Source organism: Lysobacter korlensis (genome assembly GCF_042434515.1).
The window spans coordinates 1-56,525 of the sequence record NZ_JBHLTG010000017.1; the positions used below are offsets into that span (position 1 = coordinate 1).

At 68.8% G+C, this 56,525-nt stretch carries 52 protein-coding genes and 1 riboswitch (1 of these 53 running past the window's edge); of the genes, 36 read left to right on the plus strand and 16 right to left on the minus strand.

Annotated elements, in window-relative coordinates:
* The first annotated feature begins 176 nt into the window (after positions 1–176).
* The 5 genes from ACFFGH_RS33105 (at position 177) to ACFFGH_RS33125 (ending at position 3,721) form a co-directional block, all read left to right on the plus strand.
* Positions 177–335, plus strand: coding sequence for a hypothetical protein (locus tag ACFFGH_RS33105; protein ID WP_386676955.1), 159 nt, complete (start codon positions 177–179; stop codon positions 333–335).
* Positions 336–454: 119 nt separating this feature from the next.
* Positions 455–1,630, plus strand: a complete 1,176-nt coding sequence (locus tag ACFFGH_RS33110; protein ID WP_386676957.1) for an erythromycin esterase family protein — start codon at positions 455–457, stop codon at positions 1,628–1,630.
* Positions 1,631–2,015: 385 nt separating this feature from the next.
* A complete protein-coding gene (locus ACFFGH_RS33115; RefSeq protein ID WP_386676959.1) occupies positions 2,016–2,297 on the plus strand; it encodes a hypothetical protein in 282 nt (93 codons plus the stop codon).
* A 70-nt stretch (positions 2,298–2,367) separates the two neighbouring features.
* Positions 2,368–2,919, plus strand: coding sequence for an RNA 2'-phosphotransferase (locus ACFFGH_RS33120; protein WP_386676961.1), 552 nt, complete (start codon positions 2,368–2,370; stop codon positions 2,917–2,919).
* A 400-nt stretch (positions 2,920–3,319) separates the two neighbouring features.
* Entirely contained in the window at positions 3,320–3,721 is a 402-nt protein-coding gene (locus ACFFGH_RS33125; protein ID WP_386676963.1) for a hypothetical protein, read from the plus strand.
* 618 nt (positions 3,722–4,339) lie between these two features.
* On the opposite strand, the gene ACFFGH_RS33130 is transcribed toward ACFFGH_RS33125, so the two are convergent.
* From ACFFGH_RS33130 to ACFFGH_RS33150, 5 genes are all read right to left on the minus strand, one after another.
* Positions 4,340–5,290 carry an aspartate carbamoyltransferase catalytic subunit gene (locus ACFFGH_RS33130; protein WP_386676965.1) on the minus strand — a complete coding sequence of 317 codons (951 nt, stop codon included), beginning with the start codon at positions 5,288–5,290 and terminating at the stop codon, positions 4,340–4,342.
* Entirely contained in the window at positions 5,287–5,781 is a 495-nt protein-coding gene (ruvX, locus tag ACFFGH_RS33135) for a Holliday junction resolvase RuvX (protein WP_386676968.1), read from the minus strand. The genes ACFFGH_RS33130 and ruvX overlap by 4 nt, the downstream gene beginning before the upstream one ends.
* Positions 5,778–6,344 (minus strand): YqgE/AlgH family protein, encoded by a 567-nt coding sequence (locus ACFFGH_RS33140; RefSeq protein WP_386676970.1) that lies wholly within the window; start codon positions 6,342–6,344, stop codon positions 5,778–5,780. Before ACFFGH_RS33140 ends, ruvX begins: the two co-directional genes overlap by 4 nt.
* Before the next feature lie 215 nt (positions 6,345–6,559).
* The gene (locus tag ACFFGH_RS33145) at positions 6,560–7,708 is read right to left on the minus strand and encodes a PilT/PilU family type 4a pilus ATPase (RefSeq protein WP_386676972.1); all 1,149 of its coding nucleotides are present in this window, start codon (positions 7,706–7,708) and stop codon (positions 6,560–6,562) included.
* 125 nt (positions 7,709–7,833) lie between these two features.
* Complete coding sequence (locus ACFFGH_RS33150; protein WP_386677082.1) at positions 7,834–8,871, minus strand: type IV pilus twitching motility protein PilT; 1,038 nt, start codon at positions 8,869–8,871, stop codon at positions 7,834–7,836.
* Positions 8,872–8,984: 113 nt separating this feature from the next.
* On the opposite strand from ACFFGH_RS33150, the gene ACFFGH_RS33155 reads away from it, so the two are divergent.
* The 3 genes from ACFFGH_RS33155 (at position 8,985) to ACFFGH_RS33165 (ending at position 11,189) form a co-directional block, all read left to right on the plus strand.
* Positions 8,985–9,695: a YggS family pyridoxal phosphate-dependent enzyme gene (locus ACFFGH_RS33155; protein WP_386676974.1), complete on the plus strand. Its 711-nt coding sequence runs from the start codon at positions 8,985–8,987 to the stop codon at positions 9,693–9,695.
* 65 nt (positions 9,696–9,760) lie between these two features.
* Entirely contained in the window at positions 9,761–10,609 is an 849-nt protein-coding gene (gene proC / locus ACFFGH_RS33160) for a pyrroline-5-carboxylate reductase (protein WP_386676977.1), read from the plus strand.
* 7 nt (positions 10,610–10,616) lie between these two features.
* On the plus strand, positions 10,617–11,189 hold the full coding sequence (locus tag ACFFGH_RS33165) for a DUF4426 domain-containing protein (RefSeq protein WP_386676979.1): 573 nt from the start codon (positions 10,617–10,619) through the stop codon (positions 11,187–11,189).
* An 80-nt stretch (positions 11,190–11,269) separates the two neighbouring features.
* Here the strand turns inward: ACFFGH_RS33165 and ACFFGH_RS33170 are convergent, their stop codons facing one another.
* Together ACFFGH_RS33170 and pdxH are read right to left on the minus strand one after the other, a co-directional pair.
* Positions 11,270–12,118 carry a cobalamin-binding protein gene (locus tag ACFFGH_RS33170; RefSeq protein ID WP_386676981.1) on the minus strand — a complete coding sequence of 283 codons (849 nt, stop codon included), beginning with the start codon at positions 12,116–12,118 and terminating at the stop codon, positions 11,270–11,272.
* Positions 12,119–12,233: 115 nt separating this feature from the next.
* On the minus strand, positions 12,234–12,833 hold the full coding sequence (pdxH, locus tag ACFFGH_RS33175) for a pyridoxamine 5'-phosphate oxidase (protein WP_386676983.1): 600 nt from the start codon (positions 12,831–12,833) through the stop codon (positions 12,234–12,236).
* Positions 12,834–12,903: 70 nt separating this feature from the next.
* On the opposite strand from pdxH, the gene ACFFGH_RS33180 reads away from it, so the two are divergent.
* The 4 genes from ACFFGH_RS33180 (at position 12,904) to hemE (ending at position 16,276) form a co-directional block, all read left to right on the plus strand.
* On the plus strand, positions 12,904–13,446 hold the full coding sequence (locus tag ACFFGH_RS33180; protein WP_386676986.1) for a shikimate kinase: 543 nt from the start codon (positions 12,904–12,906) through the stop codon (positions 13,444–13,446).
* Positions 13,443–14,549, plus strand: a complete 1,107-nt coding sequence (gene aroB / locus ACFFGH_RS33185) for a 3-dehydroquinate synthase (protein WP_386676988.1) — start codon at positions 13,443–13,445, stop codon at positions 14,547–14,549. Before ACFFGH_RS33180 ends, aroB begins: the two co-directional genes overlap by 4 nt.
* Positions 14,550–14,618: 69 nt before the next feature.
* Positions 14,619–14,873 carry a WGR domain-containing protein gene (locus tag ACFFGH_RS33190; protein WP_386676990.1) on the plus strand — a complete coding sequence of 85 codons (255 nt, stop codon included), beginning with the start codon at positions 14,619–14,621 and terminating at the stop codon, positions 14,871–14,873.
* A 341-nt stretch (positions 14,874–15,214) separates the two neighbouring features.
* On the plus strand, positions 15,215–16,276 hold the full coding sequence (gene hemE / locus ACFFGH_RS33195) for a uroporphyrinogen decarboxylase (RefSeq protein ID WP_386677084.1): 1,062 nt from the start codon (positions 15,215–15,217) through the stop codon (positions 16,274–16,276).
* A gap of 104 nt (positions 16,277–16,380) precedes the next feature.
* On the opposite strand, the gene ACFFGH_RS33200 is transcribed toward hemE, so the two are convergent.
* Complete coding sequence (locus tag ACFFGH_RS33200) at positions 16,381–19,926, minus strand: hybrid sensor histidine kinase/response regulator (protein ID WP_386676993.1); 3,546 nt, start codon at positions 19,924–19,926, stop codon at positions 16,381–16,383.
* Between the two features lie 131 nt (positions 19,927–20,057).
* On the opposite strand from ACFFGH_RS33200, the gene ACFFGH_RS33205 reads away from it, so the two are divergent.
* The 3 genes from ACFFGH_RS33205 to ACFFGH_RS33215 are packed head-to-tail and all read left to right on the plus strand — an operon-like array spanning position 20,058 to position 21,854.
* Complete coding sequence (locus tag ACFFGH_RS33205) at positions 20,058–20,720, plus strand: YceI family protein (protein WP_386676996.1); 663 nt, start codon at positions 20,058–20,060, stop codon at positions 20,718–20,720.
* Entirely contained in the window at positions 20,717–21,298 is a 582-nt protein-coding gene (locus tag ACFFGH_RS33210; protein WP_386676998.1) for a cytochrome b, read from the plus strand. Before ACFFGH_RS33205 ends, ACFFGH_RS33210 begins: the two co-directional genes overlap by 4 nt.
* Positions 21,288–21,854, plus strand: coding sequence for a YceI family protein (locus tag ACFFGH_RS33215; protein ID WP_386677000.1), 567 nt, complete (start codon positions 21,288–21,290; stop codon positions 21,852–21,854). Before ACFFGH_RS33210 ends, ACFFGH_RS33215 begins: the two co-directional genes overlap by 11 nt.
* Before the next feature lie 9 nt (positions 21,855–21,863).
* Here the strand turns inward: ACFFGH_RS33215 and ACFFGH_RS33220 are convergent, their stop codons facing one another.
* The gene (locus tag ACFFGH_RS33220; protein WP_386677003.1) at positions 21,864–22,115 is read right to left on the minus strand and encodes a glutaredoxin family protein; all 252 of its coding nucleotides are present in this window, start codon (positions 22,113–22,115) and stop codon (positions 21,864–21,866) included.
* Positions 22,116–22,218: 103 nt separating this feature from the next.
* Here ACFFGH_RS33220 and ACFFGH_RS33225 point away from each other — a divergent pair, with 103 nt between their 5' ends.
* The 4 genes from ACFFGH_RS33225 (at position 22,219) to ACFFGH_RS33240 (ending at position 29,522) form a co-directional block, all read left to right on the plus strand.
* Positions 22,219–23,601, plus strand: coding sequence for an L-serine ammonia-lyase (locus ACFFGH_RS33225; protein WP_386677005.1), 1,383 nt, complete (start codon positions 22,219–22,221; stop codon positions 23,599–23,601).
* 10 nt (positions 23,602–23,611) lie between these two features.
* Positions 23,612–24,034, plus strand: a complete 423-nt coding sequence (locus ACFFGH_RS33230; protein ID WP_386677007.1) for a VOC family protein — start codon at positions 23,612–23,614, stop codon at positions 24,032–24,034.
* Positions 24,035–24,137: 103 nt separating this feature from the next.
* On the plus strand, positions 24,138–27,212 hold the full coding sequence (locus ACFFGH_RS33235) for a ligand-binding sensor domain-containing diguanylate cyclase (RefSeq protein ID WP_386677009.1): 3,075 nt from the start codon (positions 24,138–24,140) through the stop codon (positions 27,210–27,212).
* A gap of 54 nt (positions 27,213–27,266) precedes the next feature.
* Positions 27,267–29,522 carry a putative bifunctional diguanylate cyclase/phosphodiesterase gene (locus ACFFGH_RS33240; RefSeq protein ID WP_386677011.1) on the plus strand — a complete coding sequence of 752 codons (2,256 nt, stop codon included), beginning with the start codon at positions 27,267–27,269 and terminating at the stop codon, positions 29,520–29,522.
* Positions 29,523–29,553: 31 nt separating this feature from the next.
* Here ACFFGH_RS33240 and ACFFGH_RS33245 read toward each other — a convergent pair whose 3' ends face one another.
* Genes ACFFGH_RS33245 through metX form a run of 3 tightly spaced genes read right to left on the minus strand, consistent with a single transcriptional unit; the run spans position 29,554 to position 33,079 of the window.
* Positions 29,554–30,783 carry a homoserine dehydrogenase family protein gene (locus ACFFGH_RS33245; protein WP_386677013.1) on the minus strand — a complete coding sequence of 410 codons (1,230 nt, stop codon included), beginning with the start codon at positions 30,781–30,783 and terminating at the stop codon, positions 29,554–29,556.
* The gene (locus ACFFGH_RS33250) at positions 30,780–32,015 is read right to left on the minus strand and encodes an O-succinylhomoserine (thiol)-lyase (RefSeq protein WP_386677015.1); all 1,236 of its coding nucleotides are present in this window, start codon (positions 32,013–32,015) and stop codon (positions 30,780–30,782) included. The genes ACFFGH_RS33245 and ACFFGH_RS33250 overlap by 4 nt, the downstream gene beginning before the upstream one ends.
* Positions 32,012–33,079 (minus strand): homoserine O-succinyltransferase MetX, encoded by a 1,068-nt coding sequence (gene metX / locus ACFFGH_RS33255; RefSeq protein WP_386677017.1) that lies wholly within the window; start codon positions 33,077–33,079, stop codon positions 32,012–32,014. The genes ACFFGH_RS33250 and metX overlap by 4 nt, the downstream gene beginning before the upstream one ends.
* Before the next feature lie 64 nt (positions 33,080–33,143).
* Positions 33,144–33,263: riboswitch (SAM riboswitch) on the minus strand.
* A 151-nt stretch (positions 33,264–33,414) separates the two neighbouring features.
* On the opposite strand from metX, the gene ACFFGH_RS33260 reads away from it, so the two are divergent.
* A complete protein-coding gene (locus ACFFGH_RS33260; protein ID WP_386677019.1) occupies positions 33,415–34,527 on the plus strand; it encodes a phytase in 1,113 nt (370 codons plus the stop codon).
* Between the two features lie 7 nt (positions 34,528–34,534).
* Positions 34,535–35,464: a peptidoglycan DD-metalloendopeptidase family protein gene (locus tag ACFFGH_RS33265; protein WP_386677021.1), complete on the plus strand. Its 930-nt coding sequence runs from the start codon at positions 34,535–34,537 to the stop codon at positions 35,462–35,464.
* Positions 35,465–35,471: 7 nt separating this feature from the next.
* Here ACFFGH_RS33265 and ACFFGH_RS33270 read toward each other — a convergent pair whose 3' ends face one another.
* Positions 35,472–36,554, minus strand: a complete 1,083-nt coding sequence (locus ACFFGH_RS33270) for an HDOD domain-containing protein (protein ID WP_386677024.1) — start codon at positions 36,552–36,554, stop codon at positions 35,472–35,474.
* Between the two features lie 555 nt (positions 36,555–37,109).
* Between ACFFGH_RS33270 and ACFFGH_RS33275 the strand changes: the two genes are divergently transcribed.
* From ACFFGH_RS33275 to ACFFGH_RS33340, 14 genes are all read left to right on the plus strand, one after another.
* Complete coding sequence (locus tag ACFFGH_RS33275) at positions 37,110–38,909, plus strand: secretin GspD/PilQ domain-containing protein (protein WP_386677026.1); 1,800 nt, start codon at positions 37,110–37,112, stop codon at positions 38,907–38,909.
* A 7-nt stretch (positions 38,910–38,916) separates the two neighbouring features.
* Positions 38,917–40,917 carry a tetratricopeptide repeat protein gene (locus ACFFGH_RS33280; RefSeq protein WP_386677028.1) on the plus strand — a complete coding sequence of 667 codons (2,001 nt, stop codon included), beginning with the start codon at positions 38,917–38,919 and terminating at the stop codon, positions 40,915–40,917.
* Entirely contained in the window at positions 40,914–42,608 is a 1,695-nt protein-coding gene (locus tag ACFFGH_RS33285; RefSeq protein WP_386677030.1) for a GspE/PulE family protein, read from the plus strand. The genes ACFFGH_RS33280 and ACFFGH_RS33285 overlap by 4 nt, the downstream gene beginning before the upstream one ends.
* On the plus strand, positions 42,605–43,813 hold the full coding sequence (locus tag ACFFGH_RS33290) for a type II secretion system F family protein (protein ID WP_189454619.1): 1,209 nt from the start codon (positions 42,605–42,607) through the stop codon (positions 43,811–43,813). The genes ACFFGH_RS33285 and ACFFGH_RS33290 overlap by 4 nt, the downstream gene beginning before the upstream one ends.
* 5 nt (positions 43,814–43,818) lie before the next feature.
* On the plus strand, positions 43,819–45,213 hold the full coding sequence (locus ACFFGH_RS33295; protein ID WP_386677033.1) for a hypothetical protein: 1,395 nt from the start codon (positions 43,819–43,821) through the stop codon (positions 45,211–45,213).
* The gene (locus tag ACFFGH_RS33300; RefSeq protein WP_386677035.1) at positions 45,210–45,899 is read left to right on the plus strand and encodes a hypothetical protein; all 690 of its coding nucleotides are present in this window, start codon (positions 45,210–45,212) and stop codon (positions 45,897–45,899) included. The genes ACFFGH_RS33295 and ACFFGH_RS33300 overlap by 4 nt, the downstream gene beginning before the upstream one ends.
* Positions 45,896–46,321 (plus strand): hypothetical protein, encoded by a 426-nt coding sequence (locus tag ACFFGH_RS33305; RefSeq protein ID WP_386677036.1) that lies wholly within the window; start codon positions 45,896–45,898, stop codon positions 46,319–46,321. Before ACFFGH_RS33300 ends, ACFFGH_RS33305 begins: the two co-directional genes overlap by 4 nt.
* On the plus strand, positions 46,321–47,202 hold the full coding sequence (locus tag ACFFGH_RS33310; protein WP_386677039.1) for a hypothetical protein: 882 nt from the start codon (positions 46,321–46,323) through the stop codon (positions 47,200–47,202). Before ACFFGH_RS33305 ends, ACFFGH_RS33310 begins: the two co-directional genes overlap by 1 nt.
* Complete coding sequence (locus ACFFGH_RS33315) at positions 47,199–47,873, plus strand: type II secretion system protein (RefSeq protein ID WP_386677040.1); 675 nt, start codon at positions 47,199–47,201, stop codon at positions 47,871–47,873. Before ACFFGH_RS33310 ends, ACFFGH_RS33315 begins: the two co-directional genes overlap by 4 nt.
* Complete coding sequence (locus tag ACFFGH_RS33320; RefSeq protein ID WP_386677042.1) at positions 47,870–48,064, plus strand: hypothetical protein; 195 nt, start codon at positions 47,870–47,872, stop codon at positions 48,062–48,064. Before ACFFGH_RS33315 ends, ACFFGH_RS33320 begins: the two co-directional genes overlap by 4 nt.
* Positions 48,061–48,831 carry a prepilin-type N-terminal cleavage/methylation domain-containing protein gene (locus ACFFGH_RS33325; RefSeq protein WP_386677047.1) on the plus strand — a complete coding sequence of 257 codons (771 nt, stop codon included), beginning with the start codon at positions 48,061–48,063 and terminating at the stop codon, positions 48,829–48,831. Before ACFFGH_RS33320 ends, ACFFGH_RS33325 begins: the two co-directional genes overlap by 4 nt.
* 164 nt (positions 48,832–48,995) lie before the next feature.
* The gene (locus tag ACFFGH_RS33330) at positions 48,996–50,600 is read left to right on the plus strand and encodes a peptide chain release factor 3 (protein WP_386677086.1); all 1,605 of its coding nucleotides are present in this window, start codon (positions 48,996–48,998) and stop codon (positions 50,598–50,600) included.
* Between the two features lie 184 nt (positions 50,601–50,784).
* Entirely contained in the window at positions 50,785–51,408 is a 624-nt protein-coding gene (trhA, locus tag ACFFGH_RS33335) for a PAQR family membrane homeostasis protein TrhA (protein ID WP_386677088.1), read from the plus strand.
* Between the two features lie 171 nt (positions 51,409–51,579).
* Positions 51,580–53,538, plus strand: a complete 1,959-nt coding sequence (locus ACFFGH_RS33340) for an AsmA family protein (RefSeq protein ID WP_386677049.1) — start codon at positions 51,580–51,582, stop codon at positions 53,536–53,538.
* A 31-nt stretch (positions 53,539–53,569) separates the two neighbouring features.
* Here the strand turns inward: ACFFGH_RS33340 and ACFFGH_RS33345 are convergent, their stop codons facing one another.
* The 3 genes from ACFFGH_RS33345 to mtgA all read right to left on the minus strand — a co-directional run bounded on the left by ACFFGH_RS33345 (position 53,570) and on the right by mtgA (position 55,767).
* On the minus strand, positions 53,570–53,998 hold the full coding sequence (locus tag ACFFGH_RS33345; protein ID WP_386677090.1) for a CBS domain-containing protein: 429 nt from the start codon (positions 53,996–53,998) through the stop codon (positions 53,570–53,572).
* Complete coding sequence (locus ACFFGH_RS33350) at positions 53,958–54,971, minus strand: glycosyltransferase family 2 protein (protein ID WP_386677051.1); 1,014 nt, start codon at positions 54,969–54,971, stop codon at positions 53,958–53,960. Before ACFFGH_RS33350 ends, ACFFGH_RS33345 begins: the two co-directional genes overlap by 41 nt.
* A gap of 73 nt (positions 54,972–55,044) precedes the next feature.
* Positions 55,045–55,767, minus strand: a complete 723-nt coding sequence (gene mtgA, locus ACFFGH_RS33355; RefSeq protein ID WP_386677054.1) for a monofunctional biosynthetic peptidoglycan transglycosylase — start codon at positions 55,765–55,767, stop codon at positions 55,045–55,047.
* Positions 55,768–55,875: 108 nt separating this feature from the next.
* Here mtgA and hslO point away from each other — a divergent pair, with 108 nt between their 5' ends.
* Positions 55,876–56,525 carry the 5' portion of an Hsp33 family molecular chaperone HslO gene (hslO, locus tag ACFFGH_RS33360; RefSeq protein WP_386677056.1) on the plus strand. It continues 262 nt past the right edge of the window, so the window shows 650 of its 912 coding nt (coding positions 1–650); its start codon is at positions 55,876–55,878; the stop codon falls past the right edge of the window.

Below are 56,525 nucleotides of genomic sequence, written 5' to 3' on the forward strand. Positions count from 1 at the left end.
GCATAAGGTTCTGGGCGGCTAGGGTCACGCGCTTACGGCCCTAACAATTCGTCCAAGCCGACGCCGCTTCGCGGCGCGGCTTAACTCAGGTGTTAGGTGCGATTGACTGTCCTCCGCGACACCACATCAGTTGGGCCAAGCCACTGCGCAACCGCGTGCCCGGTAACGTATTCGTCATGCGCTTTTACGACGACTCACGACAGAACAGGATCAACCTCTTCGAGAGTAAGCAGCCCGAGGGCATTGTCGCGGTGAGGGTCGGGCTGTTGGAGCTCGACCAGCGTTGCGCGCCTCGCCCGGTGCGTACCCAAGTGCTGATTGACCAGCCGGGGTGAGCCCCTGGGATCGGACACGTTTTAGCTACGTTAGCCATATATCGCCGGACCTAACCGCCGCACGGAACTCGGGCGGCCATGCGCAGTCCAACCGCGCTCTTCCATTGCAGGATGCACCTATGGGCAGGTCCGGTTGCGCGTACGCGCGTTGCCTCACGCTTCTCGTCTCCACGTCGCTGCTCTTGCTGACCTTCTCGGGGCATACGAGCGAGCGCGACCTGCAGGCCGTCGAGCGGCAGGTCGTACGTGATGTTTGCGATCGTGACCTTGTACTCCTCGGAGAATTGCCCGGACACGGTGAGGCGGTCGGATTCGCCCTCAAGGCACGTATCGTCCAACGGCTGGTGGAACGCTGCGGATTCGACGCGGTGTTATTCGAAGCCGGTGATTACGACTTCATCGGCTTCGAGCAGGCCGTGGCCCGTGGGGACGCGAAGGCGGCCCGACTTGACAATGCGATCGGAGGGTTCTGGTCGAACGTGGAGCTTGCGGGTTTCCGGAGCTGGCTGTTCGATCAGGCGGTCCGGCGTCGCCTGGTGGTGGGCGGGATCGACGACCAGCCTGGCGCGACCTCGCGGCATGCGAGCGCGGTGATGCCGGCCCTGGTTGCAGCACAACTGCCGGCTACGGATGCCGCCACGTGCCAGCAGGCGGTCGCGCGCAATCTCGACTGGACCTATGACAAAACGCATCGCTTCGACGCACCCGAGCGTGAGCGGCTGCAGGTCTGCGCGCGGCAGGCATTGGCCCGTTACGCCGACAACGATGCCTCGTCCGACCGCCTGATGGTGGAAAGCCTGTTCCACTACTTCAGCCGGCAGAACCGCTCGCCCGAAGGGCGTGAACGTGATCGCTCGATGCACCGCATCCTGGACTGGTACCGTGAGCGGCTGCCCAAAGGCAGCAAGGTCGTTGTTTGGACCGCCACCTCGCATGCGGCACGTGAACAGGGTGCACTGCCGTGGAAGCCGCTCGGCGCGCTGCTTGCCGGTGCAGGCGAGACCGACATGGCGACCATCGGATTCACCGCGCTTTCTGGCGAGTCGGGGCGGCGTGGCTCCAAGCGTGCGCGGTTGCCCGAGCTGCCCGACGACGCGCTCGAAGCGCGTGCGCTGACGTCAGGCGCGCAAGCGCGGTATCTCAACAACCAGGCACTGCGGGCCCATGACGGCAGAACGTCGCGCCTGTTTGGAAAAGCACAGGTTGATCGATGGTCGAGGCATTTCGATGGCGTAGTTGTGGTGCGCGAGGAACGTGCCCCGACCTTCCCCGACGCCACGGAGCCGCCGAAGTAGCGCTGCCGGCTGCTGGCCTGCGGTACACAGGACGTCGCTGTCTAGACCTTACGCCGTATCGTGGAGCTAGCGCCTGAGCAGTCAGGTCTACTCAGGACCCCGGCGAACAAGACAGCCGATCGATCTCCGCCGCCTGGCGGGACCGAATCCTGATGTCAAAAGTGTGTCTCAATGGGACGAGGGCGCGTTACCACGGTCCGGTCCGGCGAATCCCACGCAGCCAACAAGCTCGATGATGCTGTAGTTATTGACGCCGAGCGGCCGCCCCAGGAACTCGATCTCTACAGGAAGCCGAAGTCCTGCTGTTGAAGATGAAGCAGCGAGGTCCAACAATTCGTCCAAGCGGACGCCGCTTCGCGGCCCGGCTCAATCAGGTACTGCTCCCATGGATGCCCTATCCGGTCAACGTTGGAAGAAGGCGCTTACGGTGTTGTTTGCCGTGCTCGCCGCCGTGCGATTTTTCGATTTCTCCAGGACGCACGATGCGCCCGACTTACTGGCAGCGATCGGCCTGTCACTACTCGCGGTTTCTTCCGGCCTGGAGCTTGCAGCGATCTCGCGCGGGAACACAAGCGGTACTTCCACCCGGACGACCCTGCCGCGCTATCTGGGCTATGCGGGCGGAGCTCTGGTGGTCGTCGCGATCATTTCCCGGGTCATCCGATGACCGCACACGACGTGGCCGGTCCGAAGGAAGGTCGGGGCTCGGCTTGATCCTCAGTCCGACTCCGTAGGCAATGGACAGGCGGCTCGAATCGAAGAGCAAGTTCCTCAGCCTGGTGCTTCGGCACGAGCCGGGGCGGATCGGCCTGGAGCTCGACTCCGCGGGCTGGGCGGACCTGGATGATCTCGTGCGGCTCGCCAACGCGCACGGGAGGGGCCTGACCCGTGCGCTGGTTGAAGAGATCGTGGCGACGAATGACAAGCGTCGCTTTGCCATTGACCCGTCGGGCACGCGGATCCGGGCGAATCAGGGACACTCTGTCGCGGTGGACCTGGGCCTTGTTCCGGCGGAGCCTCCCGAAGTGCTGTTCCACGGCACCGCGACACGATTCTTGCCGCTGATCCGCGCGACCGGGCTTTCGCCCCGCTCGCGGCAGCACGTGCACCTGTCGGCCAATCGCGCCACTGCCCTTGCGGTCGGACGCCGTCACGGCACGCCTGCCGTGCTTGTTGTGCACGCCGCGGACATGCACCGTGATGGTCACGCGTTTTTCTGCTCCGCCAACGGGGTCTGGCTGACCGGTGTGGTGCTGCCCCTCTACCTGGATTTCCCGCACGACGCCTGATTGCGGCACCAGGCCCGCCGCGCCCCTTCACGAAGGGCGGTGCGCGAAGCCAACGGAGAACGAGCCGCGCCATCTCCAGGTGCAGGGGCAACACGTTCGACGCCCGCTCCACCGGCTCGGCTCATGAGTCCGGCATGCACTGCAATCGGACAAAGGGACTGATGACGACTCGAGGCCGGCCACGTTTGCTGGCGAGGTTCGTCTCCGGCATGGTTCCGCGGCAGCGCTGGGTCGCCCTCACATGAGCTGGTTTCTGAAGGCGCTCATGCGGATTCGATCATCCATTCCGGCCCCCTCTGGCCGCGCAGTGACAAACGGTGATATCTAGAAGCCGGCAGATCAACTGCAACGGGACGGCTCTGCGCTGCCCGCCCGAACGGTAGGCCCCAAGGAGGGAGTCGTGTCAGAGCTGGTCAATCCGTTCTGGCTGGCCATATTGGGCGCGACGGCCGCATGGAGCGCGCTGTTCTCGCTCTCGAACCGCCCGCACATCCGGGGCTGGCGAAATCTGGGGCTCCTCGCCGGTTACCTCGCCGGGGTCGCCATGTTCATCGTGCTGCCCTGGCGCGAGTCGTTGTCGACGTGGGCCGTGCCCGGTGTGCTCGGTGGCGTGCTGTACTTCGCATACGAGCTGGTTTCCTATCTGCATACGACGCCACGCGAGCCCAATGCGCGCCCACGACCCGCCGCGCTTGTTCATGGGCTTTTTCTGTGGCCGGTCATGTTGCCCGAAGCAGTCGAGTGCCTACTCGCGGAGCTGGGCATCCTGAGAGCCCAGGTACGGCCGGTGGCTGACCCTTGACCGTCTCGGTCCCGCTGCGTGAAGCGGCTGCTTGCCTGATCGTTCCGGCGATGCGTGCCGTAGCGTCCCGGAACCCGGGTCTGCATCCGCACGGACTCACGACTAGCTCGCTGCCCTGGCTGGCCGTCCCTGACCGGTGGCGGCCCGGGGTACTGCAAGTTGCCGCAGGCCACCTGTGCGGCCGGTCCGCCCTCGTTTTCGGACACGACCCCAGCGTGCCGTGCGCACTGATCGGCCTGACTATTCCGCTGCGGGGCGTGAAGACGCTGCGCCACCCGCCGTTGCCGCCTCCGCCACACGGCGCGGCCTGAACCACGCGAGTGCACACAGATGGGGACACGCTTCTGGATACGCCGCTATCTGACCGTGTTCGCCGCAGCGTTCGTCGTCATTGCGGCATCGCATCTGGCCCGAGGGCGACCCGCCAGCCAGGCCGCCACGGAGGCCCTGCTGTGGGCCTTCCTGACAGCCGCGGTGTTCACGGGCGCCCGCCTTTACCAGTCGCGCCGCGGGCAGCATTGCGCACTGTGCCGTGACACGCCGGAGCCCCGGAACTAGATCGACCGCCGGCGGAGTCATGCACCTTGTCGGCCAAAAAGCCGCGGCGCAGCAGGCGCGTCAGCGGCGCAGCACGCGCTCGAGCACCGCCATCCGCACGGCGACGCCGTTCGCCACCTGGCGGAGGATCAGCGACTGCGGGCCATCCGCGACCTCGTCGGTGATCTCGACGCCGCGATTGATCGGCCCCGGATGCAGCACGACCGCATCATTCGCAGCACGGCGCAGGCGTGACTGCGTAAGCCCGTAGTCGCGGTGGTACTCATCGAGCGAGCTGATCAGCCCCTCCTCCATGCGCTCGCGCTGAAGGCGCAGCATCATGACCGCATCGACGCCTTCGAGCGCGGCATCGAGGTCATGCGAAACGATGCAGCCATCCAGCGTGTGGTCCTGCGGCAGCAGTGACTGCGGTCCGCAGACACGGATCTCGATGCCCTGCCCGCCTTCGGTCGCACCGAGCGTGCGCAATGCATGCAGGTCCGAGCGCGCGACGCGCGAGTGGCGCACGTCGCCGACGATCAGCACCTTCAGCCGGCTGAAATCGCCGCCCTTCGCCTGGCGCAGCGTCAGCATGTCCAGCAGGCCCTGCGTCGGATGCGCGCTGCGGCCGTCGCCCGCATTGATCAGCGCGGTGCCGGGCTCGGCCGACTCGGCGAGCGCCGCGACCGCCCCGTCGTCCTGGTGGCGCACGACGAAACCGCTCATGCCCATCGCTTCGAGGTTCCTCAATGTGTCTCGCGCGGTCTCGCCCTTACGCGCGGACGAGGTCGAGACGTCGAAGTTCAGCACGTCCGCGCCAAGGCGCTGCGCGGCCAGCTGGAAGCTCATGCGGGTGCGCGTGGACGGCTCGAAGAACAGCGTGCACACCGCAGTTCCGGCGAGCGCGGCGCGGTCGACGTGTCCGTCCGCGAACTGTTGCGCGCGGTCGAGCAGTTCGATCAGTTGCGCGCGTGGCAGGCCATCCAGCGTCAGCAGGTGTTGCATTCGTTCGGTTCCGTTCGTCTGGGTCATGCCGCGGGCAATGCGGCGAGGTCGATCGCATCGTCGGGCGAGGCAAGCCAGCGCTCGACGATAACCGCGGCGGCCACGGCATCGAGCGCGGCGGCATCGCGGCGGCGCTTGCGGCCTTCGGCACGATCGTTCGCGAAACGCTGGGCGGCTTCGATCGAGCTGGCGCGCTCGTCGATCAGCACGACCGGCAACTGGTAGCGCGCATGCAGCGCGCGGGCGAACGCGTGGGCGCGCTGACGGGCCGGCTGGTCGCCGCCTTCGAGCGTGAGCGGATCGCCCACGACGAGGCCCGCCGGGCGCCACTCACGCTGCACCTTGTCGAGCGCGTTCCAGTTCGGCTGGTCGTTATGGACATCGATCACCGCGATCGCGCGTGCGCCGTTGCCGAACGCGCTGCCGACCGCGACGCCGATGCGGCGCGAACCGACGTCGAAGCCCAGCACCGTGCCGTCGCGCCGGATACCGCCCGCGCCCGCCTCCGCGCCGCTCATGCGTGGCCGCTGTAGTCGGCCAGGAACGCGAAATCGACGCCGATGCGTCCCGCCGCGGCCTGCCAGCGCGCATCCAGCGGCGTCGCGAACAGCAGCTCGGCGTCCGACGGCGCCATCAGCCAGCTGTTCTCGGTGAGTTCGTGCTCGAGCTGGCCCGTGCCCCAGCCTGCGCAACCGAGCGCGACGATCGCGTGCTCGGGGCCTTCGCCACGTGCCATCGATTCAAGGATGTCGCGCGAGGTCGTCAGGGTAAGCGCGTCATTGATGCGCAGCGACGAGTCCCACTGCATGCCGCCGTCGTGCAGCACGAAGCCGCGCTCGGGATGCATCGGGCCGCCGGCCAGCACGATCTGCGTGCGCAGCCGCTCGTCCACGTTTTCCAGGCCCATCTGCGACAGCACCTCGCCCAGCGTGTATTCCGAGGCACGATTGACGACGATGCCCATCGCACCATCGTCGTCGTGCTGGCAGATCAGCGTGACGCTGCGCGAGAAGCGCTCGTCGGGCATCGCGGGTAGCGCGATCAGCAGCTGGCTCTTGAGCGGGGTAGGCATGATCGACATAACGGCATTCTAGCCGTCGAGCCGCGACGCGGTGTCGTCGTAGCGCGACCGCGGCACGCCCAAACCACCGCAGTTACCGGGCGCACTCTGCCTGGGACATGGCGCGCACCGTGGCCGCTCACCCAGGAATGCCCAGCTTCCGCCGCTTCGAATTCCGAAAACGCGAAAGGGGCGGTCGCCCGCCCCTTCCACATCACCTGGCCGTTGGCCGCGGATCAGCGCGCTTCGAACACCTCGACGCCCTCGAGCCCGGACGCGAGCGTCTTCGCATCGCCGCCCTGCGACAGCTTGATGCGCAGGCGCACCTCGTTCTGCGAGTCGGCGTAGCGCAGCGCGTCCTCATAGGCGATCTCGCCGGCCTGGTAGAGCTCGAACAGCGCCTGGTCGAACGTCCTCATGCCCAGGTTGGTCGACTCCTTCATGACCTCCTTGAGCTTGTGGATCTCGCCGTCGCGGATGTAGTCCTGCACCAGCGGCGTGCCGAGCAGGATCTCCATCGCGACGCGGCGGCCCTTCCCGTCCGGCGTCGGCACGAGCTGCTGCGCGACCACGCCCTTGAGGTTCAGCGACAGGTCCATCAGCAGCTGGTGGCGGCGGTCTTCCGGGAAGAAGTTGAGGATGCGGTCCATCGCCTGGTTCGCGTTGTTCGCGTGAAGCGTGCACAGCACCAGGTGGCCGGTTTCGGCGAACGCGATCGCGTGGTCCATGCCTTCGCGCGTGCGCACCTCGCCGATCATGATCACGTCAGGCGCCTGGCGCAGCGTGTTCTTCAGTGCCGCTTCCCAGCTCTCGGTGTCGATGCCGACCTCGCGCTGCGTGATGATGCAGCCCTCGTGCTTGTGCACGAATTCGATCGGGTCTTCGATCGTGATGATGTGGCCGGTGGAGTTCTGGTTGCGGTAGCCGATCATCGCCGCGAGCGAGGTCGACTTACCGGTGCCGGTCGCACCGACAAAGATGATGATGCCGCGCTTGGTCATCGCCAGCGACTTGAGCACCGGCGGCAGCTGCAGCTCGTCGAGCGTGGGGATCTTGCTCTCGATGCGGCGCAGCACCATGCCGACCTGGTTGCGCTGGTAGAAGCACGACACGCGGAAGCGGCCGACGCCGGCAAGGCCGATCGCGAAGTTGCACTCGTGCGTCTTCTCGAACTCCTCGCGCTGCGGCGGGGTCATGACGTTGAGCACGAGGTCGCGCGACTGCTGCGGGGTCAGCGGGGTCTGCGTGACCGGGGAGATCTTGCCGTGGACCTTCATCGACGGCGGCATGCCGGCGGTGATGAACAGGTCCGACGCCTTCTGCTGCGCCATCAGCTTGAGGAACGAGGTGAAATCGATGCCGCTGCCGGCCGGGGTGGTGCTCATGGGGGATGCTCCTGGGAGCGGATTTCGAGGTTCGGAACAGGACGCTCCCGGCGACCACGCGGGCAGTGCGTGGCAGGTGGAAGCGGGACCCGGGCAGCGGATGCGCCCGGATCAGGTCATGCAGGTCAATCGAACAGGCGCTTGTCCTTCGCGTACTCGCGCGCCTGCGGCTTGAGGATCAGGCCACGCTTGACCAGGTCCTGCAGGTGCTGGTCGAGCGTCATCATTCCGTAGTTCTGGCCGGTCTGGATCGCCGAGTACATCTGCGCGACCTTGTCCTCGCGAATGAGGTTACGGATCGCCGGAATGCCGGTCATGATTTCCCAGGCCGCGGTGCGTCCGCCGCCGACCTTCTTGAGCAGCGCCTGCGAGATCACTGCGCGCAGCGATTCGGACAGCATCGAGCGGACCATCGGCTTTTCGCCCGACGGGAACACGTCGATGATTCGGTCGATGGTCTTCGCGGCTGACGATGTATGCAGCGTGCCGAACACGAGGTGGCCGGTTTCCGCGGCGGTCAGTGCAAGGCGGATCGTTTCAAGGTCGCGCAACTCGCCGACCAGGATGTAGTCCGGGTCCTCACGCAGCGCCGAGCGCAACGCCTCGTTGAAGCCGTGCGTGTCGCGGTGCACTTCGCGCTGGTTGATCAGGCACTTTTGCGAGGTGTGCACGAACTCGATCGGATCCTCGACCGAGAGGATGTGGCCGTACTCGTTCTTGTTGATGTGGTCGATCATCGCCGCGAGCGTGGTCGACTTGCCCGAGCCGGTCGGCCCGGTCACCAGGATCAGGCCCTGCGGCTGGTTGATGAGCTCGCGGAAGATCGGCGGGCAGCCGAGCATCTCGAGCGTCAGCACTTCGGACGGAATCGTGCGGAACACCGCGCCGGCGCCGCGGTTCTGGTTGAAGGCGTTGACGCGGAAGCGCGCGAGGCCCGGGATCTCGAACGAGAAGTCGACCTCGAGGAATTCCTCATAATCGCGGCGCTGCTTGTCCGACATGATGTCGTAGACGAGCGAGTGGACCTGCTTGTGGTCCAGTGCCGGGATGTTGATGCGGCGCACGTCGCCATCGACGCGGATCATCGGCGGCAGACCGGCCGAGAGGTGAAGGTCAGAGGCTTTGTTCTTGACCGAGAACGCCAACAGTTCGGCGATATCCATGAGCGTGCTCCCCGCACTGCTGCGAAGCTGAATGTGGAACTGAACGACCCCTGCGCGGCAGTATATCCACCTGCCCGCGCCGTCTTTCCGGCGCGCCAACACAGGATTTGCCCGTGCCGACCGCCGCCTTCGACGAGGTTCTGGACCGTCTAGATACCGCAGCGCGGCAGGCGCGTCAGCCGCGACCGCGCCTGCTGGCGGTATCCAAGTTCCAACCTGCGACTGCGGTCGCACAACTGGCCGCCGCCGGCCAGCGCGCGTTCGGCGAAAACTACGTGCAGGAGGCCGCGGCCAAGCGCGAGGCGCTCGCCGGGCTGGACCTGGAGTGGCACCTGATCGGCCACCTGCAGACGAACAAGGCACGCGACGCGGCGGCGCTGTTCGACTGGGTGCAGACGGTCGACCGAATCCGAGTAGTCGAGGCTCTCGCCCGCCACCGGCCGACCCACCTGCCGCCGCTGCAGGTGCTGGTGCAGGTCAATATCGATGACGAGGCGAGCAAGCACGGCTGCCGACCCGACGATGTCGCCGGCCTTGCCGAAGCGATGGCCGGGCACGAGCGCCTCGCGCTGCGCGGGTTGATGGTGATCCCGACTCCACACGCCGACCCCGAGCAGCGTCGCCCTGCGTTTCGCCGCACGCGCGAGCTGTTCGAAGCGTTGCGCCGGCATCACCCGCAGGCCGATACGCTTTCGATGGGCATGAGCGATGACTGTGCGGTCGCGATTGCCGAGGGCGCGACGATGGTTCGCATCGGCACCGCGCTGTTCGGTGCAAGGCCGCCCAAGTCCGATGCCGACGCCGGCATGCCGGGCTCCGGCTGACCGTCGACGCGCGCCCTCCGCTATACCCGCCCCGTTCCATCCCTTCCCGCTGCGATACCGGCCCGATGACAGAACCGACCCCTTCAGGCTCCACCGACACGATCGCATTCATCGGCGGCGGCAACATGGCCCGCAGCCTGATCGGGGGCCTGGTCGCGCGCGGACACGACCCTGGCCGCATCCGGGTTGCCGAGCCGGTTGAATCGCTGCGCGCCGCGCTGGCCACCGACTTCGGCGTGCAGACGTTCGAACACGCACGCGATGCCTGCGACGGCGCGACGCAGTGGCTGCTGGCGGTCAAGCCGCAGGTGATGCGGCAGGTCTGCATGGACCTGGCCCCTGTCGCGCAGGCGCAATCGCCGCTGGTGCTGTCGGTGGCCGCGGGCATCACCGCAGGCCAGCTGCAGCGGTGGCTCGGCGGCAGCCGTGAACTTGCGATCGTGCGCGCGATGCCGAACACCCCGGCTCTGCTCGGCGCCGGCGTGACCGGACTGTTCGCGAGCGCGGCGGTGGATGCGACGCAGCGCAAGGCATCGACGCAGCTGCTCGCCGCGGCCGGCACGACGGTCTGGATCGACGACGAGGCACAGATGGATGCGGTGACCGCGGTGTCCGGCAGCGGCCCCGCGTATGTGTTCCTGCTCGCCGAGGCGATGCAGCAGGCCGGCGAATCCCAGGGCCTGCCACCCCAGGCCGCGCGTGCGCTGGTGCAGCAGACGCTGCTGGGCGCCGCGACGATGCTGGCGCGGCTCGAAGATCCGGCACCCGTGCTGCGCGCGCGCGTCACCTCGCCCGGCGGCACCACGCAGGCCGCGATCGAGACGTTCGAGGCCGGCGGTTTCCAAGAACTTGTGGGCCGCGCGATCGCGGCCGCCACCCACCGCGGCCGCGAGCTGTCGGCCACCAACGACTGAGGTTTCTATGACCGGTACAACCCATGCAAGCACGACCCTGCGCAGCGCGCCGCTGCGCGCGCTGATCGCCATCGCGGTCCTGTCGATGGCGGGCTGTGGCGGTGGCGGCGAATCGCCCGCTGCAGCTGGCGGCGCGGCGCGCCCGATCTCGGCCACACCCGGCGAGTCGGTCCAAGTGCCCGGCAGCAGCCAGCAGGTCGAGACGCGCATCGGCGAGACCACGGTGTACGCCGTCGCCATGCCGACCGCGGCGATCCCGACCGAGGTCGCGGCCGAGCACGGCATCGAACGCCGCCCGGACCTCGTGATGCTGCGCGTGTCGGGCCGGCGCGGCGATGTCGGCAACCTCGTCTCGGTGCCGCTGAAGGTGCAGGCGACGTCCACCGACCTGCGCGGCCGGCAGCAGACGCTCGAGCTCAAGGAAGTGCTCGCGAACGGGCTGGTCGACTACGTCGGCACCGTCGACGCCGATATTCCCGACACGCTGCGCTTCGATATCCGCGTGACGACGCCCGAAGGCGCCACCGAGGCGATGCAGCTCATCCGCGAAGTGTCGCCGGGCACCGGGCCGGCATCCTGATCGACGCCCGCTAGCGCTACCGCGACCGACAACTCCGTCGGTCGCGTATGCCCTGCATGCCCGGCCGCAGAGCCAAGCCGTTATGCGTAGCGCTGCACCCAGGCCTCGATCACGCGCGCGATCTCGCGCACGCCGTCGGTCAGCGCCGCCGGGCCAGGCTGAAGGATCAGCGGCGACTTGATCTCGTGCAGCTCGCCGTTGCGCACCGCAGGGATCGCATCCCAGCCGGGGCGCGCCGCAACCTTTTCAGGCCGGAACTTCTTACCGCACCACGAGCCGAAGATGATATCCGGCGCGCGCGCCACCACGGGGTCGGTCGTCGCGAGGATGCGGTTCTTGGCGAGTGACTCGTTCGCGAGCTCCGGGAACACGTCATCGCCACCGGCGATACGCATCAGTTCGACCACCCACCGGATGCCGGTGATCAGCGGCTCGTCCCATTCCTCGAAGTAGACCTTCGGCCGCCTCGGCAGCAGCGCCGCGCTCGCCTGGATCTCTTCGAGGCCCTGCTGCAGCGAATCGGCGTACGCATTGGCTTTGTCGGCCGCGCCGACCAGTGCGCCGAGGCGGCGGATGTAGTCGAGGATGCCGTCGACGCTGCGGTGATTGCTGATCCAGACCTCGACGCCGTGCCGGATCAGCTCGGCTGCGATGTCGGCCTGGATGTCGGAAAAGCCGATCACGAAATCCGGCTCGAGCTTGAGGATCTCGCCGATCTTCGCGCTCGTGAATGCGCTGACCTTCGGCTTTTCCTTTCGCGCACGCGCCGGCCGTACGGTGAATCCGCTGATGCCGACGATGCGGTGCGCCTCACCGAGTGCGTACAGCGTTTCGGTGGGCTCCTCGGTCAGGCAGACGATGCGGCGCGGGCCGTAGGCCGATGCGGCCATCGCCGCGCCTGGTATCGCAGACACGTCGACCTGGCTCATCGCCTGCACTCCGGAAGTACGGGTTGCAAGGGTTGCGCCACGTGAATCCACGACCGCCCGGAACCTGCACATCGCGCTGCCGCGTCGCGCACGCCCGGCCGCTGGCGATGCACGCTCACGGATACAGCATCCGCTTGGACCACTCGCCAGCCAGGCCGCCTTCGTACAGCCACCGCTCGTGCAGTCGGTACGCGGCGCCGTACCAGAACTCGATACGCTCGGGGCGCACGCGCAGGCCGGTCCAACGCATCGGTCGCGGCACGTCGCGCCCCTCGAACTCGCGCTCCACGTGCGCAAGCCGCTCGAAGAAAACCTCGCGCGATTCCAGCGTCTCGGACTGGATCGATGCCCATGCGCCGAGCTGGCTGCCACGCGGCCGCGTCGCGAAGTACGCATCGGCCTCGTCGTCGGAGACGATCTCGACTCCACCCTCGATTCGCACCTGCACGCCCTCACGCACGCGCGGCCAGTGGAACAGCAGCGCCGCATGCGGATTCGCCTGCAGGTCGCGTCCCTTGCGGCCGTCGAGGTGGGTGTAGAACACGAAGCCGCGCGCGTCGTGATGCTTGAGCAGCACGGTCCGCGCCGACGGTCGTGCGTCCAGCGACGCGGTGGCGACGACCATCGCAGTCGGGTCGGGCTCGCCGGCGGCGCGCGCTTCGTCGAAGAGCACGGCGAACGTGGCGAGGGCTTCTTCGAGCAGTTCGGGAGTCATCGGCCTATTGTGGCCCCGCCTGTGCGATGACGCATCCACCGGTGTTTGTCCGGCTTGTTAGCATTCGGGCATGAACCTCGAACGCATGCTCGTGCTGGTAGGCCCGATGGGCGCTGGCAAATCCAGCGTCGGCCGCCTGCTGGCCACGCGCTGGAACCTGCCGTTCCTCGATGCCGACGCGGAGATCGAGCATCGCGCGGGCCTATCGATCACACGCCTCTTCGAGCGCGATGGCGAAGCCGCGTTCCGCATGCTCGAGCGGGAGGTGTTGGCAGACCTGCTCGCACGCCCCGCAGGCGTGCTGGCGACCGGTGGTGGCGCGGTGCTCGATGCCGACAATCGCGAACGCATGCACGCGCGCGGCTGCGTCGTGCATCTGCACGTGAGCGTCGAGGCGCAGGTTCGCAGGCTGGAGGGCGACCACAGCCGGCCGCTGCTCGCGCGGCCGGACCGTGCTGCGGTGCTGCAGGCGATGGCCGCGCAACGCACTCCGCTATACCGCGAACTCGCGGAACTTTCGGTCGATACCGACGCCCTCGAGGCCGATGCGGTGGCCTCCGTGATCGAGACCCGGCTCGCCGTGCGCGAAAACACTCTGGAAGCACGCGCATGACGTCCATGCACACCGTCGACGTCGCGGGCGATCGCGCATATCGCATCTCGATCGGCCCGGACCTGCTGCACGACGGCCGCCTGCTCACCGGGCCGATGCGCGGTCGGCATGCATTGCTGGTCAGCGATGAACACGTCGCCCCGCTCTATGCACAACAGGTGGCCGATGCGCTGCAGCAGGCCCGCCCCGAGCTGGTCATCGACCGCTACGTGCTGCCACCGGGCGAGCACGAGAAGACGCTCGCGCGCTTCACCGAGTGCCTTGACTCGCTGGCACGGCTCGGTGCGACCCGTGATGCGACCGTGTTCGCGCTCGGCGGCGGCGTGGTTGGCGACTTGGCCGGGTTCGCGGCGGCCTGCTGGATGCGCGGCATCGACGTAGTGCAGCTGCCGACCACGCTGCTCGCGATGGTCGACTCGTCCGTGGGCGGCAAGACCGCGGTCGACCTGCCGGCCGGCAAAAACCTCGTCGGCGCGTTCCATCCACCGTGCGCGGTCATCGCCGACACCTCGACGCTGCGCAGTCTGCCCGCGCGCGAGCTGCGCGCGGGGTTGGCCGAAGTCGTGAAGTACGGGGCGATTTTCGACGTCACGTTCCTGGGCTGGCTCGAGCGCAACACGGACGCACTCGTGGCGGGCCAGGGCGACGTGCTCGCCGAAGCGATCGCGCGCTCGTGCCGCTATAAGGCCGAAGTCGTCGCACGTGACCCGTTCGAGCGCGGCGATCGCGCACTGCTGAATTTCGGTCACACGTTCGGCCATGCGATCGAAACCGAGCAGGGCTATGCCGGCGCGACCGGCGATGGCCTCAACCATGGCGAAGCGGTCGCGGTCGGCATGGTGCTGGCGGCCAATCTGTCCGCGGCACTCGGCATCGCAGCGCCCGAGGATGCACAGCGGTTGCGCACCCTGCTCGAGCGGCTCGGCCTGCCGACGGCGCTGCCGCCAGGCCTGGACCCGGCGGCGCTGCTCGCACGCATGCGGCTGGACAAGAAGGCCGACGCACGTGGCCTGCGCTTCATCCTCTGGCACGGCGCGGGCGAGGCACACATCGCCGCGGGCGTCGAAGACGCGGCGGTGCTCTCGGTTCTGGGCCCGGCCTGAGCGCTGCAGTAACGCAGGTGCGGCCGGTTGCGGGCCGCACCCACACCGCAGCCGCTACAATCCGCGCCCATGCGCCTGCTCATGCAACAACGGCCGGAAGGCAACGAAGCCCCGCGGTTCGTGCAACTGATGCTGCAACCCGACCTACTCGGCGGCTGCACGCTCGTGCGCGAAGCCGGGCAGATCGGCGGCCGCAGCACGGTGCGGCGCGAACAGTTCATGGACCGCGAATCGGCCGTGCGTGCGCTGGAACAGGCGCGCGACCAGCACCTCAAGCGCGGCTTCCAACTGATGTTCGCGCAGGGTGAGGAGGCGCGCCGATGACCCGCTGCAGCGGGGCATGCGCCTCCGAACGCCTGGCCGCAAGGCCGGGCCGGAACCAGGAGGCGCGCCGATGACCCGCTGCAGCGGCTCATGCGCCTCCGAACGCCTGGCCGCAAGGCCGGGCCGGAACGAGGAGGCGCGCCGATGAGTCGCTACAGCGGCTCATGCGCCTCCGAACGCCCGGCTGCAAGGCCGGTCCAGACCGCAAACGCACCGAAGTAACGCCCCACTCGCGCCGGCGCTTGTCCGTCCCGGCGTTTGAACCGCTGCACGCGGCCGGCAATCGCGGGTCGGTGTAGCGCCGGACGCCGATAAACCGAGGACCACCTGTGTCGACCCCGCTGAAGAACGACCGTTTCCTGCGTGCGCTGCGGCGCGAACCCGTCGACCGCACGCCGGTGTGGCTGATGCGGCAGGCCGGTCGCTATCTGCCCGAGTACCGCGCCACCCGCGCGCAGGCTGGCAGCTTCCTCAAGCTGGCGATGAACCCGGAACTGGCCTGCGAAGTGACATTGCAGCCGCTGCGCCGGTTTCCGCTCGATGCGGCGATCCTGTTCTCCGACATCCTCACCGTGCCCGACGCGATGGGGCTGGGCCTGTATTTCGCGGAAGGCGAAGGCCCGAAGTTCGAACGGCCGATCAGCTCGGCGGCTGATATCGCAAAACTCGCGGTGCCCGACATGGAAACCGAGCTGGGCTACGTGATGAACGCGGTGCGGACAATCCGCCGCGAGCTCGACGGCAGCGTGCCGCTGATCGGCTTCTCCGGCAGTCCGTGGACGCTGGCCTGCTACATGGTTGAAGGCGGCGGTAGCGACAACTACTCGAAGGTCAAATCACTCGCGCTCAATGATCCGGCCGCGATGCACCGGCTGCTCGAAATCACGACCGACGCGGTGATCGCCTACCTCGCCGCGCAGCACCAGGCCGGCGCGCAGGCACTGCAGGTGTTCGATACCTGGGGCGGCGTGCTGTCGCCTTCGATGTACCGCGAGTTTTCGCTCCGCTATCTGCAGCGCATCGCGGCCGAACTGCCACGCGGCGATGGCGCCGAGCGCGCACCGCTGATCCTGTTCGGCAAGGGCAACGATCCGTATCTGGAAGAGCTTGCCGCAAGCGGCGCCGAAGGCGTGGGCGTGGACTGGACGGTGGAACTGGGCGAGGCCGCGCGCCGCATTGGCGGACGCGTTGCGATCCAGGGCAACCTCGACCCCGTGACGCTGTACGCGCAGCCCGAGGCGATCGCGCGCGAAGTCGGCCGTGCACTCGACAGCTACCGGGACGGCAACGGCGGTTCGCGCGAGGGCCACGTGTTCAACCTCGGCCACGGGCTGTCGCCGGACATGAATCCCGAACACGTCGGCGCGCTCGTCGAGGCTGTGCACCGGCTCAGCGCGCGCTGAGCTGAAGCCGCCTCTCCGGCTGGTCCGCCTCGCGCGTCAGCCTTTTCCCGCGGTGGCCGGCGGAATGTTCCGCGTTGCCTGTTCGGCTCATCGGCCCGACTGCCTCAACGCATTTCCGCCGCCGAGACCGCATCCCGCAGCACGGCCGCAAGCATCGCGCCGGTGACCGGCTTGCGCAGGAAACGGTCGAAGCCGGCGGCAAGCGACTGCGCTTCGGCCCCGGCATCCGCACGCGCAGTCAGGGCGACCAGCGGCAGGTCGAACCCGAGCGTGCGCAGGTGACGCGCAAGCTCGATGCCATCGAGCCCCGGCAGATCGAGGTCGAGCAGCACGAGGTCGAACGTCGCGGTGGCGATCTCGGCAAGCGCTGCGAGGCCGTGGCCGACATGCACGACCTCGTGCCCTTGTGCGCGCAGCATCGCCGAGACGACCTCAGCGACGGTGGGGTCGTCCTCGACCAGTAGCAGACGCAACGGGCTCAGTGCGGGCAGCACGTCCTCGCACCGGGCCGGGATTGGAAGGGTTGCGGCCGCCAGCGGCAGGTCGACCTCGAAGCGCGTGCCCTGCCCCGGTGCGCTGACGACGCCGATGCAGCCACCCATGGCCGTTGCGAGCTCCTGACAGATCGCCAGGCCGAGCCCGCTGCCGCCGTACCGGGTGGCGGTGTGTGCACCGTCGGCCTGTTCGAAGCGGCGGAACAGCCGTTCACAGTGCTGCTCACTGAGCCCGGGGCCGGTGTCGCTGATCGCAAAGCGGATGACGTCCGCATGGGCGTCAACCCTGAGCGCCACATGGCCGGACTCAGTGAACTTGATCGCGTTGCCGAGCAGGTTCAGCAGGATCTGCCTCACGCGGCTGGCGTCACCGCGCACCGCCTGCGGCACGTCCGAGGCGATGTCGATGTGGAAAGCGAGCCCACGCCGTTGCGCCAGCGGCGCCATCAGGCTGTGCACTTCGCCGACGAGACCGCGCAGGTCGAACGCCTCGTCCGCCAACTCGATGCGACCGGCCTCGATCCGCGCAAGGTCCAACGCGTCATTGACGATGGTCAGCAGGTGCTCGCCTGCGGTCCGGATCGCACCGGCGTAGTCGCGCTGGCGCGGCGACAAGGGTGTCTCGAGCAGCAGCTCGCTCATGCCGAGCACCCCAGTCATCGGCGTGCGCACTTCGTGCCCGAGCGTGGCGAGAAACCGGGTCTTGGCCAATGAGGCTTCGTTCGCGAGCTCCCGCTCGCGCTCGGTCCGATACAACCGTTCGCGCCGCTGGATGCGTATGCGTTCCGCGCGCAGCACGCTCCAGCCCAACAGCGCGCATGCCAGCGCGAACCCGACCATGGCCCATGGCGTGCGCCACCATGGCGCCTGTACGGTGATACGCAGCGGCGCCATCACAGTCTCGTGCCCGGCTGCATCGGTCGCGCGCGCCTCGAGCGTGTACGTTCCCGGGGCGATGCCAGAAAACACCCGCTCCCCGGGGTCGCTGCCGCCATGGGTGACCCAATCGCGGTCGTGCCCCAGCAGTCGGCTCCGGTAGCGGTTGGCACGCGGGTTGTCGAACGCGAGCAGGCGCAAGACGACGCGCAGCTCCCGCTCGTCGGGCGCAAGCGTCGCGGCCTGCGGGTCGAGAGGCGCCCACGCGCCGTCGCGCCGGGTCTGCAACGCATCGAGCCGCAAGGGCGCCTGCAGCGGGCGCGGATCGTCCAGCATCGTGTCGAACTGGACTACGGCTCCGTCGGCCAATGTGGCGCTCAGCACGCCGTTCCGGTCCAGCACGAACGCGCGGTTGACGAACTCCTGGCTGCTCAGCCCATCGCCAAGGCCGAACTGACGCAGCCGCCGACTGTGCGGGTCCCACCGGAACAGGCCACGTTGGCTGCCGAGCCAGACCCGCCCGTGCGCATCGACCGCCAGGCCCGAGCCTTCGATGCCCGGGATGCCCTCGGCCACGCCCGCCCGGTCGACGAGCCGCCAGCGCTTGCCGGACGGCCGGTAATGTTCGAGCCCCGACAGGCGCTGCAGCCACACACCGCCGTTGTGGTCGAACGCGAATGCGAACACCCGGTCGCCGGCCACAATGCCCGGCACGGGCGACAGCCGTCTCGCATTGGCTTCCCATCGCGACAGCCCCGACTCGCCGGCGACCCACAGTGCGCCGTCCAGGCCGAAGCCAAGTGCGTGGAGGTCACCGGTGCCCAGGCCCTGCGCGGGACCCACGGCAACGTCGGTGAGCACGCGGCCGGTCGCAGGATCGCGCTGCTGCAGGCCATGGCCCGAGCACGCCACCCAGAGCGTGGCGTCAGGCGCCGTCGCCAGCAGCGAGACCGGGCCATTGCACAAACGGTCCTGCGGGCTGTCCGCAGCCCAGGCCCGCACGCTGCCTGCCGGATCGACCCGCAAGAGCGTCGTGGGCGTGCCGAGCCAGAGGCGGCCTGTACCGTCTTCAACCACCGAGATGAGGCGCCGCCCTTCCAGCGCTCGCTGGACACTCGCGGGCGCCGCCTCGACCAAGCCGTCGCGATGCAGGCGCTGCAGCTCCCCGCCCGTTCCGACCAGCCAGATGCCGCCACTGCGCGCCGGGGCGACGCCCCGGTACAGATCAGCAGTAAGGCCGCCCTCGCGGCGCGTGTGCAGCGAAAGCCGCCGCCAGTCCGCACGCAGATGACCGAGTCCCTGGCCGCCTACCGGCACCCACAACGCACCGTCGCGCTGAGCGGCAAGCTGCTGGATCGGGCGCGGCGGCCCGTGCGTTCCGAGCTCGACCGGCTCGGGGATGCTGCCCGGCACGACGCGCCAGAGTTCGCGCGCACCGGCGAGCCAGAGACGCCCACCGGGCTCTGCCACCACGTCGGCGACGACGTTCGGCGCTGCGAACATCGCCGACCACTCCGGCACCTGCCATCGGTCATCGGGGCCGAGCACGTACAGCCCGGTTGCACTGCCGATCCAAAGGCGATCGCCGTCGCGGCTGATCGACAGCACCTGCGCATCGGGCTGCGCGCCAGGCAACGGTACGCGCTCGAAGTCGCGCCCGGTCCATCGGGCCAGTCCACCCGTAGTCGCCACCCACAGCCGACCCTGTGCGTCGAACCGCAGCGCCAACACGGTGTCGGCCGGCAGGCTGCGGTCGTCGCCTGTCCGCGACGCATAGCGGGTGATCACGCCCTGGGCATCCAGGCGATGCAGGCCGCCTGCGTACGTGCCGAACCACAGCACGTCGCCCTGACTGGCAAACGCCCATACGTCGTCGCTGCCCAGTGCCGCGTGCGTCGCCTTCGAGTAATGGCGCAGCCGACGGCGATCGGCGTCGAGCATGCTCATGCCGCGCCCTTCGACCGCGATCCACAGCCGGTCACTGGCGTCGACATGGACGGTCGTGATGCCGTTGCCTGGCAGCGAAGCCCGATCGCCCGGGACGTGGCGCCAGATGCGCATGCTGACGCCGTCGTAGCGGGCAAGTCCGTCGGTGGTCGCCGCCCACAGGTAGCCGCCGCGATCCAGCGCAATCCCGTTCACATTGCTCGACGGCAGCCCGTCCGCCGGACCGATCACCTGGAAGCGTGGCGTTTCAGGCAGCGCGGCGATAGCCGCCGGCGGCGCGAGCAGGGCAAGCACGAACACCGCGGCGCACCGCAGGCGAGCGGATACAGGCATGAGCGCAATCCTTTGCAAGCGCACGCAGCGTGCGCATCCCCGGCCCCATGCTCGCAACGCGCCGTTCCGGGCGCAAGCTGTGCGCAGGCGATGATCGGCCTACCATGGGAAGCCCCACCACAGGAGCGCAGATGTCACGCTTGGCCACGACTGTCCTGCTCGCCCTGGTTGCCGCGCCCGTATTCGCAGGCGGCATCGACGCCTACACGCTCGACCCGGTGCACACGCGGGTGATGTTCACGGTCGGGCACGCGGGATTCTCGAACGCGATCGGCACCGTATCGGGCAGCACCGGAACGCTGCACTTCGAGCCCGACCGATGGCAGGACGCACGACTGGAAGTCGAAGTGCCGATGAAGCGCATCGACCTGGGCGATGCGCGCTGGAACGAAGCGACGCTGGCGCCGCGCCTGCTCGATGCCGCCCGCCACCCGACCGCGCGTTTCGTTTCGACGCACGTCGATCCGGTCGATGCGACGCATGCGAAGGTCTGCGGCGACCTCACGCTGCGCGGTGTGACGCGCCCGCTGTGCCTCGACGTCACCCTCAATGCGATCAAGCGCCACCCGATGCCGCCGTTCCGCCGCACCGCCGGGTTCTCGGCCACCGGTGCGCTGAGCCGCGCGGAGTTCGGCATCGATGCATGGCCGTCGATGATCGGTGACCGCGTCGAGCTGCGAATCGAAGCCGAGGCCGTGCGCTCGCGGGGCAATGGCCCCGACCGGCCGCCGGTCGACGAGACCCCGGCCGACGCACCTGCACCCGATCACCCCGATGCCGGAAATACGCCGTGAAGTTCAAGAACCCCGCTGATCGCTGGGGCCCGGTCAGCCAGCTCCTGCACTGGACGATCGCGGCGCTGATCGTCGCGATCAGCGCTATCGGTCTGTGGATGGACACGCTGCCGAATACGCCGCGCAAGATCGAGGTGTACGCGCTGCACAAATCGATCGGAATCACGATCCTCGTGCTCGCCTTGCTGCGGCTCGTCTGGCGGTTCTACGCCGGTGCGCCGGCAACGCTTGCGGGGCTGCCACGCTGGCAGGTGCGCACCGCGACGCTGACCCATGCCGCGCTGTACGCATTGCTGTTTGCGATGCCGCTGAGCGGCTGGCTGCTCAACGCCTCGGCCGGTTATCCGCTGCAGTGGTTCGGCCTGTTCAACCTGCCGCGGCTGATCGAACGCGACGAGTCCTTGCACGAGCTCGCGCAAACGCTGCACGAAGCCGGTTTCTGGATCCTGCTTGCCCTGGTTATCGCGCATGCGGCGGCCGCGTTCCACCACCACCTGTTCCGCCAGGACGAAACGCTTGCGCGCATGCTGCCGCGCAGCCGCCGTCGTGGCCCACTGGAGACTCCGCATGGCTCTTGAACTGCGCCACCTTGCTGCCGGGCTGCTGCTCGGCGCGGTTTCCGCCGCCGGTCCCGTGATCGCGGCCGACTACGTGCAGGCGCCGGGCTCGACACTCGCGTTTGCGACGAGATACCAGGGCGAAGTGTTCGTCGGAAAACTGCCGGGTTTCACCACGCGGCTGCGCTTCGATCCTGCAAAGCTCGACGGCTCGGTGCTCGACGTCACGATGCCGCTTGCGGGCGTGTCGATCGACAACCCCGACGGCACCGAGACCTTGAAAGGGCGCGAGTTCTTCAACATCGCCCAGTTCCCTCAGGCGCGATTCGTCGCGAACCGCTTCCGCAGCCTGGGTGGCAACCGCTACGCGGCCGACGGAACGCTGACGCTGCGTGGCGTCGCCAAGCCGGCGACGCTCGATTTCACCTGGACGCCCGGGCCGAAGCCCGTGCTGACCGGCAAGGCCACCGTGAAACGGCTGGATTTCGGTGTCGGCGCCGGCGAATGGGCCGATACCGACCTGATCCCCAACGAGGTCGCGGTCAGCACGCGGGTGCTGCTGACGCCGCGCAAATAGCCGCAGGGCTCAGCGCGGATCGCCGACGAGCGCGGTCACGGCGTCGGCATCGAACGGCCAGTCGAGCTCCACGTCGCGCGCGCTGTCGCGCAGCACCGGCACGCGCATGCCGTATCGCGCTTCCAGCGCGTGATCGTCATCGATGAACACGCTTTCGAACGCCGGTATGCGCGCAGCGGCCAGCACTTCGAGCGCGAGGTCGCACAGGTGACAGTCGTCGCGCTGGAACAGCACGTACTGCGGCGCATGGACAGCGGTCATCGGCGGGACGGGTTTGCAGGCAGCGGCCGTCTAGAATAACGGCCCCGCCTCGCGGTTCGCCGCGGGGCTTCCGTTATCCGACACAGTCGGTGGAGTTGCCCGCGTGGCCGTCAGCAGTTTCGATTTGTTCAAGATCGGCATCGGGCCGAGCTCCTCGCATACGGTCGGGCCGATGCGCGCGGCGGCGCGTTTCGTCGAGCGCTGGCTGATCGAGAACGGCGATCTCGAGCGCACGACGCGCCTTCGCGCCGAAGTATTCGGATCGCTCGCGCTCACCGGGCGCGGCCATGGCACCGACAAGGCCGTGCTGATGGGCCTGGAAGGCCATTGGCCGAACCTGATCGACCCGGACATCATCCCGGCCGCACTGGAGCGCATCCGCACGAGCAAGCGCATCCGGCTGTTCGGCCGCCACGAGATCGGCTTCGACGAGAAGCACGACCTCATCATGAACAAGCGCCAGAAGCTGCCGTTCCACACCAACGGCATGCGCTTCACCGCCTACGACGAGTCCGGCAACGTGATCGCGACGCGCGATTACTACTCCGTCGGCGGCGGCTTCGTCGTCAACCAGGACGAAGCGGCCGAAGACCGCATCGTGGCCGACGAGACCGACCTGCCCTACCCGTTCCACTCGGGCGACGAGCTGCTCGCGCAGTGCGCGCGGAGCGGGCTGAGCATCGCTCAGCTGATGTATGCGAACGAGCAGGCGTGGCGCACGCCGGAGCAGATCGACACGGGGCTGGACGAGATCTGGACCGCGATGCAGAACTGCGTCGCGCGCGGCATCCGCGAGGCCGGCACCCTGCCGGGTGGCCTGCGCGTCGCGCGCCGTGCACCGGCGCTGCATGCCGAGCTGTCGTCGAAGCCCGAAGCCGCGATGCGCGACCCGCTGACCACGCTGGACTGGGTGAACCTGTACGCGCTTGCGGTCAACGAAGAAAACGCGGCCGGCGGGCGCGTGGTCACCGCTCCGACCAACGGCGCGGCCGGCATCATCCCGTCGGTGCTGCACTACTACGACCGCTTCATCCCCGGCGCGAACATCGAAGGCGTGCGCACCTTCCTGCTGACTGCGGCAGCGGTGGGCATCCTTTACAAGGAAAACGCATCGATCTCCGGCGCCGAGGTCGGCTGCCAAGGCGAGGTCGGCGTGGCCTGCTCGATGGCCGCGGCCGGCTTGACCGCCGCGATCGGCGGCACGCCGAGCCAGATCGAGAATGCGGCCGAGATCGGCATGGAGCACAACCTCGGCCTGACCTGCGACCCGATCGGCGGGCTGGTGCAGATCCCGTGCATCGAGCGCAATGCGATGGGTGCGGTGAAGGCGATCAATGCCAGCCGCATGGCGATGCGGGGCGACGGCAAACACAAGGTCAGCCTCGACAAGGTCATCAAGACCATGCGCGACACCGGCCGCGACATGCAGGACAAGTACAAGGAGACCAGCCGCGGCGGGCTGGCCGTCAACGTCATCGAGTGCTGAGCGCACGCCGTTGAACCTCAACCAGGTCACGCTGCCGGCCACCGACGTGGTGGCCTCGGTCGCGTTCTACCGGCAGCTGGGCTTCGTGCAGATCGTCGACGCGCCGCACTACGCGCGCTTCGAATGCCCGACGGGTGACGCGACGTTTTCCGTGCATGCGGCAGCGCCGGGAGACGTCGGACCCGGCGTGGTCGTGTATTTCGAATTCGAGTCCCCGGACGCGCTGAACGCGAAAGTCGAGGGCCTGCGCACGCGCGGGATCGAATTCGAGCGGCTGCCGGCAGACGAGCGATGGCTGTGGCGCGAAGCGCGACTGCGCGACCCGGCCGGCAACCGGCTGTGCTTCTACTTCGCCGGTGCGAACCGCCGGCACCCGCCCTGGCGGATTGACACCGACGCGCCGGCACTCTCGGCATCCACGACGGGGTTCTGAGGCACGGATTTTGCATCCCTGGAATTGATGGGCCGGACGCGCGGATTCGCACCGCCGTCCGTCCCGCGCTATCGTCCATGTGACCAACGACTGGGGAGCGTCGGTGAGGAAACTGCCTGCACTGCTGATCGGGCTTGCGCTGGCCTGCATGCCAGCGGCGTCCATTGCGCTCGACCCCGAGGACGCGCTACATCAGCACGTGCGCGGCAGCTGGTCGATCCAGGAAGGCCTGCCGCAGATCAGCGCGATCGCGATCACGCAGGACCGCGACGGCTATGTCTGGGTCGGCACGCAGGCGGGGCTTGCCCGGTTCGATGGCGTCCGCTTCACCGCCTATACGCCCGAGTCCACCCCCGGCCTGGCCGGCATGTTCGTCCGTTCACTGCATACCGGGCGCGACGGACGGATCTGGATCGGCACGTACAAAGGCGTGACGGTTCGCGACCGGTCGGGCTTCACCCATGTTCCGGTTGCCGACCCCACGCGCTTTCCCAGCATCGACGTGGCTGCGATTGCCGAGGGTGCGTCGGGGACGATCTGGGTCGCGGCGTCCGAGGGCCTGTTCCGGGTCGAAGACGGACGCCTGCACCACGTCGAAGGCTCGCCATCCCCCGCCGCTTCCCTGCTGCCGCAGCGCAGTGGGCTGCTGGTGGGCGGCCGCAGCGCGGTGCATTACCGCACCGCATCCGGCTGGCAGCGCAGCGCGCTTCCGACGGAAGCCGAGAACGCGGCGGTCAACCGGCTGGTGCGCACCCAGGGCCGCCTGTGGGCTGCCACCGCGTTCGGCCTCTACCACTACGATGCGGCGACCGGCTGGCAGGCGTTCGAGGCGCCGCAGCTGCGGGCAACGCCGCTGGAGCTGCTGTACCCCGACAGCGACGGCAACCTCTGGGTCGGCGGCGACACCGGCATGGCGCGGATCCGCGATGGCCGCCTCGCCGAGTTCGTACCGGCCGATGGGCCGGGCGGCATCCAGGGCGCGCGTGTGGCGTACGAGGACCGCGAAGGCAGCCTCTGGGTCGGCAGCCAGTGGGAAGGGCTCACGCGCCTGTGGGACAGCTGGGTCCAGCGCTTCAGCGTTGCCGAGGGCCTGGACGAGCGCATTGTCTGGTCGGTTTCGCCCGACCCGGACGGCCGCCGGATCTGGACCGGTACGAACGACGGCCTCAGCGTGCTCGAAGGCGGCCGCTACCGCACCGTCGTGCCCGGCACGCGGTTGCCGCACCCGCAGGGCTACAACCTGCTCGCCGAGGACGACCGAATCTGGGTCGGCACACGCCGTGGATTGGTGATCGTGCGGCCGCAACCCGACGGCAGTGCCCGCGTCGAGCAGCCGGCGTTCCTGGCGCCGCTGGCGGGGCTGCAGATCAACGGCATCGTGCGCGAAGGCGATGCGTACTGGATCCCGACCTCCGACGGCCTGTTCGCGCTGCGCGGCGAGCGGCTGCAGCGCTACGGCAAGGATGAAGGCTTGACCGACGCGCGGGTGCGCTACCTGCACCTCGCCGACGACGGCCGTTTGCTGGTGGGCACGCAGAGCGGCCTGTACGAGCGGCGCGGCGAGCGTTTCGTCGAGATCGGCGAGGACCGCGGCCTGCCGCCGAACCTCGACGTGACCTCGATCGTTACGCTCGACGGTGGCCAGATGGTGCTCGGCACGCTCGGCGAGCGCATCCACTTCTTCGACGGACGCCGCTGGATCGAGTTCGACGAGCCACACGGCATGCCGCGTAACTCGCCGTTCTTCCTCGCCCATCACGACGGCTATATCTGGGCCACGGGCATCCGTGGCATCACCCGCGCACCGCTGGCCGACCTGCGCGCATTCGCGGCGGGCCGGATCAAGCGCGTGCGCGGCGAGATGCTGCTCAACGAGCGTGGCGACCCGATGAGCGGGCAGCAGGGCTATTGCTGCAACGGCGCCGGCACGTCGAAGGGCTTCCTGCGCGACGGCACGCTGTGGCTGCCCTCACGCGACGGCGTGGTCGCGATGGACACCGATGCGATCGTAAAGAACCGCACGGTGCCGCACGCCGTAGTCGAGCGCGTACAGGTCGAGGACCGCTGGCAGCCCGCCGTCGCCATCGCCGGCGAAACGCTGCCCGCAGGCGCGCGCGACCTCTCGTTCGAGTTCACCGTGCTGAGCTTCCAGGACCCGAAGAGCGTCGGCATCGAATACCGGCTCGTCGGCTACGACCGCGAATGGCGCCAGGCCGATCCGTTCAACCGCAGTGCGCGCTACACCAACCTGCCGCCGGGCGACTACGCGTTCGAAGTGCGCGGTGCGAACAACGCGGGCGTGGCCACGGCCAAGGCGGCGCGGCTGGCGTTCTCGGTGCAGCCAAGATTCCACGAAACCGCGCTGTTCTACGCATTGTCCGTGCTGCTGCTGGCCACGCTGGTCTATGCCGGTTACCGCTTGCAGCAGCACCGCTACCGCGCACGCCAGCGCGAGCTTGAGAACCTCGTCCAGCAGCGCACCGAAGCGCTGGAAATCGCGAACCACCGCCTGGAGGAAGCGAGCCAGACCGATCCGCTGACCGCGCTGCGCAACCGCCGCTACATGGCGAACCAGATCCCCGCCGACCTCGCGTACTACGACCGGCAGCGCCAGCAGGCCACGCGCCCGGACGACGCGATGGTGTTCGCGCTGGTCGATATCGACTTCTTCAAGGCGGTCAACGACAACCACGGCCACCGCGCCGGCGACCGCGTGCTGCAGCAGTTCGCGCAGGTGCTGGGACGGCTGGTGCGCAGCGGCGACTACGTCGTGCGTTGGGGCGGCGAAGAATTCCTGGTGGTGTTCCGGCCGATGCCGACGCGCAACCTCACGATGATCGGTGACCGCATCCGCGCCGCGGTCGCCGAGCACGAATTCGACGTCGGCACCGGCACGCCGCTGCGGCTGACCTGCTCGACCGGGCTGGCCGAGTACCCGCTGTTCCGCGATCACCGCACCCAGCTCGGCTGGGAAACGATGGTCGAACTTGCCGACCAGGCGCTGTACTACGTGAAGAGCCACGGTCGCGATGGCTGGGCCGCATTCCGCCCGACCCCGACGACCGACATCACAACGCTGCTGCAAGAACTGCAGCAGGGCGCCGATGCGGTGATCGAAGAAGGCCGGCTGCAGCTGCTCGGCACGAAGACAGACGCGGCGGCCGTGGACGACCACTGACCACGCCCGCCGGGCATACGCCCGGCTAAGCAGGCCCGGAGTATCCTCGGCGGCATGGGCACGCTTCGCCGCATTTTTGACGCACCGGCTGCGTCCTCACCGTGGACCGCGCTCGCCCTGGGCGCCGTGTACTTCAGCGCCTGCGCGCTGTCGTCGCTGATGATCTACAACGCGCAGTCGGTGGCGCTGTTCTGGCCGGCGGCCGGTGTCGCGCTGATCGGCCTGCAGCGCTTCGGGCTGCGCCACGTGTGGTTTATCCCGCTCGCGCTGCTGGTCTATCACGCCACGTTTTCGCCCGTGCCCAGTGCGTTCCTGCCGTTCTCGCTGGCAGCGAACACACTGTCGGCGCTCGCCGGTGTCTGGCTGATCCGCCGCGGCGGCCCGCTCCGGCTCGACACGCGCGGCGGCTTCCAAGTGCTGTTCGGCGGCGCGTTGCTGGCGATCGTCAGCGCGACGATCGGCGTGGCCGGCATGCGCGTGTCGGGCATGTTGCCGGTGTCGGCCACCACGAGTGCCTGGGTGCACTGGGCGCTCGGAAGTCTGCTGGGCGTTGCCGCCGTCGGCCCGGCCATGCTGCTCATGCCGCCGCCGCGGTCGAGCTCGCCGATCGCGTTGCCGGCCACCGACTACGCCCGCGAGCCCGAGCGCCTGGCCTGGCTGGTGGCGCTGGCCACCAGCTTCCTGCTGATGGCCTGGGGCGCGGCGGCCGGTGGCGCATACGTGCTTGGCCTGATCGCACTGCCGCTGGCGACGCTGATCTGGAGCGCGATCCGGTTCCGGCCGTGGTGGACCGCGATGGGCACGCTGGTGACCAGCCTGATGATCGGCGTGTTCGCCGGCTTCGGGCTGGCCGGGTTCTCGGTGCCCACGCGGGCGCTGGATGCGATGCAGCTGCTGGGCTTTCTGATCATGGTGGCGATCCTGCCGGTGGTTGTCGCCCTGTCCACCTATGAGCGCCGCGTGGCGACGCGCCGCATGCTGCACAACGCGCTGACCGACCCGCTGACCCGGATGCCCAACCGCACCGCGTTCGAGCAGAACGCACGTCGCCTGCTGGCCACCTCGGGCGCGACGCCGCGTGCTCTGGCCTATCTCGATCTCGACCACCTCAAGCTCATCAACGACACCGCCAGCCACACAGCCGGCGACAGCCTGATCCGCGGCATCGCCGGGGCGCTGCAGGCCGCGATGCGCCCGAACGACCTGGTCGGGCACCTCGGAGCGGACGAGTTCGCCGTGCTGATGCACAACGTGCTGCCGGCCGCGGCCGAGGACCGCGCGCGCCAGCTGCTGCGCGAGGTCGCGATCTACCGCTGTGACTGGGAGGGCCAGATGCTCAGCACGACCGTGAGCATCGGTCTGGTGCCGTTCTCCGGTGAGGAAATCGACTTCGCACGGCTGTTGTCACAGGCCGACGCCGCCTGCTTCACCGCAAAGGAACTGGGCGGCGACCAGGTCTGCCGCGCTTCGTTGGAGGCCGGGGGGCAGCTGGACCACACGCAGCCGATGCGCATGGCTGTGCGTGCGCGCGAGGCGGTCGAAAACCGCACGCTCGTACTGTATTCGCAGGCGATCGTGCCCTTGCACGACGGCGCGGCGAGCGGCCGCCACTTCGAATTGCTGCTGCGTCTGCGTGATCCAGCCAGCGGCGAGTTGCTGCTGCCCTCGCAGTTTTTCTCGGCCGCCGGCCGCTTCCGCCTGGGCGTGCGCATCGACCGCGAAGTGATCGAAATGGCGCTGGGCTGGCTCGAACGCCATGCCGACCCGCGCGATGTCGACCTGTGTGCGATCAACCTGTCGGCCGAATCGCTGGTCGACGAAGGATTCACGCGGTTCCTTGCCGAGCGCCTGCGCAGCACTTCGTTTCCGCCCGAAAAGCTGTGCCTGGAGATCACCGAGACCAGCGCGCTTCGCGATATCGCCCGCGCCCAGCGCTTCATCGGCCAGATGCGCGACCTCGGCTGCCGCTTCGCGCTCGATGATTTCGGCACCGGCTTCTGCTCGTTCGGCTATCTGAAATCGCTCGACGTGGATTACTTCAAGATCGACGGCAGCTTCGTGCGCGAGCTCGAGAGCTCACCGCTGTCGCTGCCGATCGTGCGCGCGATCACCGACATCGCGCACACGCTCGACAAGCGCAGCATTGCCGAGCACACGGAAACGCCACAGCAGCTGACGATGCTCGCCCAGCTCGGCGTCGACATGGCGCAGGGCTTCGGCGTGCACCGACCCGAACCGATCGAGCAGTATTTCGCACGAACCCAGCCGTCCGCAGGCATGGCGCCCGAACGCGTCGGCACGCGCCACTGAGCGCGCCGAGCGTCGGCGTCTGAGGACTGATCTAACCCGCGACCCGGTTGCCTTGGGCGATGCGCAATGCGTCGTCGAGCAGCGCGGCCGCGGTGACTCCCGCGCCGGCACCGGGGCCCTGGATCACCAGTGGCTGTTCCGCATAACGATCCGACCAGATGGCGATACGGTTGTCGGTGCCTGCGCCGATCGCGAGCGGATCATCGGCCGGTAGCGATTCGAGCCCCACGGTCGCACGTGGCCTTCCGGTGCGGGTGTCGAGTCGGGCGATGAAACGAAGCTTCTCCCCGTTCCGGTACGCCCGGGCGAAACGCGTGCGCAATGGTGTGTCGAGCAGCGCGAGCGAGGCATCCAGGTCCGCGACTGGCACATGCGCCAGTTCGTCCGGGACCAGTGACTCGACCGCCACATCGTCGACATCGAGCGGCACGCCGGCCGCGCGCGCAAGGATCAGGATCTTGCGGCGGACGTCCTCGCCCGAGAGGTCGTCGCGCGGGTCGGGCTCGGTGTAGCCGGCCGCGCGCGCTTCGCGCACGAAGCCCGAGAACGGCCGCAACCCGTCGAACTGCCCGAACAGCCACGCAAGCGAGCCCGACAGCACGCCGGCAATCGCGTGGATGCGGTCGCCACCGGCCTGCAGCTCACGCAGCGCGCGCAGCACCGGCAGTCCCGCGCCGACGGTCGCGCTGTCGCCGTAGAGCGTGCCGGCGGCAACGCGTGCATCGCGGATCGCCTGCCAGCGTGCCAACGGCCCGCCCTGTCCGAGCTTGCAGGCCGTCACCACGTGCACGCCTTGATGCAGCCATCGGGCATGCCGGGTGGCGACGTCCTCGCTCGCGGTCGCATCGATGACGATGCATGTGGCTGCGCCGTCGAGCACGGCCTCGAGTTGATCGAGCGTGCTCCTGCGCACGAGCGCGGGCGCCGCCGCAGTGCTACGTGCCGCGGGTTGCGAAGCAACTGCCGCCCCGGCGCTTGCGCACGCAGTGGATGATGCGCCGCTCGCCGCATCGCCGACACCGAGCAGCGACGCGGTCGCGGTCGGGCCCAGCCCGGTGCGGTCCGATGCTGCCACCCTCGAGTTCGCCACGTGCACCAGCGACAAACGGTTGGAGAGCGGACTGCGCTGCAGCGCTTCCAATCGCGCGAGCACCGCGCGCCCGACGGTGCCGGTGCCCAGCAGCGCAACGCGGGCGGACTCGCCCGACGCCGCGCGCGGATCAGCGGACACGTGGCGGATACCCGGCGCGGCGGCGCTCATTTCGCGACGCGGCGCTGGGCGTCGGACACGTGCCCGGCGCGGTCGAGGGCGGCCGACAGGTCGGCGATCAGGTCATCGACGTGCTCGATACCCACCGACAGGCGCAGCAGCCCGTCACCGATCCCGGCCTGTGCACGCGCTTCGGCCGACATGGCCGCATGGGTCATCGTTGCCGGATGCGCGACCAGGCTTTCGACACCGCCGAGCGACTCGGCCAGCGTGAAGCACACGAGTCCGTCGAGGAACGCACGCACGGCCGGCTCGCCGCCGTCGATCTCGACGCTGAGCATCGCGCCGAAGCCGCGCTGCTGGCGCGACGCAAGCGCATGGCCGGGGTGCTCCGGCAAGCCGGGGTAATGCACGGCAAGCACCGCCGGGTGTGCGTCGAGCAAGGCCGCAATCGCATGCGTGTTTTCCTGGTGCACGCGCAACCGCGCATCGAGCGTGCGCAGGCCGCGCAGGGTCAGGAAGCTGTCGAATGGCGAGCCCGTAATGCCGAGCGCGTTCGCCCACCACACGAGCTGCTGATGCTGCGCGGCGTCCTTCGCCACCACCGCGCCACCGACCACATCGCTGTGGCCGTTGATGTATTTCGTCGTCGAGTGCACGACGAAATCCGCACCGAACGCGATCGGCTGCTGCAGCGCCGGCGACAGGAACGTGTTGTCGACCACCGCGAGCGCACCTGCCGCATGCGCTGCCTCGATGACGAAGCGCAGGTCGGTGACGCGCAGCAGCGGATTGGATGGCGTTTCGATCCAGACCACGGCCGGTCCGGCCGCAAGCGCCTGGCTCAGCGCGCGTGCATCGGTGAGGTCGCAGGTGACCAGTTCGAATGCGCCCTTCGCCGCCAGCGCATTGAACAGCCGCCAGCTGCCGCCATAGCCGTCATGCGGCACGACCAGCCGGTCGCCGGGCTTGAGCAGTGCGTGCAGGATCAGCGTGATCGCCGCCATGCCGGTCGCGGTGACGACGCCACCTGCGCCGCCTTCGAGCTCGGCCAACGCCTCACCGAGCAGGTCGCGCGTCGGGTTGCCGCTGCGGGTGTAATCGTAGGTGCGCTTTTCGTTGAAGCCGGCGAAGCTGAAGTTCGACGACAGCACGATCGGCGGGGTGACCGCGCCGTACGCGGTGTCGCGATCGATGCCGGCGCGCACCGCCGCGGTGCTCGGGTGACGGGTGGTCGCTTCGGCCGGTGCCGGGACCGACGTGATTCCGTGCAGCGCGCTCATGCCGACACCTCCGGGTTTGCATCAATAAGGCACTCGCGCAGCACCGCGCCGATCGCGTCGACCTCCTTCAAAAACGCGTCGTGCCCGTACGCCGAATCCAGCACGCACAGCCGGGTTTCGCCACGCAGCCGCTGCGCAAGGGCGCGCGCATCCGCGACCGGCACCAGCCGGTCCTGCTCAACCGCCACAACGGTGACCGCGACGTTGATGGATTCAGGCTCGAGCGATTGCAGATCGATCGATTCGGACAGTCGCAGGAACGCGACCGGCGGGGTGTTCGACGCGTACTTCGCGCCGCAATGATCGAGGTAGTCCTCCGCGCCGACGCGCACGCGGCCGTGGGCCACCTCGACCGAGTCGAACCGGGCGTCGAATTCCTCCGGCGTGCGGTAGCTGAGGATCGCGAGCTGGCGTGCAAGCGCGAGCCCGTGCGATTCGTCGCACTGCAAGGCACCGAGCGCCACCGCGCGGCGCTGCAGCGCCCGCCATGCGCTGGCATACGGATGCGCGCGATGCGTGCCGCTGATCGCCACCAGCTGGTGCAGCCGCGCCGGATGCCGCGCTGCGAACTGCAGGCCGACCATCGCGCCGTACGAGCTGCCGACGAACGCATGCAGCGCTTCGACGCCCAGCGCGTCGAGCAGCGCGGCGATCGCGTCGGCCTGATCGGCCGGATCGATCACGACATCGAGCGCACCATCGGCACCGAGCCAGTCGAACGAGAGGAGGCAGTGCGTTTGCGGATCGAGCGCCCGGCCTTCGCCGACCTGCGCCTGCCACCAGCCGGGCTCGGCGAAACGGTCGTTCGCCGCCAGGTGCCGGTGTGCGGAAATGCCGCCGGCCACGAACACCGCCGGCTGCGCCGCATCGCCCGCCCATTCGTAACGCAGCGTCACGCTGCGGCGTCCTGCGTGGCGCAGGTCGAGCACGAGTTCGACCTCCCCACGCCCGGCCGCGACGCCACGGGGCAGTCGCGGCGATGAGTTGACGATGGTGTCGGCGAACGGGTACGGCGCAGTACAGCGCGCGGGCGAGTTGCAGGTAATCGGTTCGGCAAGGCTCATGGCAAGGCTCCGGGAAAGAAGGGCCATCGAGCCTGCGTTGCCGCATGCGCCAAGGCCGCACGCGCAACCATCTTCCGGTCGACCGCACAGCGGGTCACCGCAGGATTTGGCACCTGGCACGGCTTGCGCCGCACTGGCTGCCCCGGCTTCAAAGGGCCTGTCCCTCTGCCGGTCTCGATGGATGGCGCCAGTCTGCACGCAGCGGCGCCACGCATCAATCTCTTTATGCGCATGAAGCGATATGAAAGTTCGGCATGAATGATGCGGTCCGGGCATGAACCATCCCCGCGCCGGATGCAAGCGCGGCCTGCACATGGCCCGAATACACTTTCGCCATGACCACCCGCCTCACGACCGTCGTCCTCGCCGCAGCGCTGCTGTCGGCGTGCGCGACGCGTACGCCCGCCCCCGCCGACACGCCGGCGCAACCCGCGGCCCTGGGCGTCGTGCCGGCAACGGTCGACGAGACCTACGTCTCCGAGCAAAGCCCGACCGACGAGCTCGATTCACTCGCGACCTGGGTCGCCGAGGACGGCCGAACCTGGCTGATCGCCAGCGCGAAGTCATCGCATCGGCTGGTCGTGTTCGATGCCGACAGCGGCGAGCGCCTGCGCGAAGTCGGCGGGCGTGGCGACGGGCCCGGGCAGTTCAACCGGCCGAACGGGGTCGCCGTCCACGGCGATCACCTGTTCGTCGTCGAGCGCGACAATCATCGCGTGCAGGTGCTGTCGCTGCCCGGGTTCGAACCGGTCGCGACGTTCGGCGGCGCCGAGCTTCGCAGCCCGTACGGGATCTGGTTGCACGAGAGCGAGCCCGGCGAACTCGACGTCTACGTGACCGACAGCTTCATGTACGGCGAGCGCTTCGACCGCGTCCCGCCGCTGGCCGAGCTCGACCAGCGCGTGCGCCATTACCGAATCGCGATCAACCCCGACGGCACGGTCCAGACGCGCCATATCGGTGCATTCGGCGACACCAGTGAAGCCGCAGCGCTGCGCGTGGTCGAATCGATTGCGGGCGATCCCGCGCATGAACGCCTGCTGGTCGCCGATGAAAGCACCGCCCGCCACGGCGGCGCGTCCACTCTGGTCGAGTACACGCTTGCCGGGCAGCCGACCGGGCGGCGCCTACCGACCGCGAGCTTCCGCGCACAGGCCGAAGGCGTCGCGCTGTGGAGCTGTCCGGACGGTAGCGGCTACTGGGTCGCGGTCGACCAGCTTTCACCGCTGACGGCATTTCACCTGTTCGACCGTAAGACGCTGGAGCCACGCGGCAGTTTCCAGGGCCGGGTAACCGCGCATACCGATGGCGTCGCGCTGCATGCAGCGTCGACGCCGAGCTTCCCCGGCGGCGCGCTGTTCGCAGTGCATAACGACCGCGCGGTCACCGCGTTCGACCTGCGCCGCGTTGCGCAATCGCTCGGGCTTGCGCCGGGCTGCACCGGCTGAGGATCGAATGGGCCGGACCCGACTGGCGATGCTCGTGGCCGCACTCGCGGCAACGGGCGCGGCCGGGGGCACCGGCGCGACGCCGGTCTACCGCTGGACCGACGCCGAGGGCACGCGTCATTACGGCGACCGCCCGCCCGCCACGCAGTCCGCGGCCGCGCTGCCGCTTTCTGCGCCCCCCACGCCCGCGACGGCCGAGCCGATCGCACGGCTGCGCATCGAGCCCGGCACCGGCCGCAACTACGCCTGGGCCGACAACCTGCTCGGCGGGCCGGTGGAAATCCGGCTTCGATTCCAGCGCCGGCGCAACATCGTCAGCGACCCCGTCCTGCCAGCCCGCGCAACGCTGCCCGCCGGCGGCAGCATGCTGCTCGCGGTGCTGAGCGTGGCCGAGAGCGGACGCGGCGGCGGCGATTTCCAGCTGCAGATGGACACGCTGCCCGGCGACCCGGCGGCGCAGCCGCGCGACGTCGAGTACCGGCTGCCGGTGCGCCACCCGACGCCGCGCATCGACCAGAGCTACGACGGCCGCTTCAGCCATTCGGACCTGCAGAACCGCCACGCGATCGACTTCGCCGTCCCCATCGGAACGCCGGTGCTGGCCGCGCGCTCAGGCACGGTGATGCAGCTGGAATCGAAATACGAGGCGTCGGGGCTCGATGCCGCCCGGTACGCAGGCCGTGCGAACTACATCCGCATCGCCCATGACGACGGCACGATGGCGGTCTATGCCCACCTGAGGGCAAAGGGCGTGCTCGTACGCGTGGGCCAGAAGGTGCAGGCGGGCCAGCAGATCGGGCTGTCCGGCAACACCGGGTATACGACCGGGCCGCACCTGCATTTCGTGGTGCAGGTCAACCGCGGCATGCGGATCGAATCGATCCCGTTCCGGATGCGGGGCCCGTCCGGCCCGTTGCGGATCGGACCGGTGAAGTAAGCCTCGCTCAGGCCGGCTGGGCCATCGACTCGGCCATCTCGCGCCACTTCGGCAGTTTGTCGATCACGCCGACCTGGCGCAGGTATTTTTCGTCGACCGGTTCGCCGAGCACGAGCGCGGATGCGACGTGCACCGCGCCGACCACCCAGAAGCCCGAGCCACGCAGCCGCGCCGGTGTGCGGTGATACGCCACCGCCTCGACGATCGGCATCGGAAGGCCCCACAGGCCAAGCAGGTAGGCACCTGCCTCGGCATAGTGCGGACCGGACTCGTCGTCACCCGCGCGCACGCCAGGCAGCAGCCGGCCGACCTCGGCCAGCAATCCGGCGGTCGCCGCCAGTTCCGCGCTCGAACCGCCGAGCAGGCGCGCGGCAAGCCGCGAGGTCATCAATGCACGTTCCTGCATGGCATCGCGATCCACGGCATCGGACGACTGCACCGAGCCGAACGTCTCGCTTGCCAGCACCAGCCCGCGCAGCGACTGCATGCCCAGCCGCGTGACCGCGGTGCGCATGTCGGTGATCTGCCGCCCGCCGGAGAAAAACGCCGAGTTGCAAAGCCGCAGCACTTTGGCCGCGACGCCCGGGTCCTGCGAGAGCACTTCGGCCACTTCAAAATTGCTCGCGTCCGGGTCGCGCAGCAGCTGGGTCAGCTCGATGTAGATGCGGGGCGGCGGCGGCAGCGAGCCGATGCGGCCGATGGCTTGTTTGAGTTCGGCGTTGTCGAGCAACTCCCGCAGGTCGACCACGCTGTCGACGGCCTCGATCAGCTCAGATGCGTCCAGCGGCGTGTTGAGCATGCGGTGCGCGCAATCGAGCGCATGCAGCGCATGGCTTTCCTCATTCTTGTCGAGCAACACGATGCGCACGGCACCCGGATACGCGTTGCGCATCTGCGCCAGGATCTCGGCCCCCTGCAGGGTGCCGAGGCGCAGCGGGCAGACGAACACGTCCACCGGCGCATCTGCCGTCATTCCGTCAGGTCCGGCCGCATCGACCGCCGCGACCTCCCAGTCCAGCCCCATGCCCACCAAGGCCTGCTTCAACTCGCCGGCCTGGCCCGAGCCCTCACCCGCGATCACGATCCGCACTGAACGTTTCTCCGAAAACTCCCCTGCGAGCGATGGTAGACCCGTGCTCACGGCAGGCCTTCGCGCTGTGAACGGCAGATTGCCGAAATGCTGTCTCGCGCACATTCCCGATGGGCAGTCCGCACACCGCGTTGCAACGCGCATGCGGCGCGGTGTATGCGCGGGGCGCCGTGCGAACCGGACCGCCGCGACGGCCGAGTGGCGGGACAGGCGCCCGCATGGACACGCCGGCCCGCCGGAATTCGACTCTCACGCGGCTCGGCCGTCACGTTGCCACGCAGTGACCAGTGCAGCCCCGCCATGAAACCGTCACATCAAACCGGCGGCGGGGCGTCAACGCGCTGACGCGCCGGTGGCCCGCCGCAGTCAGGCGCGCTGCTGCACGGCGCCACGCCGCCTGCACCGGTCGCTCCGCCGCAGGTTTCAGATCGATCGGCGTGGGCCGTTAAACCAATTCAGTCGCAGCCCGTCGACCTTGGGCACAGAAGTTGCCTGAGCGTTGCAAAGGCCTGTGCTGAACGCGGGCCCGAGCCCGCCCAGTGGAGTGCAGCACCCGTGACCATCAAAACCGCCGCGCTCGCAATCTCGGTGCTATCCGTCTCGCTGGCGGCCTGCGCCCAGAGCGGTCCGGTCCGGTCGAGCCAACACCTCGACACGCGTGACCTGCCGCGCACGGCCGCAGGCGCACCGCCGCCCGTGGTCAGCCCCTCCGTGCGCCTGCCGCCTCCGGTCGCACGCGGCCCGGTCGAGCTCTACAGCGTGGTGGTGAACCGCGTGCCGGTGAGCGAGTTGCTGTTCGCGCTGGCCCGCGATGCGAAGCTCAACGTCGATGTGCATCCGGGCATCGAGGGGCTGGTGACGCTCAATGCGATCGACCAGACCCTGCCGCAGATCCTCGAGCGCGTGCAGCGCCAAGCGGACATCCGCTACACGCTCGAAGGCAACTCGCTCAGCGTGGTCCCGGACCGCCCCTTCACGCGCACCTATCGCGTGGACTACCTGCACATGGAGCGCGACACCACCGGGTCCATCTCCATCGCGACCCAGGTCGCCACCACCGGTGGCACGTCGTCCAGCCAGGGCACCGGCAACAACTCGTCCACCCAGATCGCAAGCACCACCAATCATCGCTACTGGCAGTCGCTCACGCAGGCGGTCGGCCAGCTGCTCGGCATATTGGATGCCAAGGGCGCAGTCAGGCCCGCCGCCGTGCTGCCCGCGGCCGCGGTGTCTGTGGGTACGACTCCCGGCGCCGTCGCGCCCCTGTCCCCCGACGCCAACGCAGGCAACGAACCGGCCGTCATCGCGCAGCCGGAAGCCGGCCTGCTGATCGTGCGCGGCACCGCGCGCCAGCATGCGCAGGTCGCGGACTTCCTCGACCGTTCGGTCACCTCCGCTCGCCGCCAGGTGATGATCGAAGCCACGGTCGTCGAGGTGCAGCTGTCAAACCAGTACCAGCAGGGCATCGACTGGCAGGCGCTGCGCCTGGGCAGCACTTCGCTCGGCTTCACCGTGCAGCCCGGCCCAGGCACCGGCACCCTGCCGGGCGGTACGCCCATGAGCGGCCAGGTGCCGGTGATGGGCGTACTGGAGTTCGCCAAGTCGCTTGCCGGCATCGATATCTCCGGCGCGCTGAAGCTGCTCGAATCGTTCGGCAGCACGCAGGTGCTGTCGAGCCCGAAGGTCAGCGTGCTCAACAACCAGACCGCGCTCATCAAGGTCGTCGACAACCTCGTCTACTTCACGTTGAAGGCGGACTACACGCCGCCCACGACCACCACGCCTGCGGTGTTCAGCATCAACTCGACGCCGAACACGGTGCCGGTCGGCTTCCTCATGAACGTCACGCCGCAGGTGGGCGAGGACGGCGAGGTCATCATGAACCTGCGTCCGACGATCTCGCGCCTCACGCGCTACGTCGAGGACCCGGGCGTGGCGCTGACGCTCGCGGTCGCGCGCCAGTCCGGCGCGGACGTGCCCGACATCAAGAGCCAGGTGCCGGAAATCCAGACGCGCGAGATGGAGTCGGTCATCAAGGTGCGCGACGGCCAAATCGCCGTGCTCGGCGGCCTGATGCGCGACTACACCGACAACGGCGAGGACGGAGTACCCGGCGTGAGCCGCGTGCCCGGCGTGGGCAACCTGTTCAAGTACAAATCGCGCAAGCGCGAGAAGAGCGAGCTGGTGATCTTCCTGCGCCCGATCGTGGTGAAGAACGCGAGCCTGCAGGGCGATTACCGCAACTTCCGAGACCAGTTGCCGGACGGTGAGTTCCAGCCGTCTGCGATGTCGCTGCCGGCGCCGCGCGATGCACAGCCCTCGCAGCCAGCCGCAGCGCCCGCGACGGTGAACTGACACGGCCATGAGCATCCTTCTCGAAGCCCTGAAGAAGGCCGAAGCGCGCAAGCGCGAAGCCGCGGCGACGGCATCCGCTCCGCGCGATGCCGTGCGCCCGTCCGCTGCCGGCGTGATCGCGCTGGCCGAAAAGACGTCGTCCTCGCGCACGAGCGAATCGCCCGATGCCGACGACCGGGCCACCGAAGCGATGCGCGACGATGCGCGGGAGCCGGGTGTTGCGACGCAGCCCGCTGGGGGCACCGGCTTCGGATCGCTTCCCGAACTGCTGTCGCTGTCGGCGCTCGATTCCGCCCAGACACCGGCGGCTGCGCCCGCGTTCGCGCCCATGTCGCTCGATAGCGCCCTGGGCCTTGCACCCGCTGACGACGCGTCGCCGCTGGCGGTGCGCGTCACGCACGCTGCACCGGGCGCGTTCACGTCGCTGTCGCTGGAGCCTCTGGCGCTTGCGCCGATGGAGGCCGAATCCGCGGTCGATGCCACGGTGGCAGGCTCGTCTGCCGAGGCAATGGAACGCATCGCGAACGACAGCACATCCAGTGCGGTCGACGAAGTCCATGCAGCTGCGCTTGCGCGCGATGGCAGCGCTTGCCCCTTGCCCGCGGCAGAGGCGCCATCCACGCCGACAGTCGATGCTCCAGTCGTGGACGCATTGCCATCGCCGGCATCTCGGACGCTCGAAGCGCCGACGCCCGCCGAGCCTGCGCCCTCCATTGCAGCTGCGCCTGTTACGGCAGCGGGCTCGATGGCAAATCCGACGCCTTCCGCGCCAGCCCCCGTTGCAGAGGCACCGGGTGCAGTGGCCGAGCCGGTGTCACCGCCGCCGTCCGCAAGCCCCCAAGTGGCCGCAGCGCCTGCGAACGCGCCTGCAGCGTCCACCGCACCTGTGACTGCCCCCGACGCTGCCGCTGCCGCTGCCGCTGCGAAGGCGAAGACTGCCAAGCCGACAAAGCTCGCATTGCCTCAAATACCCCGCCGCATCGCCTATGCGGCAATGGCCGTCGCCGTCGCCGGCGCGCTCGGTGGCGGTGCGTACTGGCTGCATCTCATGGGCGTGCCGCCGTTCGGCACTACGCCGTCGATGGTGGCGGTTGTCCCGCCGCCGTCCAGCATGCCTGCCGGACCGGCAGCGCCAACGCTGGAGGTCGCCGTGGACGGCACGCCTGCCACCGCGCCGGGCATGCCCGTGTCCGCGGAGCCTTCGCCGACCACGCCCGCGGCCGATATCGCACCGCCTGCGCCGCAGGCATCGCCCGCGATGCCGACTGTCGCACCTGTACTCGTGGCCCCCGCACCGCAGGCCGCACCGAATCTGCCGACCAGCGGCACGCTGGACGCACCGGAGCAGTCCCGACCCGCGCGCTCCGCGCTGGAAACGCCCGTGGACGAGCTGGACCTGCGTCCCGAGCCGCTCCGTGTGCAGCGCCGCAACTCCCCGTCACACCTGCTCGCCGGCTACGCCGCGCTCCAGGCGGGTCGTATCGATGATGCGGAAGCGTCGTACCGCGCCGCGCTGTCCGCGCAGCCGGGCGAACTCGACGCACTGCTCGGCCTGGCAGTGATCGCCGAAACGCGTGGCGACACCGCTAACGCGGAGCAGCTCTACCGCCGCGTACTCGCGCAGCAGCCGGAGCATCCGCAAGCGGTTGCCGGCCTGCTGGCCGTGTCCGGCTCCACGCACGCGGACGACGAAACCTCGCTGCGCCAGACGCTGTCGGCCAATCCCGACGCGGCCTCGCTGCACGCAGCCCTCGGCGCGCGCATGGCGGCCCAGGGCCGCTGGGCCGACGCGCAGTCGGCGTACTTCGAAGCCCACTCGCGAGAGCCGGGCAACGCAGACCACGTTTACAACCTCGCGGTCGCCCTGGACCAGTTGCAGCAGCCGCGCCTGGCCGCTGATCACTACCGCCGTGCACTCGGCATGGGCGACGGCGCCGCGCGCTTCGACCGCAATGCCGCAAGCGCACGCCTTGACGCCCTGACCATCGCCGGAGCCCACGCCCCATGAGTGGCAAGCCCCGCCTCGGCGACCTGCTGGTCGACCGCGGCCTCATCAGCGCCGACCAGCTCAAGATCGCCCTGCTCGAACAGCGTCGACAGGGCAAGCAGCTGGGCGAGACGCTCGTCAGCATCGGGTTCCTGACCGAGGACACGCTGCGTGAAGCGCTGTCGGAGAAACTCGGCAACGACAGCATCAACCTGTCCGGCATTCTCGTCGACGGCCATGCCCTCGCGCTGGTGCCGAAGGATCTCGCACGTCGCCATACGCTGTTCCCCGTTTCGTATGAGGTCGCCACGGGTGAACTCGTCATCGCGGTCAGCGATACACAGAACATCATCGCGATCGACCAGGTGCGCGCGCACCTCGGCAGCCGCGCGACGCCAGTGTGGCGCCTCGCGGCCACCGGTGAAATCCAGCGTGCAATCGAGACCTACTACGGTCACACGCTGTCGATCGACGGCATCCTCAACGAGATCGAAACCGGCCAGGCGGATGCAGCGCAGCTCTCGGCCGAAAACGCGGGCGAGTACAGCCACCCCGTCGTGCGCCTCGTCGATGCACTGCTGACCGACGGCGTGCTGATCGGCGCATCGGACCTGCACTTCGAACCCGAGCCGCAGTTCCTGCGCATCCGCTACCGCGTCGACGGTGTCATGCGTCAGGTGCGCGCGCTTCACCGCCGCTACTGGCCCGCGATGCTCGTGCGCCTGAAGATCCTGGCAGGCATGAACATCGCGGAGAACCGCGCGCCGCAGGACGGCCGCATCTCCACCACGCTTGCAGGGCGCGAGATCGACTTCCGCGCCGCCGCGCATCCGACCGCGCACGGCGAGAACTTCGTGCTGCGCGTACTCGACCGCAAGCGCGGCATCGTGCATCTGGACAAGATCGGCCTGTCGTCGGACCAGCTCGACACCATCAAGCTGATGCTCGCGCGTCCGGAAGGCATGTTTCTCGTCACCGGCCCGACGGGCTCGGGCAAGACCACCACGCTGTACTCGATCCTCAATTACCGCAACAGCGAGCAGGTCAACATCATGACCCTCGAGGACCCGGTCGAGTACACGATGCCGGTGATCCGCCAGAGCGCGGTCGGCGCCGGCACCAAGATGAACTTCGCCGAAGGCGTCCGCTCGCTGATGCGACAGGACCCGGACATCATCCTCGTCGGCGAGGTGCGTGACCGCGAGACTGCCGAGATGGCGTTCCGCGCGGCCATGACCGGTCACCAGGTCTTCTCGACGCTGCACTCGAACTCCGCACTGCGCGCCATCCCGCGCCTGTTCGACCTGGGCGTGCCGCCCGAGGTCATGAGCGGCAACCTGATCGGCATCGTCGCGCAGCGCCTCATCCGTCGCCTGTGCGCCGCCTGCTGCCAGGAGCGCGCGGCGGATCCGCTGGAAACGCAGCTGCTCGGGCTGGAACCCGACCAGCCGGTCAAGCACGCGGTCGGGTGCGAAGTGTGCAGTTTCAGCGGCTATCGCGGCCGCGTGGCCATCGTCGAGGTCATCCGCTTCGACGATGTGCTCGATGAGCTGATGGCGCGCCGCGCAAGCCTGCGTGAGTTCGAAGCAGCGGCGCTCGCGTCGGGCTTCAGGTCGCTCGCGCATGACGGCCTGCGTTACGCCCGTGAGGGCGTCACGACACTCGAGGAAGTCTCGCGTGTCGTCGACATCACGAGCCTGGTGTCGCTGTGAGCCTGTACCGCTACCGCGCGCTCGACACGGAAGGCCGCGTCGTCAAGGGCGAAAGCGATGCGAACAGCCCCGACGAACTCGAAGGCCGCCTCGGGCGGCTCGGGCTGTCGCTGCTTGTCGCCAAGCCGGTCAAGCCGGGCCTGACATCATCGATGTCGCGCCAGAAGATGGATCGGCGCGCGCTGATCGATTTCTTCTTCCACCTCGAATCCCTGCTGCGTGCCGGCGTACCGCTGCTGGAAACGCTGGTCGATCTGCGCGACTCGAGCGAAGTGCCGGCGGTGCGGTCGATGGTGGGAGACCTGGTGGATCGCATCGAAACCGGCACGCCGTTTTCCGATGCACTCGCCTGCCATCCCGACGTGTTCAACAAGCTGCTGGTGGGCCTGGTCCGCACCGGCGAGATCACCGGCAACCTGCCGGACGTGCTGCGCGAGATCACCGCCAACCTCAAGTGGCAGGATGAGCTGTCGTCGCAGACGCGCAAGGCGCTGATGTACCCGACGTTCGTGGCGGTCGTCGTCACGTCGGTCGTGTTCTTCCTGATGATCTACCTCGTGCCGCAGCTGGTGCAGTTCCTGCAGAACATGAAGCAGGAAATGCCGATCCAGACGCGCGTGCTCATTGCGGTGTCATCGTTCATCGTTGCGTGGTGGGCGGCGATCCTCGGCTTTCCCGTGGTTGCCGGCATCGGCCTGAAGGTCGGGCTGGACCGCAGTGCGGACCTGCGCCGCAAGCGTGACCACTTCATCCTGAAGATCCCCGTGCTCGGGGACATCCTGCGCAAGATCGCGCTGGCGCGCTTCGCCAACACCTTCGCGCTCATGTACGGCGCGGGCATCCCGGTGATGGACGCGCTGCAGCACTGCGAGGAAGCCACCGGCAACATCGCGGTCACCGAAGCGATGCAGCGCGCACGCACGCTGATCGGTCAAGGCATCCCGATCTCGCAGGCGTTCGAAGCCAGCGCGGCATTCCCGCCGCTGGTGCTGCGCATGCTCAAGATCGGCGAGCACACCGGGCGCCTCGATGAAGCGCTGCGCAATGTCAGTTACTTCTACTCGCGTGACGTCAACGAGGGCATCGGCAAGTTGCAGTCGATGATCGAGCCGATGCTCACCGTCGTCATGGGCGGCCTGCTCGGCTGGATCATGGTCGCGGTGCTCGGCCCCGTGTACGACACCATCTCCAACTTGCCGATGTGATGCCCATGCACGTGCTCTATCTCAGCGCGCAGCAGCTGCTCCGTCTCGGCAAGGACGGGGCGCTGCATCCGGTGGACCCCGCGTCACTGCGCGGCGACGTCGCGGTGGTCGCGGATTTCATCGAAACGACCATCACCCGGGTCACGGTGCCGCAAGCGAAAGGTCTCGATGCGCGGCGCGTGCTGGAGCGGCGTGTCGCGCAGGAGTTCCGCGACACGGATTACCGCCTCGGCGTGCGCCTGGGCAAATCCGACAAGGCCGGGCACGACGAAGTGCTCGCCATCGGCATAGGCGCGCAGAAGACGCTCGACGCGGCGCTCGCAACCGGGCTGGAACACGGGCTGCGCGTGCGCGCGGTCTGGATCCCCGCGATGCTCGTTGCCGAACTGGTGCGACGCGCGAAAGGGCTGCCGGACCACGTGCTCGTGCTGCTGGCAACGCCGTCCGGCGTGCGGCAGGTCATCGTGAGCCGCGGAAAAGTGCTGCTGGGGCGCCTGATCCCCGGTGACGCGGAGTCGTTCACCGTCGAGCACCTGATGACGGAAGTCGACCGCACCGTGCAGTTCGTGCGCAACACTCGCCTGTTGCCACGCGAGGAAACGCTGGGCGTGCTCTGCTGGGGGCTGACGCAGCCGCGCGACGCCATCGCCGCGGCGTTGCCGCGCGGCATGGAAGTCGTCGGCATGCCGGCGATCCGCGGCATCGCGCCGCCCGAGACAGGCGGCCTGCCTGCCGTCATGGGCGCGGCGACACGGGTAGCACCGAAACTCCAGCTGGCACCGCTGCGCATACGGATCCATCACCTGGGCCGCCGCTGGCGGCAGGGAATGTATGCCGCGACCGCCGCGGGCCTGCTTGTGATCGGCGCGATGTGGATGCCGCTGAAGTCGGAAACGCGCGAGCTGGACCGGCAGGCGGACGCGACCCGACGCCATGCCGCGCAGGTGCAGGCCCCACTCGATGCGCTGCAGGCGAAGATCGCCGAGCGCAACATCCCGCTTGCGGTCGCCGCAACGGCGCTCGGGCTGCACACCACGCGCCTTGCGTCCACCGAACGGTTCGCGCGCGAGGCCGAAGAGCTCTCCGCCGTGCTCGCCGGTGCGCAGAGCGTGGAAATCATCGCGCTGAAATGGCGGGAGGAGCCGCCCACGTCCACGCAGGCGAGCAGCTGCAAGGATCCGGCGACCGTGGTCACGCTGGAAGCGCACCTGGCCGCCGACGTGCCACAGGGCGAGCGCGAAGTGCGCCTGAAGATGTTCGAGGAAACCCTCGGCTCCGGGCCGTACTGGACGGTGCTGCCCTCGCAGGCGATCAACAACAGCCAGACGCTCTCGTCGGAGGGCCTCGAGGCTCAGCTCTCCGCGCCGGTCGCCTACTGCCTCGGGAGGAAGCCGCGATGATGGCCACCTGGCGCGCGCTGCTCGCTTCGAGCGAACGCAAGCGCATGTTCGTCACCATCGGCGTCTGCCTTGCGCTGCTGATCGTGGGCGGGGTCGTGCTGTCGTCGGCGCGCACCACGAAGGCGGAGGCGCAGAAGCAGCTCGGCGCCGCCAAGAGCGCCGCGGCGACGATCGAAACGCGAGCGGCCGATCTCGGCCCGCTGATCCGTGACCCGGACGCGGTCGTGCGCCTGCACGATGAGCTGCGCGACGCCGGGCTCGTGGGCGAAGCCGACCGGCCGCGATGGATCGCGGCGCTGCGCCAGTCGTTGCAGGACGGCCCCTGGCTGCGGGCACGCTATCTGCTTGCCGGCAGCGAGACCGTCGCCGTGCCGGAGGCCGCGCAGCAATGGATCGACCTGCTCGGCGAGGTTGCGCCCACGCTGCGCGGGCAACCACTGACCCTCACGCTGGAAGGCACGCACGAGGGCGAAGTCCTCGATGTGCTGCAGCGCCTGCGCGAGTCGCGCGCGGGCGGCTTCGAACTGCTCGACTGCGACCTGCGGCGTCGCAAGGACACACTCGGTCTCGACGCCACCTGCACGCTGCGCTGGCTGAGCCTGTATCCCGCGCCGCTTCCGGAAATGGCGCCACTGGCCGGTCCGCCAGCAGGCGCAGGGGCAGCTGCCAAGGGGGCGGCGCCATGATTGGCCACTTCATTCGATCCGGGCTGCTGGCGCTGATGGTGTTGGCGTGGGACGCACCGGCCGCCACACCGCTGGGCCCGCTCGTTCTGACCCCCGAGGAGCGACATGCCCTTGCAGTCGCGCGCCTGCGCAGCAAGGAAGGCGAGGCGACGGCCGCCGCGGCGGAGGTGTATGTCCCGCGATGGATCACGCTCAAGGGCGTCACGCGCCGCCCGGGCCGCGGCGACATCGCCTGGCTCGGGGACACCGCCGTCATCGACGGGCAGCAGTGGGGCCCATACCGCGTCCAGATCCGCGGTGCACGGGTCTTCCTGCTGGCCGATGACGGACACGTCATGCAGCTTTCCGTCGGCACGGCATTCGAGCCGCGCCTGCGTGAAGTGCAGACCGCGCCCGGCGTGCAGGTCCGGAGGCGGCGGTGATGCGCCGCCGCGTTCCCGCGTCGCCACGCGCGTCGCGCGGCGCGGCGCTCATCGTGCTCGTGGTGGTCGTGTTGTCGATCATCACCGGCCTGCTGCTATCGCAATTGCTGGAAATCGACCCGCGGGTTGAATCGCGTAACCGCTCCAGCCGCACGCTCGCGATCGCACGCGACGCCCTGCTGGGCCATGCCGGCGCGCGCTATTGCAGCACGTCGCCGCCGCCCGCCCAGCTGCTGCCCTGCCCCGCGGCCGACGAGACCGGTACCGCACAGGCCACCTGCACCGCGCCCGCATCCGGCCCGCTGCCCTGGCTGAGCCTCGGCCTGCCACCGGAACGCGACCACGAGGCACGCGTTCCCACCTACACGCTGTCGAGCAGCACAGGCGCGACGGTCACCGCCGGCCAGACCGAAGACGTGCAGACGCTCGCGCTCGCGCTCGATCTCGCGGCGCTCGCCGCGCGGTGTCCGGCGCCGGCACCGCCGCCGCAGGACCCGCCACCTCCGCCGCCGCAGGACCCGCCGCCTCCGCCTCCGGAGGACCCGCCGCCTCCGCCGCCGCAAGACCCGCCTCCTCCGCCGCCGGAAAACCCACCTCCGCCACCGCCGCCACCTCCACCCCCTAGGAATCCCGCATGCCAGCCGCCCGCAAACACGCTGATGTCGTACGTGCATCCGAGCAGCAAGAACAACGGCTGCCGGCTGTCGGGCGGCACGATCCGCGCGGAATGCCAGACGGCGTACAACCAGATCCAGACGTGGGCCTGCCCGGCCGAGTGCAAGACGGCCGCCACAACCTTCCTCAACCCGCCATGCATCAACAGCCTCAACGCCACCGAATGCGACGCCGCGATCGCCGCGCTGATCCGGTGCGGCCAATGAAGCGCCAGAGCGGGTTCTCGCTGCTGGAAGTGGCCGTCGTGCTGGTGATCATGAGCCTGGTGCTGGGCGGGCTGCTGCTGACGATGGGCAACTACCAGCAGTACCAGCGCAGCTCCCAGACCCGCCGCGAACTGGCCGCCGCGCGCGATGCGCTGATCGGATTCGCCGCCACGCGCGGCCGCCTGCCCTGCCCGGCCGACCCGGGCGGCAACGGCCTCGAGCGCACGCCGACAGCCAGCGGCTGCACCACCGGCCAGTTCGGCGAACTGCCATGGGCGACGCTGGGCCTGCCGCGCTGGGATGCCTGGGGCATGCCCGTCAGCTATGCGGTGTCGGCCGAATTCGCCCGCAGCGCTTCCGGGGGCACCTTCGCCAGCTGCCCGCCAGGACAGCCGTCGACCGCGCCCACGAACGCCGTCTTCGCACTGTGCAGTGCCGGCACGCTGGGGGCACGCGACATCACCAACCTGGTGGTTGGCCAGCAGCTTCCGGCTGTGTTCTGGTCGGGTGGCCCGAATGGGGTCGGCACCGGCCCTGCGGAAACCGAGAACCGCGACGGCGACGTGGACTTCGTCGCCGACACGCCGACAGCCACGTTCGACGACCTGGTCGAGTGGGTGCCGCCCACCGTGCTTATGAACCGCATGGTGCAGGCCGGGCGCCTGCCATGAGGATGGGCCCGCCGCTGTGGCGTGCGTGGCTGCTGGCCGCCGCGCTCCTGGTCACGTTGGCGGGCTTCATCTTCCTCGCCGTACCCGACTCGGTGCCGATGCACGACGCGCTCGATCGCGCGGTGACCGGCATCTTGCTGGCCATCGGGGGCGCCGCACTGCTCACGGTCTGGCTGTGCACGCGTCCGTGACCGGCACCTTCTGTGGCGGCAGTCACAAATGCGGAAAAACCACGGAAATCGCCCTTGGGCCCGGGCCATTCGTGCCGTTGATCTACTTCGAACCCTCATCACACAGGATCCACCACATGCGTCGCCAACCGTCATTCCGCCGCTCGCAGGGCGGCTTCACCCTCGTCGAAATCGCAGTGGTCCTGGTGATCGTCGGCCTGCTCCTGGGCGCGGTGCTCAAGGGTCAGGAACTGATCGAGAACAGCCGCGTGCGCAGCGCCGTCAACGACATCACCGGCATCCGCGCGTCCACCTACGGTTACCTGGACCGCTACCGCGCCACCCCGGGTGACGACGCACGCATCGCCGGCCGCGGTGACACGTGGACCGGGCAGACCGCCGGCAATGGCAACAACATGATCGGCGTGGCGAATGCCAATCCGTTCGATGCGACCGGTGAAAACGTGCAGTTCTTCCAGCACCTGCGCGCCGCCGGCTTCCTGACCGGTGACGCCGCGGCGGCCACCCTGCCCATGAACGGCTTCGGCGGCCTGGTCGGCGTCTCGACGCTCACCACCGCCCTCGGCAACATGAACACCCGCGCGATCTGCGTCAGCCAGGCGCCGGGCAAGGCCGCGATTGCCATGGACAACCAGATGGACGACGGCGTGCCGAACACCGGCAGCGTTCGCGCGACCGAAGGCTCCGCCGGCTTGGACACCGCGCCGGGCGCGGTTGCCACGGCCTATAACGAAGCCGCTGTGTACACCCTCTGCACCCAGCTGTAATCGCTTCACACAGCTGCCTGGCGCAGCTTTGCGTAATACCTGCACGCCCCGCCATCGCGCGGGGCGTGTGCTTTTGGGGCCACCGTATCGTCGTTCCCGCGGGCCCGGCCGCTATAATTTCCGGTCTTCCCGCCGATCCGCCGCGCCGAACGCGCGCCGCCGCCATGTCCGACGTTTCCCTGCAGGCGCTGCGCCGCCGCACCTTTGCGATCATCTCCCACCCCGACGCCGGCAAGACCACGCTGACCGAAAAGCTGCTGCTGTTCGGCGGCGCGATCCAGATGGCCGGCTCGGTCAAGGGCCGCAAGGCCGCGCGCCATGCGACCTCCGACTGGATGGCGCTGGAAAAAGAGCGCGGCATCTCGGTGACCAGCTCGGTGATGCAGTTCCCTTACGAGGGCCGCATCGTCAACCTGCTCGACACGCCCGGCCACGCCGACTTCGGCGAGGACACCTACCGCGTGCTCACCGCGGTCGACTCTGCGCTGATGGTCATCGACGTCGCCAAGGGCGTCGAGGAGCGCACGATCAAGCTCATGGAGGTGTGCCGCCTGCGCGACACGCCGATCATGACGTTCATCAACAAGCTCGATCGCGAGGGCAAGAGCCCGATCGACCTGCTTGATGAAGTCGAGTCCGTGCTCAACATCCGCTGCGCGCCGATCACCTGGCCGATCGGCATGGGCCAGCGCCTGAAGGGCGTTGTGCACCTGATCACCGGCGAAGTGCACCTGTACGAACAGGGCCGCAACTTCACGCGGCAGGACTCGACGATCTTCTCGTCGATCGACGATCCCGCACTCGAGCAGCGCATCGGCGCGCAGATGCTGCAGGAGCTGCGCGACGAACTCGAGCTCGTCGAAGGCGCGTCGAACCCGTTCGACGTCGACGCCTACCTGCGCGGCGAGCAGACGCCGGTGTTCTTCGGCTCGGCGGTCAACAACTTCGGCGTGCAGCTGCTGCTGGACTTCTTCGTCGAGCACGCGCCGGCACCAAAGCCTCGCGCGACCACTGCGCGCGAAGTGCAGCCGACCGAGAACAAGCTCTCGGGCTTCGTGTTCAAGATCCAGGCGAACATGGACCCGCAGCACCGCGACCGCGTGGCATTCATGCGCATCTGCTCGGGCGCGTTCCACGCGGGCATGAAGGCCTTCCATCCGCGCACCGGCAAGGAGGTCAAGCTCGCGAATGCGCTGACGTTCATGGCCAGCGATCGCGAGATCGCGGAAAGCGCGTACCCGGGCGACGTGATCGGCATCCACAACCACGGCACGATCTCGATCGGCGATTCGTTCACCGAAGGCGAGTCGCTGAGCTTCACCGGCATCCCGAACTTCGCGCCCGAACTGTTCCGCCGCGCGCGCCTGCGTGATCCGCTCAAACTCAAGCAGCTGCAGAAGGGCCTCGCCCAGCTGTCCGAGGAGGGCGCGACGCAGTTCTTCAAGCCGCTGATGAGCAACGACCTGATCCTGGGCGCGGTTGGCGTACTGCAGTTCGATGTGGTCGCGTACCGGCTCAAGGACGAGTACGGCGTCGAGGCGACGTTCGAACAGGTCAGCGTCGCGACCGCCCGCTGGGTGCGCTGCGACAACCCGAGAAAGCTCGAGGAGTTCCGCGACAAGAACGCGCAGAACCTCGCCGTCGATGCGGCCGGGCAGCTGGTCTATCTCGCACCGACGCGCGTGAACCTGCAGCTCGCACAGGAGCGCGCGCCGGACGTGCAGTTCCACGCCACGCGAGAGCACGCACAGACGATCGCGCTGGACTGAAATCCGCCTGCGGGCCGCCACCGTCAGGCGGCCCGCTGCGTACGCTCACGTATAGTCCCGCCTGCGATGGGCCCCCTGCCCGTCCTGAGGACAGGACGCCAACGTGGACAATGCATCCGACGCGACCGCGGAAACGCTTGCCAGCCGGTCGCGCGATACGCGCGGCGCGACGGACGCCGGATCGATTTCCCGCGAAGAACTCGCAAACGCGCTGACCCACGGGCTTGCCGCGGTGGCCGCGCTCGCCGGCAGCGCGGTTCTGGTCACGCTCGCGGCGCTGCACGGCGATCGGTGGCAGCTCGCCGGCGCGATCGTGTTCGGGCTCTGCCTGCTGCTGCTCTACCTCGCATCGACGCTGTACCACGCGGTCCGGCGGCCCGAGGCGAAGGCCCGCATGAAGGTGCTCGATCACTGCGCGATCTACCTGCTGATCGCCGGCACCTACACCCCGTTCACGCTGATCAGCCTGCGCGGCCCGTGGGGCTGGGGTCTGTTTGCAGCGGTCTGGACGCTCGCGGTCGCAGGCATCGTGTTCAAGCTGTTCTACGCCGGGCGCTTCCGGCTGCTGTCGACCGCGCTGTACATCGCGATGGGCTGGATCGTGCTGATCGCGCTGCGCCCGCTGCTGGCGGCCGTGGACGACTGGACGTTCGGCTGGCTGCTCGCCGGCGGAGTGCTCTACACGCTGGGGACGGTGTTCTATCACCGCCCGTCGCTGCCGTATTCGCATGCGATCTGGCACCTGTTCGTCGTGGCAGGCAGCGTCTGCCATTACATCGCGGTCGCGGCCCAGGTGCTCACGCGCTGAACCGGCCGCAACGTGTTCACCGACGCTTGACCGGCCGCTGCCGAAGGTGGCCGCGACCGGCCGGAGTGCGCCATGCGACCAAGATCGAATCCGCTGCTGACGACTGGCCGTAGATCGCCACGGCCTGTGCCCACGCACATGTCGGCGTCGCGCCCGGCAGGCTGAGCCGAGATGGCCGAATCGACCGGCACCGACGCGACTGACGCGGGCCACCGCGGCGACGGAGCCCTTCAATGGCTGCGACAGCACCGGCTCGTGTCGGCCGCGCTCATGCTGCTGGTCGCGGTAATCACGCTCATTGCGTTGTGGGACTGGAATTGGTTCAAGGGGCCGCTTGAACGCGTGGTCGAGCGCCGCACCGGGCGCACGTTCGAGATTGGCGGCAACCTGGATGTCGATCTGGGCACCGTGCCGGTCATCAGCGCCGAGCAGGTGCGCTTCGGCAACGCACCGTGGGCGAGTGAACCGCTGATGGCCTCAGCCGACCTGGTCGAGTTCGGCATCGAGCTGTGGCCGCTGCTGCGTGGCGACGTGCGTATCCCGGATTTGCACCTGCGACGGCCGGTCGTGTCGCTCGAGATCGGCCCGCAGCGGATAGGCAACTGGCGCTTCGGCGAAGACGACGGTGGCGAAGGCGCACAATTCCGGCGCGTCCGCATCGACCGCGGCCAATTGGGCTTTCTCGATCCCAAGCGCGACACCGCTATCAGACTCGGCCTTACAAGCGCGGCAGCCCCAGCCCAAGGGCCGGCGCCGATCCACCTGACCGGCGGTGGCCGCTGGGAAGGCAACCCGTTCGAGGTCCGCGGCCGGGCCGAATCACCGCTGGCGCTGCGCGACCGTGAAGCGCCGTACCGGATCGACCTCACCGCGCAGGCGGGCGCCACGCGCGCCCACGCGCGCGGCACTCTGACCGACCCCATGCGCCTGCGCGGGTTCGACCTGCAGTTCGCGCTCAGCGGCGCCAGCCTCGAACACCTCTATCCGCTGCTGGGCCTTTCACTGCCACCGACGCCGCCGTACCGGCTCGACGGGCGCTTCAGGCGCGACGGCACCCGCTGGCGTTACGACGGCTTCCGCGGTCGCGTTGGCGACAGCGACCTGGCCGGCAGCGCCAGCGTGGAGACCGCCGGCCCGCGACCGTTCCTGCGTGCCGACCTCAAATCGACGCGGCTCGACTTCGACGACCTGGCCGGCTTCGTCGGCGCGACACCGAAGGCGGAGGAAGGCAAAGGTGCGAACCACGGAAACACCGCGCAAGCCGCATCGCGCACGCGTGTGTTGCCGGACACGCCGTACCGGCTCGAAAAGCTGCGCTCGATGGATGCCGATGTGCGCCTGGGCGCGGCCCGCATCAACGCCCCGGGCCTGCCGCTCGACAACATGGATGCGCATCTGAAGCTCCAGAACGGCGTGCTGGTGCTCGATCCGCTCGACTTCGGCGTCGCCGGCGGCACGATCCGCGCGGTCGTGCGCATGGACGCTCGCAAACCAACCATCCGCACCCGCGCCCGCATCGCCGCGCGCGGCCTCAACCTCGACCGGCTGGTGTCGAAGGTCGAGCTCGCGCGCGATGCCGTCGGCAAGGTCGGCGGCGACATCGTGCTGGCCGGGCAAGGCAACTCCGTCGCCGACATGCTCGCGACGGCCGACGGCGACGTCGCGGTTGGCATGGGCCGGGGCCGCGTCAGCAACCTGTTGATCGAGCTCGCCGGCCTCGACGTCGCCGAAGCGCTGAAGTTCATGCTGACCGAGGACCGCAAGGTGCCGGTGCGCTGCGCATTCGGCGATTTCAGCGTGCGCAGCGGCGTGATGACCACGCGTGCGTTCGCGTTCGATACCACCGACACGATCATCCTCGGCGAAGGCCGCATCAACCTGCGCGACGAAACCCTCGACCTGCGCCTGCGGCCGCGCCCGAAGGACCGCAGCCTGTTCTCGTTCCGCTCGCCACTGCTGGTCGACGGCACGTTCAAGGACCCCGACATCCGGCCGGACATGAAGCGCGTCGGATTGCGCGCGGCGTTCGCGCTTGCGCTCGGCACGATCGCACCGCCGGCGGCCCTGCTCGCCACGCTCGAGCTCGGCCCGGGCCAGAACGCGGACTGCGGCGGACGCTACGCACGCTGAGCGGCGCAACACGCGCCGCTTTCGCTGCGGGTCAGCTTGCGATGTAGCGCTGCAGCTGATCGAGTTCGACCTGCTGGTCCTCGATCACCGCCTTGACGAGGTCGCCGATCGAAACCACGCCCACCACCTGCCCTTCGTGCATCACCGGCAGGTGCCGCACGCGGCGCTCGGTCACCGTGCGCATGCAGCGGTCGACGGTGTCGAACGGGTCGACGGTGATCACGTTGTCGGACATCACGTCACGCACCGGCGTGTCCCGGGACGAGCGCCCCTGCAGCACGATCTTGCGCGCATAGTCGCGCTCGCTGACGATACCGACCAACTGGCCGCCCTCCATCACCAGCAGCGCGCCAATGCCGCGCTCAGCCATTTTCCGAATTGCGTCGATAACGGGCGCATCCGGCCCGATCGAGTGGATTTCAGGCGCTTTCGCCTGCAACAGTTGCCGTACGCTGCGCATCGCCGCCATCTCCGCTGGGGACTGCGTCCGAGCATACTCCCCGTGCCGGTCGCCACTCGTCGATGAGGTAGAGCGGGCGCTGCTTGGACTCCTCGTACAGACGGCCGAGGTACTCGCCGATCAGTCCCAGCGCAATCAGCTGCACACCGCCTAGGAACAGGATCACCGACATCATCGTCGGATAGCCGGCGACCGGGTCGCCCCAGACCAGCGCCTTGACGATGACCCAGGCGCCGAACGCGAACGCCACGCATGCGGTGAGCAGTCCGAGGTACGTGGCCAGCCGCAGCGGCGCCGTCGAAAAGCTCGTGATGCCCTCGAGCGCGAAGTTCCACAGCCGCCAGAAGTTGAACTTGCTGTCGCCGGCCGCGCGCGAGCCGCGGTGGTATTCGATCCCCGAGCGATTGAAACCCACCCAGCCAAACAACCCCTTCATGAAGCGGTGCCGTTCGCGCAGCTGCCGGAGTGCTGCGAGTGCGCGCGACGACAGCAGGCGGAAGTCGCCGGTGTCGGCAGGGATCGGCGTCTCCGACAACCGGCCAATCACCCGATAGAACGCATGCGCCGTGGCGCGCTTGAGCCAGCCTTCGCCCTCGCGCTCGATGCGCGTGCCGTACACGTCGTCATATCCATCGCGCCACCGCTCGACGAACGCACCGATCAGCTCCGGCGGGTCCTGCCCGTCCGCATCGAGAATCAACGCGGCGCCTTCGTCGACGAGGTCCAGCCCCGCCGTCAGCGCAGCCTCCTTGCCAAAGTTGCGCGACAGCCGCAGCAGCGAGACGCGCGGATCGTCGGCCAGCGACTGCATCACCGCCCAGGTCGCATCGCGGCTTCCGTCGTCGACGTACAGCACGCGGCCATCGATACCGGACAACGCATCCAGCGCCGCGACGATGCGCGGGTGCAGCAGCGGCAGGCTGTCGGCCTCGTTGAACGCGGCGACGACGACGGTGAGGCGTTCGGTGCTCATGCGCGCATGGTACGGGCGCAGGCTGGGCCGTGAAGCGGCCGCATCCTGTCGTTACGAATTAATAGCTCGCGCTTCAATCGAGCGATCGCAGGTAGGACGCGCCACCGATCTGGCGCATCTGCCGCTGGATCGCGCGACTGCGCCGCTGCACGTACGGCCCCGGGCGGGCGGCGCTGTAGCGTTTCGGGCTGGGCAGCACCGCCGCCAGCCGCGCCGCCTGCGCCGCGCTCAGCCGCGAAGCATCGCGGTCGAAGTACGTGCGCGCAGCGGCCTGTGCGCCGTACACACCGTCGCCAAACTCGGCCACGTTCACGTACACCTCGAGGATCCGCCGCTTCGGCCACAGCGCCTCGATCAACAGCGTGTACCAGGCCTCGATGCCCTTGCGCACCCAGCTGCGGCCGCTCCACAGGAACAGGTTCTTCGCCGTCTGCTGGCTGATCGTGCTGCCGCCGCGCACCTTGCGACCGCGCGCGTTGTCCTTGCGCGCCTTCTCGATCGCCTTGAGGTCGAAGCCGAAGTGATGCGCGAAGTTCTGGTCCTCGGCGGCGACCAGTGCCACCGGCACGTTGGACGACATCGAATCGAGATCACGCCAGTCGTGCGCGATGCGGAATCCGAAGTCGCCCTCGCCCCAGGCCTCGACCTGCCGGATCGCCATGAATGCCGAAAAAGGCGGATCGATGAAGCGCAACGCCAATACCTGCACCACCGTCAGCACAACGAGCATCAACGGCACGCCGAGCAGCCAGCGCCGCCATCGACGCCGCGGGCGTGGCGCCCGCGTCGCACTCATGCGGTCACCTGCTTGCACCGGTCGATTCGAATCCCCATCTGCACCACACTCTCCGCCCTGTCTCAGGCGCATTATCCGTAATGCGCCCCGCCCTGCATGAGCCCGACGATGACCGACCCCCGCCCCGCCCCTGCCGGCCACGACCGGCTGACCCGTTTCCTCATCGAAGGCGCCGGCGTGCGTGGCGTGCACGTCCAGCTCGACGAAACCTGGCGCCAGATCTGCGAGCGCAGCGAATATCCGCAGGCGGCTGCCGAACTGCTCGGCGAAGCCGCGGCCGCCAGCGCGCTTTTCACCGGCCACGCCAAGGTGGACGGACGCCTGTCCGTGCAGCTGCGCGGCGAGAACGCGCTGCGTACGCTGTTTGCCGAATGCACCGCCGCCGGCACATTGCGCGGCATCGCCCAGATCGCTGACGGGGGCGAGGTCGAGCGGGACCTGCGGTCGATGGGCGAAGGCGCGGTTCTCGCGATCACGATCGAAAGCCCCTCGCGCGGCGGCCGCGACCCAATGCGCTACCAGGGCCTGGTCGCGCTGCAGGCGCAGACCCTTGCCGGCGCGTTCGAGGACTACTTCGTGCAGTCCGAACAGTTGCCGACCCGACTGCTGCTCGCCGCCGACGGCCAGCGGGCCGCGGGCGTGATGCTGCAGAAGCTGCCGGGCGACGCCGGCGACGAGGACGGCTGGATCCGCGCGGTTTCGCTGTTCGAAACGCTAGGCAGCACGGAACTGCTCACCACGCCGGTCGAGGATCTCGC

What these genes read in the sequence shown, in the direction of transcription:
- ACFFGH_RS33130 (WP_386676965.1), bottom strand. Translation starts at nt 5,290, where the DNA reads ATGACCCAGACGAACGGAACCGAACGAATGCAACACCTGCTGACGCTG.
- ACFFGH_RS33110 (WP_386676957.1), top strand. Translation starts at nt 455, where the DNA reads ATGGGCAGGTCCGGTTGCGCGTACGCGCGTTGCCTCACGCTTCTCGTC.
- ACFFGH_RS33145 (WP_386676972.1), bottom strand. Translation starts at nt 7,708, where the DNA reads ATGAGCACCACCCCGGCCGGCAGCGGCATCGATTTCACCTCGTTCCTC.
- ACFFGH_RS33170 (WP_386676981.1), bottom strand. Translation starts at nt 12,118, where the DNA reads ATGAGCCAGGTCGACGTGTCTGCGATACCAGGCGCGGCGATGGCCGCA.
- ACFFGH_RS33105 (WP_386676955.1), top strand. Translation starts at nt 177, where the DNA reads ATGCGCTTTTACGACGACTCACGACAGAACAGGATCAACCTCTTCGAG.
- ACFFGH_RS33285 (WP_386677030.1), top strand. Translation starts at nt 40,914, where the DNA reads ATGAGTGGCAAGCCCCGCCTCGGCGACCTGCTGGTCGACCGCGGCCTC.
- ACFFGH_RS33260 (WP_386677019.1), top strand. Translation starts at nt 33,415, where the DNA reads ATGACCACCCGCCTCACGACCGTCGTCCTCGCCGCAGCGCTGCTGTCG.
- ACFFGH_RS33330 (WP_386677086.1), top strand. Translation starts at nt 48,996, where the DNA reads ATGTCCGACGTTTCCCTGCAGGCGCTGCGCCGCCGCACCTTTGCGATC.
- ACFFGH_RS33215 (WP_386677000.1), top strand. Translation starts at nt 21,288, where the DNA reads ATGGCTCTTGAACTGCGCCACCTTGCTGCCGGGCTGCTGCTCGGCGCG.
- ACFFGH_RS33220 (WP_386677003.1), bottom strand. Translation starts at nt 22,115, where the DNA reads ATGACCGCTGTCCATGCGCCGCAGTACGTGCTGTTCCAGCGCGACGAC.
- ACFFGH_RS33245 (WP_386677013.1), bottom strand. Translation starts at nt 30,783, where the DNA reads ATGAGCGCCGCCGCGCCGGGTATCCGCCACGTGTCCGCTGATCCGCGC.
- ruvX (WP_386676968.1), bottom strand. Translation starts at nt 5,781, where the DNA reads ATGAGCGGCGCGGAGGCGGGCGCGGGCGGTATCCGGCGCGACGGCACG.
- ACFFGH_RS33140 (WP_386676970.1), bottom strand. Translation starts at nt 6,344, where the DNA reads ATGTCGATCATGCCTACCCCGCTCAAGAGCCAGCTGCTGATCGCGCTA.
- metX (WP_386677017.1), bottom strand. Translation starts at nt 33,079, where the DNA reads ATGAGCCTTGCCGAACCGATTACCTGCAACTCGCCCGCGCGCTGTACT.
- ACFFGH_RS33280 (WP_386677028.1), top strand. Translation starts at nt 38,917, where the DNA reads ATGAGCATCCTTCTCGAAGCCCTGAAGAAGGCCGAAGCGCGCAAGCGC.
- ACFFGH_RS33300 (WP_386677035.1), top strand. Translation starts at nt 45,210, where the DNA reads ATGATGGCCACCTGGCGCGCGCTGCTCGCTTCGAGCGAACGCAAGCGC.
- aroB (WP_386676988.1), top strand. Translation starts at nt 13,443, where the DNA reads ATGACGTCCATGCACACCGTCGACGTCGCGGGCGATCGCGCATATCGC.
- ACFFGH_RS33345 (WP_386677090.1), bottom strand. Translation starts at nt 53,998, where the DNA reads ATGCGCAGCGTACGGCAACTGTTGCAGGCGAAAGCGCCTGAAATCCAC.
- ACFFGH_RS33165 (WP_386676979.1), top strand. Translation starts at nt 10,617, where the DNA reads ATGACCGGTACAACCCATGCAAGCACGACCCTGCGCAGCGCGCCGCTG.
- ACFFGH_RS33240 (WP_386677011.1), top strand. Translation starts at nt 27,267, where the DNA reads ATGGGCACGCTTCGCCGCATTTTTGACGCACCGGCTGCGTCCTCACCG.
- ACFFGH_RS33190 (WP_386676990.1), top strand. Translation starts at nt 14,619, where the DNA reads ATGCGCCTGCTCATGCAACAACGGCCGGAAGGCAACGAAGCCCCGCGG.
- proC (WP_386676977.1), top strand. Translation starts at nt 9,761, where the DNA reads ATGACAGAACCGACCCCTTCAGGCTCCACCGACACGATCGCATTCATC.
- ACFFGH_RS33310 (WP_386677039.1), top strand. Translation starts at nt 46,321, where the DNA reads ATGCGCCGCCGCGTTCCCGCGTCGCCACGCGCGTCGCGCGGCGCGGCG.
- ACFFGH_RS33350 (WP_386677051.1), bottom strand. Translation starts at nt 54,971, where the DNA reads ATGAGCACCGAACGCCTCACCGTCGTCGTCGCCGCGTTCAACGAGGCC.
- ACFFGH_RS33200 (WP_386676993.1), bottom strand. Translation starts at nt 19,926, where the DNA reads ATGCCTGTATCCGCTCGCCTGCGGTGCGCCGCGGTGTTCGTGCTTGCC.
- ACFFGH_RS33180 (WP_386676986.1), top strand. Translation starts at nt 12,904, where the DNA reads ATGAACCTCGAACGCATGCTCGTGCTGGTAGGCCCGATGGGCGCTGGC.
- ACFFGH_RS33340 (WP_386677049.1), top strand. Translation starts at nt 51,580, where the DNA reads ATGGCCGAATCGACCGGCACCGACGCGACTGACGCGGGCCACCGCGGC.
- ACFFGH_RS33320 (WP_386677042.1), top strand. Translation starts at nt 47,870, where the DNA reads ATGAGGATGGGCCCGCCGCTGTGGCGTGCGTGGCTGCTGGCCGCCGCG.
- ACFFGH_RS33205 (WP_386676996.1), top strand. Translation starts at nt 20,058, where the DNA reads ATGTCACGCTTGGCCACGACTGTCCTGCTCGCCCTGGTTGCCGCGCCC.
- ACFFGH_RS33295 (WP_386677033.1), top strand. Translation starts at nt 43,819, where the DNA reads ATGCACGTGCTCTATCTCAGCGCGCAGCAGCTGCTCCGTCTCGGCAAG.
- ACFFGH_RS33305 (WP_386677036.1), top strand. Translation starts at nt 45,896, where the DNA reads ATGATTGGCCACTTCATTCGATCCGGGCTGCTGGCGCTGATGGTGTTG.
- ACFFGH_RS33120 (WP_386676961.1), top strand. Translation starts at nt 2,368, where the DNA reads ATGGACAGGCGGCTCGAATCGAAGAGCAAGTTCCTCAGCCTGGTGCTT.
- ACFFGH_RS33115 (WP_386676959.1), top strand. Translation starts at nt 2,016, where the DNA reads ATGGATGCCCTATCCGGTCAACGTTGGAAGAAGGCGCTTACGGTGTTG.
- ACFFGH_RS33315 (WP_386677040.1), top strand. Translation starts at nt 47,199, where the DNA reads ATGAAGCGCCAGAGCGGGTTCTCGCTGCTGGAAGTGGCCGTCGTGCTG.
- pdxH (WP_386676983.1), bottom strand. Translation starts at nt 12,833, where the DNA reads ATGACTCCCGAACTGCTCGAAGAAGCCCTCGCCACGTTCGCCGTGCTC.
- ACFFGH_RS33265 (WP_386677021.1), top strand. Translation starts at nt 34,535, where the DNA reads ATGGGCCGGACCCGACTGGCGATGCTCGTGGCCGCACTCGCGGCAACG.
- mtgA (WP_386677054.1), bottom strand. Translation starts at nt 55,767, where the DNA reads ATGAGTGCGACGCGGGCGCCACGCCCGCGGCGTCGATGGCGGCGCTGG.
- ACFFGH_RS33150 (WP_386677082.1), bottom strand. Translation starts at nt 8,871, where the DNA reads ATGGATATCGCCGAACTGTTGGCGTTCTCGGTCAAGAACAAAGCCTCT.
- ACFFGH_RS33250 (WP_386677015.1), bottom strand. Translation starts at nt 32,015, where the DNA reads ATGAGCGCGCTGCACGGAATCACGTCGGTCCCGGCACCGGCCGAAGCG.